Raw genomic sequence first — 57,671 nt, 5'->3', positions numbered from 1 at the left:
GCGATGCCAATGTGGGAAGTTTCCATGCTGCTCCATCACCGGCACCAGCACCAGTATCTGACGCGGGTGACGGCTTCATGAATATTCCAGATGGAATTGATGAAGAATTACCGTTCAACTAAGATTCAGGAGGTAAAGCAAGATGGCTTACGATAAAGGAAATCGTCCAGAAGGCGGCTTCAAGAGAAGAGGCGGCGGACGCAGAAGAAAAAAAGTATGCGTATTCTGTGGAAAAGAGAATAACGAAATCGATTACAAGGATGTAGCAAAATTAAGAAAATACATCTCTGAAAGAGGAAAAATTCTTCCAAGAAGAATTACAGGAAACTGTGCAAAGCATCAGAGAGCATTGACAGTAGCAATTAAGAGAGCTCGTCACATTGCATTAATGCCATACGTACAGGACTAATATTGATACGAATGTGGATGTAAAACCGCCATTACTTATGTGATGGCGGTTTTTCCGAATTAGGAAAACGGATAAAACGGTTTTAAGATAAAAGGAGGCGGAGAAAGATGAAGTTGACAATACTGGGAACGGGAAATGCAACGGTATCAGAATGTTATAATACTTGTTTTGCGTTGACGGATGAGGAGAAGAGATGTTTCCTGGTGGACGCAGGAGGCGGAAACCGGATTCTGAAAGTTTTGAAGGATACTGGAATTGAACTGGGAGAGATTCACGATCTTTTTGTGACCCACGAACACATTGATCATGTGTTGGGAGTGATCTGGCTGATTCGTATGATTGGACAGCGGATGAACCAGGGGAAATATGACGGGGATTTACGAATTTATTGTCATAAAGAATTGGCTGAGAAGATTCAGACAATTGCGAACCTGACCATTCAGCAAAAGGTCTGTAAACACATGGGGGAAAGAATTCAGTTTGATGTAGTGGAAAATGGGGATAAACGCGAAATCCTTGGAAAAACCGTGACATTTTTTGATATCATGTCCACAAAAGCAAAGCAGTTTGGCTTTACTATGACGGTGGAAAATGGGGATAAGTTTACCTGTGTGGGAGATGAACCATACAATGAAGCGAATTATGAATACGTGAAAGGAAGCACCTGGCTTCTCCATGAAGCATTCTGCCTGTTTGATGAGGCAGATAAATTTAAGCCTTACGAAAAGCATCATAGTACGGTAAAAGAAGCCTGCCAATTGGCAGAAGAACTGGGCGTTCCGAATCTTTTGCTATATCATACGGAAGAGACACATCTGAGCGAGAGAAAGAAATTGTATACAGAAGAGGGCGGAAGATACTACCATGGTAATCTATATGTGCCGGATGATCTGGAAGTGTTTGAATTGTAGGAAAAATGTCAACGGGGACGGAGTTTTTTGAAAAAAACTCCGTCCCCGTTGACGTATTACCGCCACAAAATTTCGCAAGGTTCCAGCGTAATGCTTTCGCAATTTCCGTCGCCATCGTAGAAGTTTGTGGTCTGTGTTTCATTTGAGTTATTTAAGATTGCATATTTTCCACTCTCTGGATATGCATTTACTTCGCAATTTAAGTTATCGGCATACCAGATGTGGTACTGGTCTTCTTTTCCTGCTGCGTAGAACATTGCACGCATCAGGAGGCGAGTGTTCTCGTAACTGTAAGGAAGACCGGAGATGTAAACGCCGCGTCCTTTGCCATAGCGGTTGGATGCCATATGTACTTCGTTGTTAGAGTATTCGATAATTTCTGTATTAGCGCTCAGAGCATAAATGTCGTGCTTGCTTTCGCCAAAATCAAAGTCGGAGATCCGATCTTCGGTAATAAAATGAGCGTCTAAAGCTGTCTTAAAGTATTTGTCGGTAGACAATGTGAAGCCAAGTTCCTTGTCCACACCCATAATATCAGCAAGCTGGAAGAAACGGCCGCCGTGGTGAACTGCGGTTGGATCGCCAACGCCCAGGAAACCGCCGCCGTTATATACCCATTCACGAATTGTGGTGGTGAGTTTTTCGTCCAGCCACTCTTCGCCGCCGGAGAATGCGGTTCCGGCGTCACCGGCATTGATGATGACATCGATGTCGGCAGGAACTCCATTTTCCCGGATATCATCAAAGCTTAAGAACTGTACGTCAACAGCCGCACCGCTTAGAGATTCCAGAATACCAAAGTAGGAGTAAGTCTGTTTGTACCACAGCGCGTGAGCAACCATGTACGGTTGCCAGGAGCGGATCTTGCCCCAGGAGTTTAAGATGCCAACTTTCAGTCCGCAGTAAGGTTTCTTTCCCTTTACATTATCGTAAATCAGGCGGAATTCATCGGTAACCTTTTCGATATAATCCACGAATTTCGGGAATTTATAAGCGAGGCTTAAGTATCCGCCGTAACCGATCCGGTCTACCGGATTTCTCATCAGTGCACGTCTTGCGCTGAGCCAGTTATCCACGGCTTCGATGCAAGGATCGTTTCCTTCATAGAAAGTATCCGGGAAGAAGTATGGAAGGAAGCGTCCTTCGGTATATTTTACGCCAGGAATGTCGGAGATGAGACGTAAGGTCGCGCCGCCACCCACGCTTCCAACGACAGCGTCCAAACCAATGCTTTCAAAATATGGCCCATATGGTTCGGTTCCGATCCAGTTGTCACCTAAGAACATCATCGCTTCTCTTCCGGCCTCGTGGGTCAAGTCTACCAGCTCTTTTGCTTTTTTGGCAACGAATCTTTGGATGAAATCCATATAGTCGCGATATGCTTTGGTCGGTACGCGGAAGGTGGAGTTGTAATAGCCGTTGTCCACAATGTCCTCCGGTCTTAATGCATAACCGTATTCTTCTTCAAATTCTTCCAGTGCTCTAATGGAAACCGTTGCGCCGTATCCGAACCAGTCTACAAATTTTTCTTTGGCATCTGCGTTGAATACCAAAGTAAAATGATAGAAAAATGTAGTGAAACGAACCACGTCGGTAGATGGGTTATCGATCAGCCACTGTTTCAGGTAGTCCTTTGCGAAGGCACCGGAATTAGGCTGGCGCACATCAAAAGGAATTTCATGCGGCTTATCGCCCCAGTCATTGGTGATGTGGTTATACATCTGTGTTGGATCCCAGATCGCATACACGAAGAAGGATACTGTATATTCGTGGAATGGTTTTGCGTTCTTAATGGTAACCAGATCATTTTCCTGATCTACTTCCCAGTCGGAAGCAGGTACGACACCTCCTGTGGTGCGGTCGATGATTTCCCACCATTTTTTTGGATCGTGAACGTAGTCGGCAACAACCTGCTCGCGGTAATATCCATCCAGAAAGTCGATGGAGAGCGTGTCGCCGGTGGCCAGATTGTGCTTGGACATTAAAAGCATTTGCTGGCATTCGTCCATGTGCTGCTTAGCAAATTCGTTGTGTCCCCTTGCAACGAAATAAGTCGTATATATTTTGGCGTCTAAAGACTTGATGTCGTCGTCCAGTTTGGTTCCGTCACTGTCACGCAGAGCATCGGCGCCCCAACGGTCAAGCATCTCCTTTGTTTCTTCTAAAAAGTTAGATTCACTTGGTAATGTAACCCGTCCTTTTGTCTTTGACATAATTTTCCTCCTTGTCTTCTGACAGCCGTCTGTGGGCTGCGGTAATATGACTAACAAAAGTATAGGGGATAATGAATAGGATTTCAATAGCACAATTGTCGACTTTTTTTGTACATTGTAAAATACATTTGATTTTCGTAAATAATTTTGGACAACCTTGTTTTTGGTTGGGGGATTTGGTAGTATTATAATTAGGAAAGGTTGCAGTGTCATGGAGTCAAAAGAGAAAGGGAGATTATGATGGCAGCGTCTATAAAAGTAGAAACAATCAGGAGTCGGGAGGAATTAGAAGAGGTGACCCCGTTTCAGGTGGATAACTTGCTTTGGGGAACAAAGAAGATTCCGAAGACTTATGGATATCTTGGGTTCGTGCCGAATGATGGCTTTTATTTGAAAATGATCTGTGAAGAGGCGGATCCTCTTCGTACGTATACGAAAGACCAGGATCCGGTTTATCAGGATAGCGCGATGGAAGCGTTTTTCTTGTTTGAATCGGGCAAAGAACGGCTGCCGAAGCCTACCTATCTTAATTTTGAGGCAAATGCCAATGGTGCGCTGATTGCGGAGTACGGAACAGAGCGGACTTACCGAACTCGCTTTGGGAAGGAAACGAGGAGAGCGTTTGAATGTACGGCTTTGATGGAGGAAGGGAAGTGGAGTGTTTCACTTCGGGTGCCGATTACGGCGCTGGAAGAAGTCTATGGCTCGCTTTCCCTGGGAGTTGGCAGCACATTTTCCTGCAACTTTTATAAATTGTCCGAGACGGCAGCTGTGGAACATTATGCAGCGTATGCGCTGATTCCGACGAAGATTCCAAGTTTTCATATGCCGGAATATTTTGCGGAAGCAGAGATTGTGGAAGGACGAAAGTAAGGCGGAGACGCCATGAGGAGGAATGGATCAATGAAGATTGTGAAGACAAGAGATTACAATGATATGAGCAGAAAGGCAGCAAACATTATTTCTGCACAGATTATAACCAAACCAGACTGTGTGCTTGGCTTAGCAACCGGCTCGACACCGATCGGCGCATACAAGCAGCTGGTGGAATGGTATGAGAAGGGAGATCTTGATTTCTCAGAGGTGAAGACCGTGAACTTAGACGAGTACAAGGGACTTCCAAGAACGAATGATCAGAGCTACTACTACTTTATGCATGAAAATTTATTCGATAAAGTAAACATTAACCCGGAGAATACCCATCTTCCAGATGGAACCAAAGAGGATGCGAAGGCAGAGTGTGAAGCTTATGAGGCGCTTGTAGAGTCCCTTGGCGGAACAGACCTGCAGCTTCTGGGCCTGGGACACAATGGTCACATCGGATTCAATGAGCCGGCAGCAGAGTTCCCGAAGACAACACATTGTGTGGATCTTCAGGAGAGCACCATTGAAGCAAATAAGAGATTTTTTGCATCTGCAGATGAAGTGCCAAGACAGGCGTATACGATGGGAATCGGTACGATTATGCAGGCGAAACAGATCCTGGTGGTAGTAAGCGGAGAAGACAAAGCGGAGATTGTGGCAAAGGCGTTCTTCGGTCCGGTGACACCAGAGGTTCCGGCGTCCATTCTGCAGCTGCACAGAAATGTGACAATTGTGGCAGACGAGGCAGCGCTTTCTAAAGTTCCGAAGAAAATCTAGAAGAAAAAAAGCAATGGCTGGTGGAAGCTTAAAAGCTCCCATCAGCCATTGCTTTTATAGACGAAGCATACTCGGAAGGAGTCATGCCTGTGACTTTTTTGAACTGGCGGGAAAAATAATGAATGGAAGTATAACCCAGATGTTCCGAAATTTGAGTAAAGTTCATCTGATTGGTTCTCATCAATTCTTTTGCAGCATTGATTTTCATTAAGGAAAAATACTCGATAATTCCCATGTTGCACTGTTCTTTGAAAATTTTTTGAAGTTGAGATCGGCCGATTAGATTGTCGTGGCAGATCTGTTCAATGGTAACGCGGGTATTGAGCTTCTCTTCTAAGTAACCTACGATGCGGTTGAATACATCTGTGTCGCTTCTGCTTTTGGTTGCCTTAATGGATTCGAGCCGGGGAAGGCGATTGTGAAGCATAAGCGGTGTAGAGTATCTTCGGATCAAGTGAATGATGAACTGCGTCAGAAGCAGATGAATCATCTGCTCTGCGCCAAAGAGATCTGGCTCTTTCATCGGCATATTTTGGAGATATGGATCATCCAGGCGGCAGTCGAAGCACCGTCTTGCTTCTATTATAATGTCAGCCAGAAGATTGCGCTCTGCTTCATCAATTTGTAAGATCTTTTTTTTGAAAAAACGCATGGCATCATCGGCACACTGGAATGAAATGACAACCAAATTAGGGGCGATGCCGCTTACTGCCTGCACATTATGAAATTCGTTGGGCTGATGAAAAGCAATGTCCCACCTTTTTAAAATGGTGAAAGAATTGCCTGCGGTTACGCCCACCTCTCCTTTATCTACGCAGATGAATTCCCAGAAATTGTGGGATTCGCCTTCAAAAGAAAAGTCGTTCATATATTCAAAATAGTGAATACTGTAAATTTTGCCAATATTTATTGAATTATGGAGTATAATTCCGTCATATCCCATAGTGAAATCTCCTCTGCTGGATTATATGTAGAAAAAAATGCCTTCTTTTTGGTTAATATTACAAGGCTCTATCATGTATTATAGCCTGTTTTTGAGCAAAAATCAAAGGATAAATGCGAATTGTGCAAATTATGAAGAAGATAAGATAAAGATTTTTGATGGAGATTATACTACAATAGGGGTATCAACCAAATAAACTTTATTAGGAGGTAAAGTGTTATGAAAAAGAAAATCGTAAGTGTTCTTCTTTGTGCAGCTATGGTAGCTGGTCTTGCAGTGGGCTGCGGCGGTAAAGGAGAAGGCGGCGACAAAGGCGGAGACAAACTTGTATATTGGTCTATGTGGTCAGAGGAAGAACCACAGGCTAAGGTAATCAAGGAAGCCATTGAGAAGTATACAAAAGATACAGGCGTGGAAGTTGACGTTCAGTTCAAGGGACGTAACGGACAGCGTGAAGGTCTGGAGCCAGCACTTCAGGCAAAACAGAACATCGACTTATTTGATGAAGATGTAAACCGTGTAAACGGATCTTGGGGAAAATACTTAATGGATCTGGAGGATGTGGCTGCAGATTATGAGAAAGAGCATGGAAACGAGACTTTGTTCAAGATTGCTCGTACAGCAGGCGGCGGAACACTGAAATCCATTCCTTATCAGCCATCTATCTTTGGATTCTTCTACAATAAGACATTATTCAAAGAAGCTGGTATTGAAGCAGTTCCAACAACATGGGCAGAGCTTGATGCAGCATGCCAGAAGTTAGTTGACGCTGGTATTACACCAATCACTGGAGATACTACATATCAGACATCTACACTTGGATATCACTTAGGACGTTACCTTGGACAGGATGGAGTGAAAGCTCTGGTTAACGATCAGGCAATTATGGAAAAGGTAGAAGCTGGTGATGTAGAAGATGTAAACTGGGATGATGAGAGAGTTCTGAAAGCATTAAAAGACTATGAAGACTTCGCATCTAAGGGATATTTCTCTGACAAGATGGCTTCTAATGTATATCCAGACGGACAGAACAAAGAGTTCGCACCTGGAGAGGCAGCAATCATCATCTGTGGTTCTTGGCTGCCAAACGAGATCAAAGGCATGGTAGCAGATGATCTTGAGTGGGGATATTTCAACTACCCAGCAGTAGAAGGCGGAGTAGATGGAGCTGAAGCTAACAACATTGCAAATCAGGTATTCGCAATCAATAAAGATTCTAAGAAATCTAAAGAAGCTATGGAACTGATTACCTACATTACAACAGGTGAGTTCGACAAGAAGATGACAGAGGAAGCTCTGTGTATCCCAACTGACAAAGCGAATGCAGATGCATGGCCGACAGAACTTACAGAAGTAAAACCAGGATTTGATTCTACAACTACTTATTATGACTGGGCAGTAGGTGCTGAGAACAATGCTGACTTAACATCTGCTATGCAGGAAGGATTTGTTAAGTTAATGGTTGGCGATATGACAGCAGAAGAGCTTGTAAAAGATTGTGCAGGCATCTGCGGTGAATAATCTGGAAAAATTACACTTGAATTAAGTGAAGAGTGAAATTTAAAAATATGGTGGCATAAGCGTAAAGCGCTGCCACCATATTTTTTAAGTAACAAAGTTTATCAAAGGGGGAAAACCGATGAAGAAAAACAAAGGAATGATAGTTGGGTTCCTGGCGCCGGCAGTGATCATCTTCCTGATCGTGTTTTTGTATCCGATTGTCAGAACGGTGATCATGAGCTTTTTTAATATCGAAAGTGTTACGGATGCTTTTGAATACTGGGAATTTGTGGGAATTGATAACTATACGAAATTGTTCAAAACACAAATTTTTGTATTGGCGATGAAAAATATTCTGAAGATCTGGCTGATTGGCGGCATCATTGTTATGGCGTTATCTCTGCTGTTTGGAGTGATCTTAACAAGCGGAATCCGCGGAAAGAAATTCTTCCGTGCAGTGATTTATCTTCCGAACATTGTCAGTGCGGTAGCGCTTGCAACCATGTGGAGACAGTATGTATTCGCGCCGGATTATGGACTTTTTGCAAAGTTCTTCCAGCTGATCGGAGCAGATAAGCTGGCCGAGATGCAGTGGCTTGCGCCGGAGAACTCATTTAAAGCGCTCTTAATTGCGTACTGCTTTGGTATGGTAGGTTATCACATGCTGATCTGGATGAGCGGAATTGAGAGAATCAGCCCGGACTTCTATGAGGCGGCTACCATTGACGGAGCAAACAAACTTCAGCAGTTCCGTTATATGACGCTTCCTCTTCTGAAGGGAGTATTTAAGACGAATATTACGATGTGGACGGTAACCACGTCTGCATTCTTCGTATGGTCACAGCTGTTCTCATCCGTAACGGCAAATAAGGCAACGATCGTACCGGTACAGTACATGTATCTGCAGATTTTCGGAGCTGGTAATGCGGTGACGGATCGTAATGCGGGATACGCAGCTGCAATCGGTATTATTCTGTGTCTGTGTGTTGTACTTGTATTTACGATTTGTAACGCATTCATCAAAGATGATGATTTGGAATTCTAGGAAGGAGGAGTAAAGATGGCTAAAGAAAAAGAGAAAAAAGTAAAAGATAAAATCAACTGGAAAAAAGAAGCGCGCCTTGCTCCTGGATATATTATCATCATTGCATGGGTAATATTTACACTCGTGCTACTTGGATGGATTGTGGCAGCCAGCTTGTCTACAACGAAGGAGATTTTTGCCGGCGAAGTGTTAAAATTCGCTTCCGGTATTCATTTTGATAACTATATCGCAGCCTGGGGATCCGGAGGTGTTGCTACCTTCTTTATGAATTCTCTGTTGTATTCTGTGATTTCCTGTGTGGCATTGATTTTGATCTGTGCACCGGCAGCTTACGTGCTGGCAAGATATACATTCCTTGGAAATAAACTGATTCAGACCAGCTTTGTATCTGCCATGGGTGTGCCGATTACCATGATTGTGCTTCCGCTGTTCTGTCTGGTTGCCAATATGGGAATCTTAAATGACTTATTTGCAAGTAAGGTGACATTAATCTTCTTGTATATTGGTATCAATATTCCGTATACGACGATCTTCCTTTTAACCTTCTTCGCGAATTTGTCGAGAACATATGAAGAGGCAGCGGCGATTGACGGATGTCCTCCGACGAAGACCTTCTGGAAGATTATGTTCCCGATGGCGCAGTCCGGAATTGTAACAGTAACCATCTTCAACTTTATTAATATCTGGAATGAATATTTCTTGTCCCTGATCTTTGCAAACAGCGATCAGCTTCGCCCGGTTGCGGTAGGCCTTTATGGAATGATTCAGTCCATGCAATACACAGGAAACTGGTCCGGTCTGTTCGCGGCGGTAGTCATTGTATTCCTGCCGACATTTATCCTGTACCTCTTCCTGTCAGAGAAGATTATCGGTGGTGTAACAGGCGGTATCAAGGGATAACAGCGCTTATAAAATAGTATCAGAGAAGCAGAACTTGGAGGTAGAGCGATGAATAAACCAGTATTAGTGATTATGGCTGCAGGAATGGGAAGCCGTTATGGAGGATTAAAGCAGATTGATCCGGTTGATGAGGAAGGGCATATTATTATGGACTTCTCCATGTACGATGCAAGAAGAGCAGGATTTGAAAAAGTTATCTTTATTATTAAGAAAGAAAATGAAGAGAACTTTAAAGAGGCAGTGGGCGACCGTATGGCAAAATATATGGATGTATCTTATGCATTCCAGGAGCTTGCAAATATTCCGGAAGGATATGAAGTACCGGAAGGACGTGTGAAGCCGTGGGGGACGGCGCATGCGGTATTAAGCTGTATTGATCAGATTGACGGTCCGTTTGCGGTGATCAATGCTGATGACTATTATGGTCAGGAGGCATTTAAACTGATCTATGATTATCTGGCATCTCACGAGGATGACGAGAAATATCGTTATACCATGGTGGGATATCATCTTGGAAATACGGTGACAGATAATGGACATGTAGCACGTGGTATCTGTGATATGAATGAGAACGGAGAGCTGGTGGCAATCCATGAAAGAACCAGAATCGAGAAACGTGATGGAGGAATCGCGTTTACAGAAGATGATGGAGAGACATGGACGTCTGTACCGGCAGATGCGACGGTGTCTATGAATATGTGGGGATTTACAAAGAGTATTTTGACGGAAATCAAAGAAGGCTTCCCGGCATTCCTTGAGGAAGGATTTCAGAGCAATCCGATGAAATGTGAATATTTTCTGCCGACAGTTGTCAGCGATCTTCTGGGGGAAGACCGTGCAACCGTTGCAGTGCTGAAATCAGCAGATAAGTGGTATGGTGTGACGTATAAAGAGGACAAACCGGTAGTCGTAGCTGCGATTAAGCGGATGAAAGAGGAAGGACTGTATCCGGTACATCTTTGGGAGGAAAAATAGATGATTCAGGTAACACAGAAGCAGAAAGAAGAGGCAATTGCACATTTTCAGTATGAAGGAGTTCTGACATCAGAGGGGCCTTATGGAAGCGGTCATATTAACGACACCTTTCTTCTGACGTTTGATGTGGAAGGCAAAGGAAAACGTAATGTAATCCTGCAGAGAATGAACAATGAAGTGTTCTCGGATCCGGTGGGGTTGATGGAAAATATCGTCGGAGTCACCTCCTACCTTCGTAAGAAGATTATTGACGACGGCGGAGATCCGGATCGGGAGACACTTAATGTGATTCCAACTGTGGACGGAAAAGATTATTATGTGGATGAAGCCGGGGATTACTGGCGCTCTTACAAATTTATTACAGATGCAACCAGCTATGACAAGGTTGAAAAGCCGGAGCATTTTTATCAGAGTGCAGTGGCATTTGGACATTTTCAGTGTATGCTGGCAGATTATCCGGCAGAGACCCTTCACGAGACCATTGCAGGATTTCACGATACGAAAGCAAGATTTGCCACATTTAAGAAAGTGGTAGAGGAAGATGTGATGGGACGGGCTGCGTCTGTAGAGAAGGAGATTCAGTTTGTGCTGGAGCATGAAGACGTGGCAAATTATTTCGGCGATCTTCTGGAAAAGGGAGAGATTCCGCTGCGTGTTACCCATAATGATACGAAGCTTAATAATATTATGATTGATAATGAGACCGGCAAAGGGATCTGTGTCATTGACCTTGATACGGTGATGCCGGGACTTGCAATGAACGATTTCGGGGATTCTATCCGCTTCGGTGCAAGCACCGCGGCGGAAGATGAGATGGATCTTAGTAAGGTTTCCTGTAGTATGGAACTGTTTGATCTATATGCAAAGGGATTTATTGAAGGCTGCGATGGAAAACTGACGAAGAGAGAGATTGAGTTGATGCCGATGGGAGCAAAGACGATGACCTTTGAATGTGGAATGCGTTTCCTGACCGATTATCTTCAGGGAGATACGTATTTTAAGGTTCACAGAGAAGGACATAATCTGGACAGATGTCGGACACAGTTTAAACTGGTTGAAGATATGGAGAAGAAATGGTATACTATGCAGGAAATAGTGAACAAGTATAGTAACAATGAAGTGTAACAAAACAGGAGGCAAAAGTCATGGCGAAGGTATTGATCACTGGAGGAGCAGGCTACATTGGAAGCCACACGGCGTTGGAGCTGTTAAATGAAGGATACGAGGTTGTTGTATACGATAACCTGTATAATTCATCTGAAGAATCCATTAAAAGAGTAGAGGAACTGACGGGGAAACAGGTAACCTTCTACGAGGGAGATGTATTGGATGAGAAAGCATTAGAGGCCATGTTTGAGGCGGAGAAGATTGATGCAGTCATTCATTGTGCAGCTTTAAAGGCTGTTGGGGAGTCTGTACAGAAACCGCTGGAATACTATCACAATAATATTACAGGAACATTGACATTAATGGGCGTGATGGACAGAATGGGAGTGAAGAATATTGTATTTAGTTCTTCCGCAACTGTTTATGGAAGTCCGGAGATTATTCCGATTACAGAGGAATGCCCGAAGGGCGAGTGTACCAATCCATATGGATGGACCAAATCTATGATGGAGCAGATTATGTCTGACGTTCAGAAAGCAAAATCAGACTGGAACGTTGTACTGCTTCGTTACTTCAATCCGGTTGGAGCTCACGAGAGCGGACGGATCGGAGAGGATCCAAAGGGAATTCCGAACAACCTGATGCCATATATCTCTCAGGTGGCAGTTGGTAAGCTTGAGAAGCTTGGCGTATTCGGAGATGATTACGATACACCGGATGGAACCGGAGTTCGTGATTATATTCACGTTGTAGACCTGGCAATCGGACATGTAAAGGCAATCGATTACATTTTGACCAATCCGGGACTGGATGTAATCAACCTTGGAACGGGTGTAGGTTACTCTGTACTCGATATGGTGAAAGCATTCTCCAAAGCATGCGGAAAAGAGATTCCATATGAGATTAAACCTCGCCGCGCAGGAGATATCGCAATGTGTTATGCAGATCCAAAGAAAGCCAAAGAGGTTCTTGGCTGGGAAGCAAAGAGAGGTCTGGACGAGATGTGTTCGGACACGTGGAGATGGCAGTCTCAGAATCCAAACGGCTATGCGAAGTAGAAGTATACTCGGCGTGTGAGATCTGAAATGTTGAATAGAAAGGCCACTGCGTTTTGTGCAGTGGTCTTTTTGTGCAAAATGGAAGGTGCGAGAATACATACGGAACCGTTCTTTTTACTCGCATTTTCAACTAAATGGTGTTATACTATATAGAATATGATAACTATTAGATATGCAATGCACGGCAGTCAGCTGCCAGTGTAATATGGATGGTTGAGGAAAAAGCAATGAGAGAGAAAGAAAAGGTGCATTTGACCGGACAGCTGAAATTGTACATGCAGTTTCCGGCTGTGATGGCAATCCTGTTGATTGGAATTAATCTTGGAATTTATCGAATGAACCAAAAAGCCGGAACGATTCTGTTTGTTTTTGTGCTGATCTATGTCGTGATGGTGGGGATGATGTATTTCTATACCAAGTCTATTGTAATGAAGGATTTGGTGGAATTTGCAGCTCAGTATGGGGTTGTCCAGAACGTGCTTTTAAAAGAGCTATCGATTCCATATGCGATTCTTTTAGATGATGGAAAAGCTGTCTGGATGAATAAAGAATTTGAACAAATTCTGCACACAAAGGCAAAGGGAGATCCCTACATCAGTAAATATATGCCGGAACTGAATCGCAGCATTTTCCCGAAAGAGATGGACGATGTTGTTCACATGGACGTCTATTATGGGGAGCGAGAGTACCGTGCAACCCTTCGTAGAGTATCCGTAGAAGGCTTCAGTAAGACGGAGCATCTTTTGCAGATCCCGGAGGAGAAAGAATTCTTCGTTGCAGTTTATCTGGAAGATGTGACAGAGCTGAACCAGTATATTAAGGCGACGGAAGAGCAGCGCCTCGTAGCAGGGCTTATCTATATTGACAATTACGATGAAGTGATTGACAGTGTGGAAGAGGTACGCCAGTCTTTGTTGATTGCATTGGTAGACCGTAAAATCAATAAATATATTGCCAAGGTGGATGGAATTGTCAAGAAGATGGAGAACGACAAGTATTTCGTTGTGTTTAAGAAGAAATACTTCAAGCAGCTGGAGGAGGATAAGTTTTCTCTGCTGGACGATGTAAAGGGCGTTAATATCGGAAATGGAATTCCGGCGACCTTAAGTATCGGGCTTGGACTTGGAAACGACGCCTATGCCCAAAGCTACAATTACGCTCGTGTGGCCATTGACCAGGCGCTGGCCAGAGGCGGTGACCAGGCGGTAATCAAAGATGCGCACGGAATTACTTATTACGGAGGAAAGCGGGAACAGACATCTAAGAATACCCGTGTAAAGGCGCGCGTAAAGGCGGAGGCTTTGCGAGAATTCATCACGCTGAAAGATAAGATCTTTGTGATGGGACATAAGCTGACAGATGTGGATGCATTTGGTGCAGCCATTGGAATCTGCCGGGCGGCACAAGCCATGGAGAAGAGGGCTTATATTGTAATCAATGAAGTGTCTGCATCGCTGCGGCCGTTGTATGAGTGCTACGAAAAGGATGATAGCTATCCGAAAGATATGTTCCTTCGTTCGTCTCAGGCATTGGATATGGCAGATACGAACTCTATGGTAGTGGTCGTAGATACCAACCGCCCACAGATGACGGAATGTGAGGAACTGTTGGCGAAGACGGATACGGTGGTGGTTCTGGATCACCACAGACAGAGCAACGATAAGATTGAGAGCGCATTGTTGTCTTATGTGGAACCATATGCTTCATCCACCTGTGAGATGGTGTCAGAGATTCTGCAGTATATCGTAGACGATATTAAGATTCCGAAGCTGGAAGCCAGCAGTATGTACGCAGGTATTATGATCGATACGAATAACTTTGTAAATCGTACCGGTGTACGAACCTTTGAAGCGGCGGCGTTCCTTAGAAGAGCAGGCGCAGATATTACGCTGGTGCGCAAGATGTTCCGGGATGATATGGAGTCCTACCAGGCCAAGGCGGAGATTATCAGCAGTGCAGAAGTATACCATGAGATTTTTGCCATTGCAAAAGGCGTGGATCTGCATATTGAAAGTCCGACCATTATCGGGGCGCAGGCGGCCAATGAACTTTTGGATATCAGCCAGATTAAGGCATCTTTTGTATTGACAGAATATAATGGAAGAATCTATGTCAGCGCCCGTTCCATTGATGAAGTCAATGTACAGGTAATGATGGAGAAACTGGGCGGCGGCGGACATATGAATGCTTCAGGAGCGCAGTTTGAACATACTAACATGAATGAGGCCGTTGCCGCATTGAAAAAAGTAATTGATGATATGATAGAAGGAGGAGACATCTAGATGAAGGTAATATTGACAGAGGACGTAAAGTCTCTTGGAAAAAAGGGAGAAATTGTAGACGTAAGTGACGGATATGCAAGAAATTTTATTTTAAAGAAGAAAAAGGGCATAGAAGCAAACAGTAAGAACTTAAATGATTTAAAGCTTCAGAAGGCGAACGATGATAAGATTGCGCAGGAGCAGTATGAGGCGGCGCAGGAATTGGGGCGTAAGTTGGAAGCAGGAAAGATCGAAGTATCCATTAAGACCGGCGAAGGCGGAAAGGCATTTGGCTCCGTTTCTTCCAAAGAAATTGCAGCAGAGGTAAAGGCGCAGTTGGGTCTGGAGATTGATAAGAAGAAGGTGCAGTTAAAAGACGCCATCAAAACGCTTGGAACGCACACCGTTCCGGTAAAATTACATCCAAAGGTAACTGCTGATCTGAAGGTGGTTGTATCCGAGGAAGCTTAGGAGGAGAGCGAATGGAAGGACAGAGCATGGAAGAGTCTCTGATTAAGAGAGTAATGCCCCACAGCGTAGAGGCCGAGCAGTCGGTTGTCGGCGCGATGCTGATGGATAAGGATGCGATTACGACGGCGTCAGAGATTGTCAGTGGCCAGGACTTCTACCAAAGCGCATATGGGGTAATCTTTGATTCCATGGTGGAGCTGTTCAATGAAGGAAAGCCGGTGGATCTGATTACGCTTCAGGAGCGTCTGAAAGAGAAGGATGTTCCGGCGGAGATTGCAAGCCTTGAATTTGTCAGAGATTTGGTGACGGCAGTGCCAACATCTGCCAATGTGAAATATTATGCGGAGATTGTCGCCGATAAAGCGATGATGCGCCGTTTGATTAAGTTAAATGAGGAAATTGCCAATACCTGCTATGCGGGGAAGGAATCACTGGAAGCAGTGCTTGAAAAGACAGAAAAATCCGTATTTGATTTGCTCCAGCGGCGAAATACGGGAGAATACGTACCCATTAAGCAGGTGGTATTAAATGCGCTTGAGAAGATTGAAAAGGCATCTAAGAGCAAGGGAACGGTAACGGGAATTCCGACGGGCTTTATCGATCTGGACTATAAATTATCCGGTCTGCAGCCTTCGGATCTGGTTCTGGTTGCAGCTCGTCCGTCTATGGGAAAGACTGCCTTTGTCTTAAATATTGCACAGTATATGGCATTTAAGAAAGATAAATGCGTTGCGATTTTCAGTTTGGAGATGTCAAAGGAACAGTTGGTGAACCGACTGTTCTCCCTGGAATCCCAGGTGGATGCGCAGGCGCTTCGTACCGGTAACATGAAGGATTCCGACTGGGAAAAGTTGATTGAAGGAGCTGGCATTATCGGCAAATCGAAGATGATTATCGATGATACTCCGGGTATCTCGGTATCAGAACTTCGTTCTAAGTGCAGAAAGTACAAGCTGGAACACGGGCTTGATATTATTATTATCGACTACTTGCAGTTGATGACGGGAAGTGTAGGAAAGAGTTCCGAGTCAAGACAGCAGGAGATTTCAGAAATTTCCCGTTCTTTAAAAGGACTGGCCAGAGAGCTGAATGTGCCTGTGGTTGCACTGTCCCAGCTAAGCCGTGCGGTGGAATCAAGACCGGATAAGCGGCCGATGCTCTCAGACCTTCGAGAGTCCGGAGCCATCGAGCAGGACGCCGACGTGGTAATGTTCATTTACCGAGATGAGTATTATAATAAAGATTCAGAGTATAAAAAGCAGGCTGAAATTATTATTGCAAAACAAAGAAACGGTCCTGTAGGGACCGTTCATCTGGCTTGGCTTGGCGAGTATACAAAGTTCGCCAACCTAAGCAGGCAGGAATAAATGTTTTAATTTCTGAACTGGACCGGTTTCCGAAGCGGCTTTCCGATAGGATTGCTGCTGACGGATCAGCTGGTCCAGTTTTTTGAATTCCTCTTCTTCCTGGCGTTCTTTTGCGTCCAGCAGGAAAGACATTTCCTTGCTGATCATAGAGAGCAGAACTTCGTTGTTATTCTCCAGCATTCGCTTTATGTAAAGCTGCTCTCTGGTTCGTCTGATGTCGGGAATCAATGCCTTTAACTCGGCAAATGGTACTCCCTGTTCGTACAGTTCCCGGATACATCCGAAAAGTCTGGCATCATCTTTTGTCTCACGTCTTAATTGTTCCAACGCGTGATTACCCATGTCGATACCCCCTTATCTATACTTGTCCCGTTGGGTAAGGATATCATAACATAGACGGAGTGTAAGAATCCGTCAGAACCCGTCGAGGATACAGAAAATTAAAAAAGAAAAAGACACTGCATATCACTTGGTGATATACAATGTCTTTTGTTACTTGGATTATTCTCGATATGTATTAGCCCTGAGAGATTGCTCCTGTTGGACACTGAGCAGCACATGCTCCACAATCTACACAAGCGTCAGCATCGATCTCATAATGATCTGCTCCCTGAGAAATAGCTCCAACTGGGCATTCAGCTTCGCAAGATCCGCAGCTTACACATTCATCACTAATTACGTGTGCCATAGTAGGTACCCTCCTTTTTGTTTAATCTACCCATATCATAATACAAAAGGGGCAATTATACAAGAGAAAGAGGATAAATTTCCGGGAGGTATGCAGTAAAATACAATTTTCCTAAAAATTAAGAAAAAAATCAACAATTTTTCACTGTTTTGGTGTATAGTGGTTGATGATGTAGAAAAGGCTTGAAAATGATGTATGAAGGATAGATAAGAGGAGTGTAGGATAGGATGAAAAGAAGGAAAAGTATCATAGTGGCTATGTTATGCGTGTCATTGCTGTCCACGGCCTGTGCAGCTTCTGATTCGGACGAAGGAACTGCCGGAAAAGATGCCGGAGCACAGCAGACGTCAGAAGCAGAGAAGGAACAGCCGAAAGAAAAAGAATATCAGGGTAAGCTGAATCTGATTCAGCCATCTGCCTATAATAATGTCGATGATTTGAACCTGGAGCCGGGATCGTATCTATCTATTATCGGGAAGGGCGACGGTGGTGCGTACTGGGAAGAAGTAAAAAAAGGTGCGGAGCAGGCAGTGGCTGATCTGAATCAGCTTCTGGGATATGAAGGAAAGAAGAAAATTAAGATCACTTATAGCGGACCGTCAGAGACGGATGATATTGATGATCAGGTCAATATTTTAGATGAGGAACTGGCGCGCTATCCGGTGGCGCTTGCGATTTCCGTTTCCGATGCATCTGCCTGTGAGGTGCAGTTTGATCTGGCGGCAGAAAGTGGAATTCCGGTGGTGGCATATGATTCGGGAAGTGATTATCAGGGACTGATGGCGACGGTTTCTACGGATAACGATGCATCTGCCAGGGAAGCGGCAGCACGTCTTGCGGAGGAAATGAAGGAAGAAGGAGAAGTTGTAATCTTTGCACAGGATACGAAGTCGAAGGCAGCGCAGATCCGTGAAGCGGCATTTAAAGAGGAGATCGCGGCGAATCACCCAGGCATTACGATTGTGGATGCCTATCATATGGATGATTTAAGCAGCTGGCAGGATGTAGTGGCAGCAGAGATGAATGCAGGAACTTATCAGCCTGAGGATGCGGCTTTGGCTGGGAAAGAAACGGTTTTGCCGGAAGAGCTGACAGAGGAACAGGTGGTAGACTATATTTTTGTAAAGCATCCGAATTTGAAGGGCATATTTGGAACCAATATCGATGCGCTGAAATTGGGACTTGCCGGAGTGGAACGGGCAGAAGGAGATGAGATTTCTGTAGTCGGATATGACATCGATACCGAGATGAAGAAAGCCCTGAAAGAAGGACAGGTAGATGGCCTGATTGTTCAGAATCCATTTGGTATGGGATATGCTTCTGTGGTGGCTTCTGCGAGAGCGGCATTAAATCTTGGAAATGAAGCAGTAGTGGATACGGGATATACCTGGGTAACCAAGAAGAATATGAAGGATGAAGCGGTTAAGAAAGTCTTGTATTAGGACAGGTTTGAATTGTTAAGTGATATATAAAAATAGTGGGTGGGTTAAATACCATCCACTATTTTTATATAGACTGCTTTTTTGAGCGATTATGTTAATTTGAATTTGTCCCTTTGGGAAGGGAGAAGATAAATTCGGTTCCTACGCCCTCTGTGCTGACTACATTGATATTTTCACCGTGCGCCTGGATAATCTCTTTTACAATGGCAAGGCCAAGTCCGGTTCCTTTCTTGTCCTTTCCGCGGGACAGATCCGTCTTATAGAAGCGTTCCCAGATCTTGGTCAGTGCGCTTCGAGGAATTCCAATTCCGTAGTCTTTAACGGAGGTGTAAATCTTATCACCCCGATCCGTGGTCTCGATGGTGATGTTCGAACCCGCATCGCTGAATTTCACCGCGTTGTCCAGAAGGTTGTGTAGCACTTGCTGGATTTTGTGCTTGTCAGCGGTTACATAGAGGTATTTGGATGCAAATAGCAGTTCAATTGTGATTTTTTTCTGTGTACACCGGCCTTCAAAAGCGGCGGCGGTACGTTTGATTACTTCGTGAATGTCGAAGATTTCTTTGTTCAGAAGCAGTGTCTTGGTATCAAATTCATTTAAGGACAATAGATCCTGCGTCAGATCAGTCAGGCGCTCTGTCTCAAATAAAATGATTTTTAAGTATTTTTCGTGTAGCTCCGGTGGAATGGTTCCGTCTGTCATAGCTTCTACGTAGCCCTTAATGGATGTAAGGGGAGAGCGGAAATCATGGGAGACATTTGCCACGAATTTTTTCTGATAATCCTTCATATCCCTCAGCTGTGAAGACATGTAATTGAGAGAGGCGGAAAGATAGCCAATCTCATCTTCGGAATTTACCGGGATCTCATACGCCAGGTTGCCGGAAGCGTATTGGGTTGCAGCTTCGGTAATCCTTGACAGCGGCTGATATACGAAAAAGTGAAAGCCCAGCAGGATTAAGAAAGACAGAATATAGATGACGAGCAGAGAAACATAAGCTGCGCGCATCATAATATCCTGAATATGGCCGATATCGGAGACGTACTTGTGAATCATCAGGTAGCCGTCTGGGGAATAGCCGCAGACGACGGGAGCGATGACGGTGATAACATCTTTGGAAAAACTGCCGTGATAATCGCTGATCTGGTATTGCTTTCCTCCGCTTTCAGCCGGATTGAAATCAGAAATTTCGTTTGGGGCTAAGGGGTAACCATCCGCCTGTGGGGAAAACAGCATTTGCCCGTCTTTATCTACAAACCAGACGGCGGCATCAAGCTGTCTTTCGATTCCGGAAAGCTGCATATGGACGTCGCCTGCGGAAATCTTTTTGGAAAAATATCCCGGCAGATAGTCATTTGCAACACGGGTGGTCTCCTTATAAATACTGGAGGCAACAGAATCAATCAGCGGTCCTTCCGTCAGACCGCTGCCCAATGTGGCGACTGTGAAAATCCCCAGAAAGCCGAAGATAATATACATAATAATAAACTTGAGATAAAGTGTACTTCTCATGGGAACTCCTTTTATTTGACCTCAAATTTGTAACCGATTCCCCAGACGGTACTAAGGCTCCAGGAAGGGTGATCCTTGATTTTCTCACGCAGACGTTTGATGTGAACATCTACTGTCCGGGTGTCCCCGATGTATTCGTATCCCCAGATTTGATCAAGAAGCTGCTCTCTGGTAAAGACCTGATTGGGAGAAGAAGCTAAGAAGTATAAAAGCTCCAGTTCCTTTGGCGGCATATCTACGGTGTGACCGTCAACAAGGACGGAATAATTGGTCAGATTGATTACGATGCCTGGGTATTCCACGCATTTGCCCCTGTCAGCGGAAAGCTCTTCTGGCTTTGGAGCTGCCTGGTAACGACGAAGGACGGCCTTGACTCTGGCAACAAGTTCCTTGGAATCAAAGGGTTTCATCATATAGTCGTCGGCGCCGAGTTCCAGTCCCAGTACCTTATCAAAGACTTCGCCCTTGGCGGACAGCATGATAATCGGCACGTTGGACCGGGAACGAAGTTCGCGGCAGACCTGGTAGCCGTCGATTCCGGGAAGCATCAGGTCCAAAAGAATCAGATTCGGATGATAGGTATCGTAGGCGATCAATGCTTTCTCGCCGTCGTGAACCATCATGGTATCGAAACATTCTTTCGCCAGATAGAGAGAGATAAGTTCTGCGATGTTTTCATCATCGTCTACGATTAATATTTTCTGTTTATTTACCATGGTTGAGTCTCCTTTTCATGTCAGCATCCTTATTTGAATTCTACGATGGTTACACCGGCATCGCCTTCTCCAAATGCGCCAAGCCGGAAAGATTTCACATGCTTTTGGCGGCGTAGGTAGGTGTGGATTCCTGAGCGCAGAGCGCCGGTGCCTTTTCCGTGAACGACGCGGACACTGCTTAAATGTGCCAGGTAAGCGTCATCCAGATATTTGTCAAGCTCTGCAATGGCTTCGTCCACTGTTTTGCCAAGCAGGTTGATCTCCGGGCTTACGGAGAAAGATTTGCCCATGCGCATTTTGCCTTTGCTGGTGCGTTTCATCTGTTTGGCGCTGTAAGACGGCGCTTCTTCGATGATCTCCAGGTCGGAAATATGAACCTGAGAACGTAAGATTCCCATTTGTACGGTAACATTTCCGCGGGAGTCGGGAAGGGAAGTGACCGTTCCCGTCAAATTCATGCTGAGAACTTTTACAGATTCTCCCAATTTGAAATCACCGGGCTTATGCTGGCGGTGTGGTTTGGTATTGCCAAGTTGGCTTTTGGAGGCTGTGGCTGCCATTTTCTGGCGCAGTTTCTCTCGTTCCTTTTCCATTTCGGCTGCGGAAATATTAGCCTTTCCGAACTTGTGGAAATTGCGCATGGTTTCGTCGGCTGTTTCTTTTGCATCGGCTAAAATGGCATGTGCTTTTTCATTTGCCTCTTTTAGAATCCGTTCTTTCTGAGCTTCTAGTTTTTCTTGTTTCTGGCGGGCTTCTGCTTTCAGCCGCTCTAGTTCCCGCTTATAAGAAGCGATTTCTTCCTGTTCCTTCTGGATGGTTCGCTTGCTGGTTTCCAGATCTGTCAAGAGATCTTCAAAGGATTCATCCTGCTCGGTCAGGTGTGTTTTGGCGTCTTCAATAATATAATCTGGAAGTCCTAATTTACCTGCAATTGCAAATGCATTACTCTTTCCAGGGATTCCGATCAACAGATGGTAGGTTGGAGCCAGTGTTTCCAAATCGAACTCGCAGCAGGCATTTTCTACACCCGGTGTAGACAGTGCGTAAACTTTTAATTCACTGTAGTGGGTGGTTGCCATCGTTCGGATGCCCTTTTGATGAAGGTGGCTTAAGATAGCGATGGCAAGAGCTGCGCCTTCGGTTGGATCGGTTCCGGCGCCCAGTTCGTCAAAGAGAACCAAAGAGCGCTCATCTACGTGCTTTAAGAAAGAAACGATATTCGTCATATGCGAAGAAAAGGTACTAAGACTTTGCTCAATACTTTGTTCGTCTCCGATATCGGCATATACATTTTCAAATACGGCAAGTTCAGAGCGATCCAATGCCGGAATGTGAAGCCCGACCTGTCCCATCAGTGTAAAGAGTCCCACTGTTTTCAGGGAGACCGTCTTTCCGCCTGTGTTCGGTCCGGTTACGATGAGAAGGTCAAACGTGTCGCCCAGTGTCAGTGTAATCGGTACGACCTTACGCTTATCAAGAAGCGGATGGCGCCCTTCTCGTATATGGATTCGTCCCTCTGTATTAAGGATCGGTTTGGATGCATTCATGTTAAGAGCCAGAGAGCCCCGGGCAAAAATGAAGTCCAGATCGGTCATAATCTGGTAGTCGGTGCGAATGGCATCAACGTAATCCGCAGTGTCGGCGCTTAATCTGGCAAGGATGATTTGAATTTCTTCCTGTTCTTTTGCATAAAGTTCTTTTAAATCGTTATTTAGTTTTACGACAGCCATTGGTTCAATAAATAAAGTAGAACCAGTGGCGGACTGGTCGTGAATCAGTCCGGACACCTGGCTTCTGTATTCCGCTTTGACAGGAATGCAGTACCGATCGCCGCGCATGGTGATAATCGGATCCTGCAGATAGGTACGTAAAGCTCCATTCACCAGGGAGGATAAGGTACTGTGAACCTTGTCGTTAATCTGATTCATAGAACGTCGGATCTGTTTTAGGGTGCTGCTGGCATCGTCGCTGATCTCATCTTCTTCCAGGATGCATCGGCGGATTTCTGTGGTTAGCAAGGTCAGAGGTTCCAACTGATCAAATAATGGATCCAGACAATCCGAAGAATCATCATTATTCTCATGGCGTCCATAAGCTTTGGCACGCCCTGCGGTCTCTAAGAGTTTGCAGATGCGAAGAAGTTCGCCGCTTCCAAGAGCGGCGCCGATCTCCAGTCGTTTTAAGGATTCACCTACCGGATTCGATCCGCCGAAAGAAGGGCGTCCCTTTTTGACGATTCTGGTAAATGCAGCTGCTGTTTCCTCCTGCATGAGCGTGATCTCTGCAAGGTTGGTCTTGGGTTTTAATCTTCGACAGCGTTCTTTTCCGCTGAAGGAAGACGCCTGTTCTGTCAGTAAATCAATGATTTTGTTATATTCTAATTTCAGTAATGTTTTCTTATTCATATGTATCCCCTTTTCATCTAAGACTTATTCTACCCTATTTGGGGGATAAAGAAAAGGATAAATATTGAACATTTGGTCGCCATACGCTATACTATAAAAAGGACTGAAAAGGAGAAGGATGCATCGATGGAAGCGCATAAAGATCCAGAAGAGGAGTATTCATTTTTAAAAGAAACGATTAAAGATGAAGCCTTAAAGACAAAGCTTAAAAGAGACGTTTTGCGTATGTCCTGGTTGGGATTGATATTTGGTGTCATTGCCAGCTTTAGTTTTAGTGCGTTTCATCCCCTGATGGACAAGCTGTTTAAAAGCGATCCACAGGAGGTTACCATCCCCGAAGAGAAGGAAGAAGCGGATGGGAAAGAAGAGGAGAAGCCAGAAGAGACAGAGCAGCAGATTTTAGATGCGCAGAGTTATCGGCAGATGCAGAAATCACTGACGGAGATTGCCGTGCAGGCCAAAAAGTCGGTGGTGGAGATTACCGGAGCCAAAAGTACAGAGGACTGGACGGCTGCGGCAGAGGAAGCAGAACATAGTGCGGCTGGTCTGATTATTGCAGATAACGGGCAGCAATTGTTGATTTTGGGAGAGAAACTCTCAGCAGAAGAAGCAGGAGAAGTTCAGGTGATATTCGGCGACGGTCAGGCATATCCGGCCAGACTGAAAAAGCAGGACGGAAATCTGGGATTGGGAATTTACGCAGTTGAGCGTTCGGCTATTGCAGATGCAACCTGGGCGCAGATAGAGACGGCAAAGCTTGGAAGTTCAAAATCTGTGACAGAGGGGGATCCGGTGATTGTCCTTGGAAATCCGTTTGGATCCGGTACCGCAATGGGATTTGGAACTATAGCTTCGATGCAGAAGTATCAGCGAATGGCAGATGGAAATTATCAGTTCCTGTGCACAGACATTGCAGCGGCAGAAAATGGAAGCGGCGTGCTGGTGAATCTGGCGGGTGAGGTCGTTGGAATTGTGGCGAAGAGCACGCAGGCAGAGGAAGAACCGGCTCTGGTGACCGGATACGGAATTACCGAGTTAAAGAAGATTATTGAGCTTTTGTCCAACGGGCAAAGTGTTCCATATCTTGGCATTTCCGGTGTGGATGTGACGGCGCAGGTAGTAGAACAGGGAATTCCTGAAGGGGTCTATGTCAAAGAAGTGGCAGCAGATTCCCCGGCTATGGGAGTGGGAGTTCAGACCGGTGATGTGATTACCAGCATTGGCGGTAAGAAGGTGATAACGCTTGCGGCATACCACCAGGAGTTATTCGAGAAAAGAAGCGGAGAAAAGATTAAGCTGAAGGTCAAACGGCAGGGATCGGGCGGCTATGTAGATGTAGAATTTGACGTGACAGTCGGAAGTAAAGAATAAAAGAAATGCAAAAAAAGATTTAAAAATAGAACAGATAGAAAGAGGAAGACAGATGAGATATATCAATACGCTCCATGAAGGGGAAACCATCAGGAATGTATACCTGTGTAAGGGGAAACGTTCCGCAGAGACTAGAAATGGAAAACCATACGATAATCTGATCCTGCAGGATAAGACGGGAACATTGGACGGTAAGGTTTGGGATCCGAACTCCAGTGGAATTGCAGATTATGATGAGATGGATTTTATCGAAGTATATGGAGAAGTTACCAGTTACAACAATAATCTTCAGCTGAATATTCGTCAGATTCGTGTTGCGCAGGAAGGAGAATATGTGGCTGCGGACTATATGCCGACGACGGAGAAGAGTCCGGATGGAATGTATCAGGAACTGCTAGGCTATATTCGTCAGATTAAAAATGAGTACCTGCGGAAAGCGGTAGAGTATTATTTTGTAGAAGACGAGGCGTTTGTAAAAAGATTTAAAGCACATTCTGCAGCAAAGACAGTGCATCACGGTTTTGCAGGCGGGCTTTTGGAGCATACATTAAGCGTGGTTCGCTTCTGTGAATATATGGCAGGGGCATATCCGATTCTGAATCGTGATCTTCTCTATGCGGCAGCGATTTGCCACGACATTGGGAAGACGAAGGAGCTTTCTTCTTTCCCGGAGAATGATTATACAGATGATGGACAGCTTCTGGGGCACATTGTAATCGGTGTGGAGATGATTGGCGATGCGGTTCGGGCGATTCCGGGATTCCCAGAGACATTGGCAAGCGAATTGAAGCACTGTATCATCGCACATCACGGGGAATTAGAATATGGATCTCCGAAGAAGCCGGCATTGGCAGAGGCACTGGCTCTTAATTTCGCGGATGCGGCAGATGCAAAAATGCAGACATTGACAGAAATTTTCAAAGATAAGAATACAACGGAGTGGCTGGGATATAACCGGTTGTTTGAATCCAACTTACGGAAAACTAAATTGTAAATTTGGGACGGAGTTTTTTGAAAAAAACTCCGTCCCAAATTGCAATTTACCCTGTCCCAAATCGAGAAAGGTAGTATAGATATGCAGAAGAATGATATTGTGAAGGTAGTAATAGAGGATGTCGGCGTTGGCGGTGAGGGCATCGGAAAGGTTAACGGATATACGCTTTTTATCAAGGATGCAATCATCGGTGACGTAGTGGAAGCGAAGGTTATGAAGGCGAAAAAGAATTATGGATATGCAAGGCTTATGAATATTCTTACGCCGTCAGAATACCGCGTAGAAAAACCGGTGTGCCAAGTGGTAAGAAAGTGCGGCGGCTGTCAGATTCAAGAGATGAAGTATGATCGTCAGCTGGAATTTAAGAATCAAAAGGTAAGAGGAAATCTTATGCGGATTGGGGAGGTTCCAGAGCAGCTTCTTGATCGGATCATGGAGCCGATCGTCGGAATGGATGAGACGGAAGGTCTTGGAGGTCCTTATCATTATCGAAATAAAGCTCAGTTTCCAATTGGGATAGATAAGGATGGCAATATTGTAACTGGCTTTTATGCGGGCAGAACGCATTCCATTATTTCTAATACAAACTGTGCGCTTGGTGTGGAGATTAATGAGCAGATTTTGAAGTTGATTCTAGATTTTATGAAGGAATATCATATCAGCGCATATGACGAAGGGAAGCATCAAGGACTTGTGCGTCATGTGCTGATCCGGTATGGATTTACAACAAAAGAAATCATGGTCTGCCTTGTGATAAATGGGGGAGGTCTGCCGCATGGTGAAGTGTTGGCAAAGCGTTTGGCCAAGATCGAAGGAATGACCAGTGTTACGTTAAGTATCAATAAAGAAAAAACAAATGTGATTATGGGAAATGTGATCAAACCGCTATGGGGGCAGATGTACATTACAGACTATATTGGAAATGTAAAATATCAGATTTCTCCGTTGTCGTTCTTCCAGGTAAATCCGGTACAGACAGAAAAATTATATAAACTGGCTTTAGAGTATTCGGGATTAAATGACGTTTCCTGTGGTAATCCAAGTGATAAGGTAGTGTGGGATCTATATTGTGGAATTGGAACGATTTCTCTTTTCCTTGCGCAGAAAGCGGGAAAAGTATATGGTGTGGAAATTGTGCCGCAGGCGATTGATGATGCCAGAAACAATGCGAAGATAAATGAAATTGAAAATGCAGAGTTTTTCGTTGGGAAGGCAGAAGAGGTGCTGCCTCAGTATTACGAAGATTATGCGAAAGAGCATGGCGGCGAGACGGCGCATGCAGATGTGATTGTGGTGGATCCGCCGAGAAAAGGCTGTGAAGAGACACTTCTTCAGACGATGGTGGATATGCAGCCGGAGCGGATTGTGTATGTAAGCTGTGACTCCGCGACGCTGGCTAGGGATGTGAAGTTCTTGCGAGGGAATGGGTATGAGCTTGAGAGAGTCAGGGCGGTAGATCAGTTCCCGCATACGGTGCATGTGGAGACGGTTGTAATGCTTTCCCACAAAAAACCTGACAGTGTAATCAATGTAAAAGTCGAGTTTGGCGAGGGTGAGGGCAAAGTACCGCTTGATAATATTGCTAAAAGAGCAGAAGCGTATAAGCCAAAAGAGAAAGTTACCTACAAAATGATAAAGGAGTACATAGAAGCGAAATATGGCTTCAAGGTACATACCGCATATATTGCGGAGGTAAAAAGGGATTTAGGTTTACCGATGTATGATGCTCCTAATGCGGTAGAAGAACTGAAACAGCCGAGGAAACATCCGACGGAAGAGAAAGTGGAAGCGATAAAGGACGCTTTGAAGCATTTTGAGGTGATTTAATAGTCATAAGCGTATCATTAGAAATAGTGGTACGCTTATTTTTTTACCCCTATTACACATTTGAGTACCCTGACCGTTCTTCTATATAATGAAATCAAGAACGGAGGTGCTGACAATGAGAGAAACAAAATACCACGCATATCTGGATAGTGAGGAAAGAACAATCCTTTTACATAGCCTTGTGGAATTGAAAAATCAACTCATTCAGCAGGGCAGATATACAGACTGTGTTGACGAGCTGATTGTCAAAGTCATAAACGCCCCTGTGAAGAAACTAAAAGTATTAGTGTAGGAGGTTGTGATGTATGACAAAGATTTTGCCTAGCTTGTGAAAATTGCAGTGGAGAAATTAAAAGAAGATACTGTTTATAAAATGCTCATACACAGCGAGGATTATCAAAAAGAAAGCGACGTAAGGGATAAGGCGGAACGAAACTATGAACAACTTGATTTGACAATAGAACAGAGAAAGGTCTGTAATGTTTTTTTAGATTACAGAGATAGGTAGAGCTTGGAATACTCTGATTATTCCTATTTGGCAGGCTTATATGATGCGTTCCGTATCATGGCGGTCATTTTCCCCGACAGGTGGGATATGGAGCAGATACAGAAAGTCTTATCCATAATTAAAAATTGAATATAGAAATGGATACATAGCCGATTGGTGTAACAGCCAGTCGGCTTTCTTGCGTTCAGAGCGAAGTACATAGCCGCCTTTGACAAAGCGGCTAAATAAAAGCGAAAGGAGGACGCTATATGTCAAATTGCAAAGTGATCGCTCTGACCAATCAGAAAGGCGGTGTGGGTAAGACCACCACAGCCGTCAATCTGGGCGTGTGTCTATCAAAGCAGGGAAAGAAAGTCCTGCTTGTGGATGCAGACGCACAGGCAAATCTTACAATGTCGCTTGGCTATCCACGACCAGATGATTTGCCCATATCCCTTGCGACGATTATGCAGGACATCATCGACGATAAACCTTTTGATGTTCAGAAAGGTATCCTGCATCACAGCGAGGGTGTTGATCTGTTACCCTCAAATATTGAGTTATCAGGTCTGGAAGTAAGGCTTATCAATGCAATCAGCCGTGAGCGTGTTCTGACGACCTGTATTAACGAGGTCAAAAAGAATTACGACTATGTGCTTATTGATTGTATGCCGAGCTTGGGTATGCTGACAATCAACGCATTGGCGGCGGCTGACAGCGTGGTTATTCCGACACAGCCGCATTATCTTTCTGCAAAAGGTCTGGAGTTATTGCTTCGCTCTGTGTCAAAAGTCAGGCGGCAGATCAATCCCCATCTTCGGATTGACGGTATCTTAATGACGATGGTAATGCCACGCACGAACATTTCTAAGGAAGTGACCGCATTGGTAAGGAGTGCATACGGTCAGAATATCAAAGTTTTTGATGCCCAGATACCACATTCTATCCGTGCAGTAGAAGCTACCGCAGAGGGAAAGAGCATTTTCGCCTATGACAAAGGCGGTAAGGTTGCCGTAGCTTATGAGCAGTTTGGAAAGGAGGTGGCAGATATTGGCGAGAAGCAGAAAAAGCAGCATCGAGCTGACCGCATACGATGACCTTTTTCAGACAGATGAAAGCCGTGCAGAAGCGGCACTAAGTAAGATAAGGGATATTCCCATTTCTGAAATTGATGAGTTTCCAGACCATCCCTTTAAGGTTTTAATGGATGAAGATATGGAACAGCTTGTTGACAGCATAAAAAGAAATGGTGTAATGACCCCTGCGACTGTCCGTTTGAAGGAGGACGGCAGATATGAGCTGATTAGCGGTCACAGGAGAAAAAAGGCTTGTGAGCTTGCGGGACTTGATACGCTGAAATGTGAGGTCAAGGAGTTTTCCCGTGATGAAGCCATTATTGTAATGGTGGAGAGCAACCTGCAAAGAACGACCATTTTACCGAGTGAAAAGGCGTTTGCCTATAAGATGCGGTTAGAAGCAATGAAGCGACAAGCAGGCAGACCCCCGAAAGAAAATGTGTCGCCAATGGCGACGAATTTATCAAAAGGGCGTTCAGATGTGGAATTAGGAGAGCTTGTAGGAGAAAGTAAAGACCAGATACGCCGCTATATCCGCTTAACTGAGCTTGTACCTGAAATTTTGCAAATGGTGGATGAGCGTCAGATTGCGTTTCGTCCTGCGGTGGAAATCTCTTATCTTTCCGAGGAACAGCAGTACACTCTGCTTGAAGCGATGGAATATAATGACGCCACGCCCTCACTTGCACAGGCTATCAAAATGAAAAAGTATATGCAGGAGGGAAAGCTGACAGATGGGGTGATCAGTTCCATTATGGAAGAAGAAAAACCGAACCAGAGAGAAAAGCCTGCTTTCCGTGATGAAAGGATAACCAAGCTCATTCCCAAATCTGTACCCAAAGGGAAAGAATCCGATTTTGTGGTCAAGGCGTTGGAGTTTTATAACCGCCATCTGCAAAGAAGCAAGGCACAGGAACGATAGCTACACATCAAGGGACAGGTCTGTCTGCTTGGGTGGATAGCCTTTTTTTTCGCTTTCCCCCTCTCCACACCTCTCCCCCTTAATACTGCCAGTTACTATCCGAGAAAAGAAAAATGATAAGCTGCCAGAGGGCGGCTTTTTTCGGTTAGCAGGCAACATCTATTTTCAATATCAACAGGAGGTAAATGATGAAATTCAAAAAAATATTCCAAAAGGCTGCGGCTGTTGTGATGGCTGCGGTTACGGTATTCTCCGTACTGCCTGCCACCACAGCCTTTGCAGCCGTAGGAGATGTTGGTACGATTTCTTTTTCACACACTTATGATGGGAACGGAAATGCAATGAGGTACAATTCAAGTGCCAACATCAACGGTTATATCGCAGGCGGTACGGGTAACTATAAATACCGTATGTTTGTGGATGGCGACACAGCATTTTGTTTACAGCCAGGTGTACCGCTAAAAACGGGAAACACCTTGAAAGAAGCATCTTCCGAAGCATGGAACGCTCTTTCGGGAAGCCAGAAAAAAGCAGTTGGGCTTGCCCTGCTCTATGGGTATCAGGGAAACCGAGGAAATCTGTCTGGATCAGACGATGAGAAATGGCTTGCGACCCAGACTCTTGTATGGGAGTTTGTTACGGGATGCCGTGAAGCCACAGGCTCATACCGCCAGACAAGCAGCACCGTGTACAGCCTGCACTTTGGTTCTCATTATCCAAACAGCGGAGCAAAGAAAGTTTATGACCAGATTGTTTCGCTGATGAGTAAGCACAATACCATTCCGAGCTTTATGTCAGGCGGGAAAGACGATATTACAAAGGAGCTTGTCTATAAAGACGGGAAATACAGTCTAACGCTGACAGATAAAAACGGTGTGCTGTCTGAGTATTCCTTTGCAAGTTCCAGCGATGCAGTCAGTGTAGCAAAATCTGGAAATAAGCTCACGCTCACATCAAAGAAAGCCTTTCATGGTTCTGTAAGGATTACAGCTACCCGAAGCGGAGTGCCTGTGGTCAGTCAGAGTGCAAAACTGATTGCTTATGGTGATCCGAACTTGCAGGATGTTATTACAGGCGTAGAAAACGCTTCTCCTGTATCTGCCTATCTCAATGTGGAAACACCGACAGGTACGATTGCCCTGAAAAAGACTTCTGAGGACGGCGTTGTAGCAGGTATTCAGTTTACCATCAAGGGCGAGGGCGTCAATAAGACGGTAACGACCGATGAAAACGGAAATATTACAGTAGAAGGTCTGTTCCCTGCCACTTATACCATCACAGAGCAGATCATTGACCGTTATGAACCACAGCAGACCCAGACGGTAACACTCATCGGCGGCAAGACAACCACAGTCAACTTCAACAACACCTTAAAGCGTGGCAGCCTTGAAGTAGTCAAGACTTCCGAGGACAATCTGGTGGAGGGCGTGAAATTCCATTTGTACGGCACATCCCTTAGCGGACTTGCAGTCGATGAGTATGCTGTCACCGATGGAAATGGTGTAGCCAAGTTTGAGGATGTCCTGATCAGCGGCGATACCCCGTATGTGCTTGAGGAAGTGGATACAGCAATTCGCTATGTCGTTCCTGCATCCCAGACCGCACCGATTGAATGGAATAAGGTTACAAACCGCAGTTTCCAGAATATTCTCAAGAAATTCAATGTGACGGTAACTAAGACCGATGCAGAAACAGGAACACCACAGGGGGACGCTTCTTTAGCGGGTGCGATTTATGGTATTTACAAGGGCGAAGAACTGATTGACACCTACACCACCGACGAAAACGGTCAGTTTACGACCAAGTATTATGTGTGCGGCGATGACTGGACAATCCGAGAAATCAGTCCGTCCGAGGGGTATCTTCTTGACCCGACTATTCATAAAGTCGGTGCAGAGCCAGAACTTTATGAGGTGGAATATAATTCTGCCGAAAATGATGTGAATGAGCAGGTTATCAAGGGAAATATCGCTATTATCAAGCATACCGATGACGGCGAAACAGGCATCGAAACGCCAGAAGAAGGTGCTGTCTTTGAGGTATTCCTTAAATCGGCAGGTAGCTTTGAGCAGGCAAAAGAAAGCGAGCGTGACAAGCTTGTCTGTGATGAGAACGGTTTTGCCCAGACAAAAGATATGCCTTATGGCATTTATACGGTAAAACAGACTTCTGGATGGGAAGGGCGTGAGCTGATGAAGCCGTTTGATGTGTTTATCAGTTCCGACGGTCAGACCTACCGCTATCTTATCAACAATGCCAACTTTGAAAGCTATATCAAGGTTGTGAAGAAAGATGCGGAAACAGGGAAAACCATCCCGTATGCAGGGGCAGGCTTCCAGATTTACGACCCGAACGGCAACCTTGTGACAATGACTTTCACTTATCCAGAAGTGACAACCATTGATACTTTCTATACTACCGCAGATGGCGAGTTGATTACCCCGCAGGCTTTGGAATACGGAAAAGGCTATTCCCTTGTGGAAGTACAAGCCCCATACGGCTATGTGCTTGACTCCGAACCTGTGTATTTTGATGTAGTGCAGGAAAATTCGGAGGAAGAAAGCGGAATTACCGTGATTGAGGTAGTACGATCCAATCTGGCACAAAAAGGTACGATTATCGTAGAAAAGTCTGGAGAGATTTTCTCAAGCGTATCGGAAAACAACGGAATGTATCAGCCCAACTTTGCCGTAGGAAATCTGGAGGGTGCGGTTTATGAGATTACCGCAGCCGAGGATATTGTAACCTTAGAGGGAACAGTCAGAGCAAAAAAAGGTGAGGTGGTAGATACACTGACCACAGGTGCAGACGGTACGGCAAAATCAAAGGAATTATATCTTGGAAAATATGAAGTGAAGGAAGTGACAGCACCGAATGGTATGGTGCTGAATGATGAAATTCACTCCGTCGAGCTTGTCTATGCAGGACAGGAAATTTCAGTAACAGAAACCGAAACGAGTTTCTACAACGAGCGTCAGCGTGTGGAAATCGACCTTGTAAAGAGCCTTGAAACCGACGAGAATTTTGGTGTGGGCAATAACGGGGAGATCTTTGATGTTGCCTTTGGGCTGTATGCAGAAAAAGAGCTGACTGCCGCAGATGGTACGGTCATTCCTGCTGACGGACTGATTGAGATTATTACTCTTGACGAGAACGGAAACGGCAAGGTTAAGACCGACCTTCCGATGGGCAATTACTATGTGAAAGAGATTGCAGCAAACGAAGCGTATCTTACAAGTGATACGAAATACCCTGTAAACTTTGAATATGCAGGACAGGATACCGCCATCGTCCACCTTGCAGTCAATGACGGCGAACCCATTGAAAACAAGCTGATTTATGGTTCTGTAAGTGGAAAGAAAACCGATGAGGACGGCAAGGGATTAGGTGGTGCTGTCATTGGCATCTTTAAGACCGGCACAGAAGAATTTACAAAAGAACATGCGATTTTAACTACCACATCAAAGGATGACGGTAGTTTTTCTTTTGCCAAAGTGCCGTATGGTTCTTGGATTATCCGAGAGGTAGAAAGTCCGAAAGGCTTTGTACTGTCCGAGGAAGAAATTCCTGTTACGATCGGCAAGGTGGATGAAGTTGTGGAAATCGAGCTTGTGAATGAATTTATCACAGGCAATATTGAGTTTATCAAAGTTGATAAGGATTATCCTGACAATAAGCTGACAGGTGCAGTTTTTGAAGTCTTTGCCGATACAAACAAAAACGGCGAGTACGACAAGGAAGATGAGCTGCTTGGCGAAATGTCTGAGCTTGGCGGCGGCATCTACCAGATGAGCGAGCTTCGATACGGAAAATATTTTGTCCGTGAAAAGACAGCACCAGAGGGCTTTGTTCTTGATGAAAATGTCTATACCGTGTCCATTGAGGAAAATGGCAAGACCTATGTGGTGGAAAATGAAGCAGGCAAAGGCTTTGTCAATGCCCCACAGTCAGGCAGTCTTAAAATTGTCAAAACATCTTCCGATGGCAAGGTGGAAGGCTTCTCTTTCCGAGTGACAGGTGCAAATGGATATGACCAGACTTTTAAGACCGACAAAAACGGAGAAATCGTGATTGAAAACCTGCGTATCGGAGAATACACCATTTCCGAGGTCAGCGATAAGGCATCGGCAAACTATATCCTGCCTGCCGAAAAACAGATTACGGTCAAAGTGGGATCAACTACGGTTGTCCAGATGCACAATGAACTGCGTGACACCCCAAAAACAGGGGATGACTTCAATCCGTTCCTCTGGGGAGGACTGGCGGCAGCTTCCCTCATTGGTGCAGGGACGCTCTTGATCGCAGGGCTGAAAAAGAAGAAGAAGGAGGACTAAGGAATGGAAGCAAAGACGGTAATCGCCATTGTGCTTGTGATGTTCATTGTGGACGGAGCAATCTGGCTGAACATCCGTAACCGAAAGAAGAAGTAAAGTGTCTGGGGGCAGCCTTTTTGGGCTGTCCCCTTTCCATATACGGAGGTATGTATGCAAAAATTGAGAACCATTGAGGATAAGGTGCGAGCCATTTTGAAAAAGGACGAGGAAGCCAGAAATGACGATATGGTGCTGTATCTGAAAGTATGTAACAGCTATTTTAAGGACGCAGGGGCGATGCCCTTTGCGGAAGTGATGTCGCAGTACCGTTATCTGGGACTGCCGAGCTTTGAGAGCGTGGGCAGGACACGCCGAAAGTTGCAGGCAGAACATCCAGAGCTTTTAGGCAGTGTCCGTATCCAGAAACTCCGTGCCAAGCAGGAACAGAATTACAGGCGTTACGCCAAAGAATGAGAGGTGGCTTATGAACGAAGAAAAACGAATGAACGGCGGCTATGAAATTATTGAGAGCTGTCAAATCGGGCGTACAGAGCTTGTCATCGGGCATAACTCCAAAGCCCCGAACCCTTATGTGTGTTGGTACTGTAAGGATGGATCAGATTATTTCTGGGGGTATTATTGCAATCAGCTTTCCGAAGCAAGGGATAAGCTGAATGAACGCTATCAGAACGAGTGCAGGATGCCCTATAACCAACCAGAAAAGAAACAGAGGAATCACAATGACCGAGAACGCTAAGAAAAAATATGATTGTGCGACCTGCCCTTATCCCCGCTATAAGGAAGGGACGGTTATTTTCTGCGATGTATGTATGCAGAAGATTTTAGACAGGAAGAAAGAAAAACAGCGACAGGAGGAACGCTGATATGGAGATACGACCATTAACCCCGACAGAACAGAAATACACTTATGCCCAAAGTATGCAGATTGAGGGGCAGACAGGTACAATCGGACATCTGCGTGGCGATTTTGCAACAACAGGCTATGGCTTTTATACCACTTGGTTTGATACCAGACCCCATAGGAAATCGGACGAATTTAAGGCAGACCTTGATACCGTCATCAATGCCTTGCGTGAGGATAAAGGACTTTTGCACAACCGTTATGATATGGGTGCTTTTGCAAGAAAATATCCTGAAAGTGCGATGAAAGGGAATTATTGTACGGAATATGGTTTTCGTGTGGACACAGGAAAGCACGCTTTTCTATTTCGGTGCAATCCCACCAAAGGCGATTATAACTTTTACTGTTATTGCTATGTGAAGGAATGGCTGAATCAGCACATGGAAAAGGCTGAGCAGGGCATCCGTTTTATAGATACGCAGTATAAAGAACTGTTCCGTATCCCAGACGGTGGGAAGATTATGGTAACGACCGCTTGGGGCGAAAAACGGGAATACACCTGCCGCTTTATTGACGAATACCATACGGAGGTCGGTAACAACCTGTATCACATCGGTGAGTTTGCCGAGTTTCTGCACAAAAACGGTGCAGCCTGTGAGCCGATCAGTAAAGAGCCGCAGGCAACAAAAGCATCGAAACACAAAGACTATGAACGATAGGAGGGATGGGACAATGGCAGTCAATCAGAAAGCGGTAAAGGTTTTGAATAAAGTCTTTGAAGCAGGCTTTGCAGATGAAAAGGCAATCGCTTCTATGACAATGGACGATATTCTTTCCGTGCAGGGCATTATGCGGACTATCTGGAACAGGTATCTGCACCGCAGTATGAAATCGACACCCAGAGAAAACTTGCAAGACAACGGTTTATCCAGTCTAAGCAGGCACTTTCCCCTGCTGACAAACGGGACAGCCTTGCCCTGCGTCTGTCTGATTTTATCCGTGATTTGGACGGTTATGAAAAAGAGCTTTTGTCGCAGGTAAATCGTACCGATCTTGCCACTATAAATGACAGGCAGATGGAGGAACAGCTTTCTGATCCTGCAACGGTGCAACAGCTTCTTGATTTTCTGGCTCTGGTACAAGGTAAAACGAGCGACACTTACAGCCGCAGTAATGCGTGGTATTTTTCCAAAGAACTGACGGAGTTGCATCCCATGCACTACCTCTGTCACGAGGGCGATGTGGTGTATCTGGGGGCAGACAAATATGAAGTGCAGTCAGTGACTGAGGATAGGGTGACTTTGCAGAATGTGCAGTTCCCGATTTTGATGCAGGCGTACAATCATACGAAGCTAAGCGAACTTCTGAACAAAAACCCTGCGAATGACCATCTCAAAGTCGTAGTAACCGACAGGCAGAAATCAGAAACACTCACCGAGAAAAAGCCTGACAGCTTAGAATTTTCTATCGGCTTTTCCGAGCATCCCTGCTTTTATGACAAGAAGCTGAATGAACGATTTACCAATCTTAGCTTTGCTCTTGGAAACAGGTTACTTGGTATTTTAGATGAAAAGCAGCACCGAGAACGGGAGGACGAGAGCAAAGCGGTCGGTTGGTATCACAAGACTGATTTTGATATTTCCGCAGTCATTGATGGCGAGGATATGCACTATGACGGGCGTTTTGACATTGGAGATGGCGAGGGCGATTTGATTGCCCATATCAAAAATCATTATGATTATTGCCTGTCACCAAATTGTCCGTTTATCCCAGAGTGGAAAAAGCAGGGCGAGGATGCGTATCGGGAAAAGATGGAAAGTCTGCGGTGGGGGCGTGAGGTGTTCATTCCCTATTTGGAACAGCACGCAGAACTCACCCCAGAGGACGAACAGCTCCTTTCCGAAATCCTGTCTTTTGAGAATGAATGGTTTGTATCCTCCGAGCAGGCATTATTGGAACAGGCAAAGGAAGCGATTGACGCATTCTGCCGCAGAGAATATGAGCAGGAGGAGGGTGCGGATTATACCGATCTGTCCTCTGTTAAAATCGCATTTACGACCACCGAGGATGAAATGCACGAGATACAGGCAGTCGTCAACCTTACCGAGTACCGTATGGAAACCTATATAGATGATGTGCTTGTGGATTGTGTATCGTATGGCAGTCTGGCGTCTTTGGTGCAGGACGGACTTGGGTATCTTGATTTTGACAGCCTTGTATCGGTTACGGAGGAACAGCTTGAGCCTTTTTACAAAGAGGAAGCACCAACTCCCGTAGAAACACAAGACAACCAAGAGCTGATAGGAAAAGAAGTGGTGATGGATAACCGCCGCTATGTGATCGAGCGTATCAGCGAAATCAGCGGTGATGTGTCAATGCGGGATGTGACTTTCCAAAATCAAGCAGGTATCCCGATAAACCGTGTGGAGAAAATCGGTTATGTCCGCAGCCTTTTGGAACAGGAAGTATTACCACCCGAAAAAGAAAATGTAGATGTTCCCGTTCCGTCTGATGACCGTCGAAACTTCTGCATTACGGATGATGCTTTAGGCGTGGGCGGTGCAAAGGAGAAATTCAGAAACAACATCGCAGCGATCCAGATACTTCACGAGCTTGAGATTGAAAACCGCCTTGCAACGCCAGAGGAACAGGAAATTCTCTCAAGGTATGTCGGCTGGGGCGGTTTGTCACAGGCATTTGATGAAAATAATGCGGCGTGGGCAGATGAGTTTGTGGAACTTTATGAGAACCTCTCCCCAGAGGAATATCGTGCGGCAAAGGAATCGACACTTACTGCCTTTTATACTCCGCCCGTGGTAATCAAGGCGATGTATGAGGTGCTTGACCGTCTGGGCTATGAGAAAGGAAATATGTTAGAACCGTCCTGTGGCACAGGAAACTTCTTTGGTCTGCTCCCCGAAAAGATGGCAGGCTCAAAGCTCTATGGCGTGGAGCTTGATGATCTGACTGGCAGGATTGCAAAGCAGCTTTACCAGAAAGCCACCATCGCCGTACAGGGCTTTGAAGATACCAAACTGTCAGACGACCATTTTGATGTGGTGCTTGGCAATGTACCCTTTGGAGATTTTCGGGTCAACGACAGCCGCTATGCACAGCAGAAATTCCTTATCCACGACTATTTCTTTGCAAAAGCCCTTGATAAAGTCAAAGCAGGCGGCGTTGTAATGTTCCTTACCTCAAAAGGCACAATGGATAAGGCAAGTCCCGAAGTACGAAAATATATCGCCCAGAGAGCCGAGCTTTTAGGGGCGATACGGCTTCCAGACAACACCTTCAAAGCCAATGCGGGAACAGAAGTTACAAGTGACATTCTGATCTTAAAAAAGCGTGACCGAGTTATGGAGATAGAGCCAGAGTGGGTACACCTTGACACGGACGAGAATGGTATCACAATGAACCGCTATTTTGTCGAGTATCCAGAGATGGTGCTTGGAACAATGCAGATGGAAAGCACCCGTTTCGGGATGGATACCGTCTGCAAGGCGGATAAGGAACGCCCTCTTGCCGAGCTGTTATCCGAAGCAGTGCAGCGTATTGACGGGGAAATCACAGCACAGGAAAATCAGATTGATGAAATCTCCGATGAACAGGCAGAGAGCATTCCTGCCGACCCTTTGGTACGGAACTTTTCTTATACTTTGGTGGATGGCAAGGTTTACTTCCGAGAAAATGATGTGATGACCCCTGCCAAAGTATCTATGACTGCCGAAAATCGTATCAAGGGATTGGTGGAGATCAGGGACTCTGTCCGCAGGCTCATTGACTACCAGACCAACGATTACCCTGATGAAGTGATACGCAGGGAACAGGAACAGCTTAACCGCTTGGTACGACTTGGATACCGCAGGAGGATATTCAGCAATTTGTGATGGAACTTTTAACCCCGTCACAACACGCAAGAAACAGGATCAAAGTCCGTTATACACCATATAATGGCGATTGGTTTATCGAAAATAAAACTTCCGATTACGGGAATGTCAAGGCGGACAGCACTTACGGTACGAAAAGAGCTTCCGCCTATCGTATTATCGAGGACACGCTGAATCTGAAAGATACCCGTATTTTTGATTATGTGTATGATGAACACGGAAATAAAAAAGCGGTGTTCAATCATAAGGAAACCACAGCGGCACAGGCAAAGCAGGAAGTGATTAAACAGGCGTTTCAGGATTGGATATGGAAAGACCCTGAGCGAAGAAACCGCCTTGTCCGTTACTATAACGACACTTTCAACAGTATCCGCACCCGTGAGTATGATGGAAGTCATATCACTTTTGGCGGGATCAGTCCAGAAATTCAGTTAAGACCGCATCAAGTGAATGCGATTGCCCATATCCTTTATGGAGGGAATACACTGCTTGCCCATAAGGTAGGTGCAGGCAAGACCTTTGAAATGGTCGCTGCCGCACAGGAGAGCAAGCGTCTGGGGCTGTGCAATAAGTCTATGTTTGTTGTGCCAAATCACTTAGTCGGACAATGGGCGTCGGAGTATTTAAGGCTGTATCCCTCTGCCAATATCCTTGTGACGACCAAGCAGGACTTTGAAACAGCGAACCGAAAAAAGTTCTGTTCCCGTATTGCCACAGGCGACTATGATGCAGTCATCATCGGGCATTCGCAGTTTGAAAAAATCCAGATGAGCGTGGAACGACAAAGGGAGCAGCTTCAGAAGCAGCTTAACGATATTGAGCGTGGGATTGAAGATGTGCACAAATCCAATGGCGAACAGTTCACAGTCAAACAGCTCATGAAAACAAGGAAAGCCATTGAAGCAAAGTTAAAAAAACTCAACGATACCAAACGAAAGGATAATGTGATTGATTTTGAGCAGTTAGGCGTTGACAGGCTTTTTATTGACGAGAGCCATTTTTACAAAAACCTCTACCTCTATACCAAGATGCGAAATGTGGGCGGTATCGCCCAGACCGAAGCCCAGAAGTCAAGCGACCTCTTTATGAAATGCCGCTATCTGGACGAGATCACAGGTAACCGTGGCACGATTTTTGCTACGGGAACGCCGATCAGTAACTCAATGGTGGAGATGTACTCCGTGCAGAGATACTTGCAGTATGATACACTTGTAAGGAACGGTTTGCAGCATTTTGACAGTTGGGCGTCCACTTTTGGTGAAACCATCACAGCATTAGAGCTTGCTCCTGAGGGTACGAACTACCGAGCAAAGACAAGGTTTGCGAAATTCTATAACCTGCCAGAGCTGATGCTGATGTTTCGGGAAGTAGCTGATATTCAGACTGCCGATATGTTAAAACTCCCTGTGCCAAAGGTCAATTATCACAATATCAAGACCAAGCCAAGTGAGATACAGACAGAAATGGTAGCTTCTCTTGCTAAACGGGCAGAAAAGATACGGGCAAGGCTTGTTGAGCCTAACATCGACAATATGTTGAAAGTGACCAATGACGGACGAAAACTTGCCCTTGACCAGAGGATGATTGACCCGATGTTGCCCGATGACCCAGAAAGCAAGGTCAACACCTGTATCGACAATGTGCATCGCATTTGGGAGGAACACGCTGACACAAAGGCAGCACAGCTTATATTCTGTGACCTTTCCACGCCGAAGAACGATGGCTCATTTAATGTTTATGATGATATACGGGAGAAGCTGATCCGCCGTGGTGTTCCTGCCGAGCAGATACGCTTTATCCATGAAGCGACTACTGATGTGCAGAAAAAGGAGTTATTTGCGAAAGTCAGAAGCGGCGAGGTGCGTATTTTGTTAGGCTCTACCCAGAAGATGGGGGCAGGTACGAATGTGCAGGACAGGCTTGTGGCACTCCATAATTTAGATTGCCCTTGGCGACCAAGCGATGTAGGACGGATTTTGCGGACATTCAAAATAAAAAAGAATGTGGAGGTAACAGACAATGGCAAAATCATTATTTGAGGAACTGGGCGGCAAATACGAAAGGCAAGGGGATTATTTGATACCGTGCTTAACTGTACCCGCCGAAGAAGAACAGGCAATAGGCATCTGGGGGCAACGGCATTTAGATTATCTAAAACAGTACCGTAAAGTTACATACACCAATCTTCTTACAAGCGGCAGGCTAAACGCCTACCTTGCCGACATCAACAGACAGGCACAGGAACGCTTTGAAAGGCTCATAGAGGGTATGAAACAGGCACAGGGCATAACGGAACAGCTAAAGGCAGAAAACGCCTTAGAATGGACAGGATGCCTCAATAACATAAGGGCTTGTGCGAGGGAGATTGTGGAAAAGGAAATTATTTTTGCATAAACAGATGATTAGTGGCAGGGGGAAATCCTGCCGCTTTTTCTGCTTTAGTTTGTCAGCTTGACAAATAAAGGGTTAAGGAATATAATTAGATTCAGTATTATACAAGGAGTTAATAAATATGCGGCAAGGTATTCTTAAATAAACTGTCAATTTGATAGTGGGAACAAAAAGTAGCAGTCTCGTTTCACTTTTAATATGGGGCTTAGTTTTTTGTACCCAGTTTAAGAATACTTTTATCATGTAATTTTATATGCCCGAAAACATATAAGTGTTTTGGGGCTATTGGAGTTATTTACCCAGTGATAGGAGTATTTATCACTGGGTATTTTTATGCCCTTTTTTGGGTGTTGATAGGAGGAAAATCACATGAAAATAATTAACTTAGGCATTCTGGCTCACGTTGACGCAGGAAAGACAACATTAACGGAAAGTTTATTGTATACCAGTGGTGCAATTGCAGAACTAGGGAGCGTAGATGAAGGCACAACAAGGACAGATACAATGAATTTGGAGCGTCAAAGGGGAATCACTATCCAGACAGCAGTGACATCTTTTCAGTGGGAGGATGTAAAAGTCAACATTATAGATACGCCAGGCCATATGGATTTTTTGGCGGAAGTATACCGTTCTTTATCCGTATTAGACGGAGCAGTATTATTAGTTTCTGCAAAGGATGGCATACAGGCACAGACCCGTATACTGTTTCATGCACTACAGACAATGAAGATTCCGACAATTTTTTTCATCAATAAAATTGACCAAGAGGGGATTGATTTGCCAATGGTATATCGAGAAATGAAAGCAAAGCTTTCTTCGGAAATTATAGTGAAGCAAAAGGTTGGGCAGCATCCCCATATAAATGTAACGGACAATGACGATATGGAACAGTGGGATGCGGTAATTATGGGAAACGATGAACTATTAGAGAAATATATGTCAGGGAAACCGTTTAAAATGTCAGAACTGGAACAGGAAGAAAACAGGAGATTCCAAAACGGAACGTTATTTCCCGTTTATCACGGAAGCGCTAAAAACAATCTGGGGATTCGGCAGCTTATAGAAGTGATTGCCAGTAAATTTTATTCATCAACGCCTGAAGGTCAATCTGAACTATGCGGGCAGGTTTTTAAGATTGAATATTCAGAGAAAAGGCGGCGTTTTGTTTATGTGCGTATATATAGCGGAACATTGCATTTGAGGGATGTTATTAGAATATCTGAAAAAGAGAAAATAAAAATCACAGAGATGTGTGTTCCGACAAACGGTGAATTATATTCATCCGATACAGCCTGCTCTGGTGATATTGTAATTTTACCAAATGATGTTTTGCAGCTAAACAGTATTTTGGGGAACGGAATACTGTTGCCGCAGAGAAAATTTATTGAAAATCCTCTCCCTATGCTCCAAACAACGATTGCAGTAAAGAAATCTGAACAGCGGGAAATATTGCTTGGGGCACTTACAGAAATTTCAGATGGCGACCCTCTTTTAAAATATTATGTGGATACTACAACGCATGAGATTATACTTTCTTTTTTGGGGAAAGTGCAGATGGAAGTCATTTGTGCCATCCTTGAGGAAAAATATCATGTGGAGGCAGAAATAAAAGAGCCTACTGTTATATATATGGAAAGACCGCTTAGAAAAGCAGAATATACCATCCACATAGAAGTCCCGCCAAATCCTTTCTGGGCTTCTGTCGGGTTGTCCATAGAGCCGCTCCCTATTGGAAGCGGAGTGCAGTATGAAAGCAGAGTTTCACTTGGATATTTAAATCAATCGTTCCAAAATGCGGTTATGGAGGGGGTTCTTTATGGCTGCGAGCAGGGGCTGTATGGATGGAAAGTGACAGACTGTAAAATCTGTTTTGAATATGGATTGTATTATAGTCCTGTAAGTACCCCCGCAGACTTTCGGCTGCTTTCCCCTATCGTATTGGAGCAGGCTTTAAAAAAAGCAGGGACAGAACTATTAGAGCCATATCTCCACTTTGAAATTTATGCACCGCAGGAATATCTCTCACGGGCGTATCATGATGCTCCAAGGTATTGTGCAGATATTGTAAGTACTCAGATAAAGAATGACGAGGTCATTCTGAAAGGAGAAATCCCTGCTAGATGTATTCAAGAATACAGGAACGATTTAACTTATTTCACAAATGGGCAGGGAGTCTGCTTGACAGAGTTAAAAGGATACCAGCCAGCTATTGGTAAATTTATTTGCCAACCCCGCCGCCCGAATAGCCGTATAGATAAGGTTCGGCATATGTTCCACAAGTTAGCTTAACAGCTTGCAAAAGTCATATAAAATGAGATTTGAAAGGATTAGAGACTAATTATGATGAAATGCGAATGGATATTGTGTCCTGTTTGTGGGAACAAAACCCGTAATAAAATTAGGAAGGACACTGTTTTGGAGAATTATCCCCTTTATTGTCCAAAATGCAGACAAGAAAGATTGATTAAAGTTGACAACTTGAAGATAACTGTCATCAAAGAGCCAGACGCTTAAGACGCAGAGCCGATGAAATTGTGGAACAATTCACGAATCATCGGCTCTTTTTGTTTCGTATTTGAAAGAACAAACTCACCAAATAAAAAAAACGATATTCGGGTGGGTTATTTTGTTATACCCTAAATTACCCTCTGAATTTGTTTTTAAATTTGGAGGGATTTTTTTATGTCCTTTTTTCGGGCAGTTATCTATCTGCTCATACGAAGCAAAATTTATCAATACATAGCATATCAGAGAACGGCAGGAAACCAGTTAAAAAAATTTCTGCCTATGCAACGGCACTTCCTGCCTTGAATGTAGAAGTACAATCTCCATACAACAGAATTAATATTTCCCATAACCGTAAAGGTCATAGAGCCTTTGCGGTTTTTCTTTTGTCGATTTTTGTTGGAAAGTGCCATAGGGCTATTAGTGGTGTTAGGTGTCGTTCGCCACCTCTCCATCTGGATTTTGAACATTTCAAAAATTCAGATGGGAGGTACTTACAGTGAAATACGCACCGAGAAAGGTATATATCAAGGAAAGCGGCAGATATGTGGAACTGTCCTATACGGATTTCTGCCGCCGCAGGGAATCCGACCAGACCTATATGGACAAGCTGTTTATCCCCATTCAAGGCTGTCTGCTTGAAGTCGTGAGGGAGCAATACACGGACTTCTACCGAGATAAGGAACGGTGGCGTTATCTGAAAAAATTAGATACGAAGAACAGCCTGCTTTCTCTGGATGGATTTACGGACAGCGAGGGGAAGCCTTTAGACTTTATCGCTGATGAAGCGGCAGACATTGCGGAAACCGTTGTCAATGCGGTTATGGTGGACAGGCTGAAAGCCGCCCTGCCTTTGCTGTCGGATAGTGAACAGGAATTGATACAGGCAATCTTTTTTGACGGACTTTCTGAGCGTGAAGTCGGGGCGAGGTTCGGCATAACCCAGAGCGTTGTGAACAAACGCAAAGCCAGAATCCTAAGAAAACTAAGAAAGATAATAGAAAATTAAAATTTAAGGCGTTCAGCCCCCTTGTTTTTTCCTTTGGGAAAATGAGGGGGTTTTTCTCTGCCCTCTCAATCAATTCTGATTGGAGGAAAAGAAGCATGGCATATAACCACGGACGGGAGGACAGGAAATGGCGTATCTGGAAAGAAGCGGAGGAAAAGCTGCTGCGTGAGTGCGGCGTTGATGAAGCGACCATTGAGCAGATACGCATTGCGGACAGGGCAGACTTCAATTCCAACAGGCGGTTTTACCGATGGACGAATGACATTGCGGAATACCTTGAGGACATGGCAGACAGGGAGCGGCAGACGGAAGTGGGTACGGTTGCGGAGTTACTGGACGAGATTGAGAGCGAAAATCTCTATCAAGTATTAGTCGCGGTGGACGGGCGTACCTTGAAAATCGTCCTGCTGAAAATGCAGGGGTATTCCACAAAGGAGATTGCCCCGCTCGTGCATTTGACGACTGGTGCCATCTATGCGAGGTTAGACCATCTGCGGAAGAAGCTACGAAAATTTTATAGCGTCTAAAACAGCCTGCCGTCCTGCGGGCTACTGGGTGAGGGATGGAAATCCCCTCACTTATTTTTTGCAGGAGGCAAGCGGGATGGCATACAGAGTTAAGGCGTACACGCTTCGGGAGGAATCCACGGAAAGCGGCACAAGGTATTTTATCAGCTTTAAGGACGGGCAGGGCAAATCCCACGAGTTGGAAGTGTCGGAACAGTTCTTTATGGAGTTTCGGCAGATGGAACGCAGGAACAGGAATCTCCTCCAATGGGACGAGCGGCACAGGGAGTTTTCGGAAGTATGGGACGAAACGCTGAACAGGCGGGCGTTGAAGCTGCCTAAGAGCATAGAGGAACAAATGATTGAGGCAGAACGGGCAGAACTGCTCTGTAAGGCGGTTGACGGACTGCCAGAGATACAAAGGCGGCGTTTCCTGCTCTACTACGAGTATGAGTTCAATTTTTACCAAATCGCCGCTATGGAGCATTGCACCGCTTCGGCAATACAGAAATCTGTTGCGATTGCAAAGGAGAAAGTAAAGGCGGAAATGAGGAAGTATCTCCAACCGTGACCGACACCGCCCGAAAAAGAAATCTGTTTTTTATTTGTGTGGGATTGGCGGCATTACATACTCTCACTTTTTCTTCGTGGGAGTAAATCTATTTTTAAGGAGGTCAACGCCTATGTGCAACGAAAACAAAAACACCGCCCGAAAGGAGGAAAGCCATGCAGAAGTTACAGACAGTCAACGCCGAAACGCTCCTTTATGAACCGCTTGAGAAGCCGTCCTTTGTGGTGGACAGCCTTATCCCCACAGGCTTGTCGCTGTTCTGCGGCTCACAGAAGATAGGAAAGAGCTGGCTCATGCTGAAGCTATGTTTATGCGTGTCGCAGGGACTTCCCTTGTGGGATATGTGGTAAACAGTTTATTTAAAAAATGTGATTACAAATCCCAATATAAAAATCGGGGATTACACGATGTACAATGACTTTGTTAATGATCCAAAGGGGTTTGAACAGAATAATGTATTGTATCATTATCCAATAAATCACGATAAGTTGATTATCGGAAAATTTTGTTCTATTGCTTGTGGTGCAAAGTTTTTATTTAATAGTGCAAATCATTCCATGTCATCTATAATTTAAGACATACAGCCGCTTTATTTTGCGGAGGTAGCGAGATGGAAAATGTTAAAGAGTCCACAAATGTAAAGCAACAGCACGAAAGTAATGTTAATGAGGCAGAAAACTTCGATACTTTTATGAAAGCTATGGTGCAGGTTGTCGAGAAGTATGGAAGGTTTGTTTTGCAGGAACTGGATTGTGTTGCGTAAGTTTACGCAACCTTACATATCACATTTTCCAAAATATCGGAGGTGGTAAAATGAACAGAGAAGGGAAAAAATGTGTTCTGTATCCGAGAGTAAGTACCGAGATGCAGGTTGATGGATATAGTTTGGAAGGACAGAAAAACAGTTTAAAACGGTTTGCAGACCGTGAAGAAATGGAGATTGTCGGCATTTATGAGGATGCAGGAAAGTCTGGAAAGTCAATCGAGGGGCGACCTGCATTTAAGAAAATGCTTGCCGATATAAAAAACGGATTGGAGATAGAGTATATTCTGGTTTATAAACTTTCTCGTTTTGGAAGAAATGCTGCTGACATCTTAAATTCATTAGAATTTGTGCAGTCTTATGGCATCAATCTTATTTGTATAGAGGAAGGGATTGACTCATCCCAGACAAGTGGAAAGCTTTTAATCTCTGTTCTGTCAGCGGTTGCGGAGATTGAGAGAGAAAATATTATTGAGCAGACGATGAACGGACGCAGGGAAAAAGCAAGGCAGGGCGGTTGGAACGGCGGTTTTGCACCATATGGATATTACCTGAAAGATAATCAGCTTTTAATAGAGGAAACCGAAGCTGAAGCAATCAGAATTATTTTTGATAAGTTCGGAAATTCAGATATAGGACTTGGCGGAGTTGCTAAATATCTCAACCTGCAAGGTATAAAGAAAATTCCTCGCCAGAACGGAAAATTAGAAACATGGAGCAGCCATTTAATACGGCAGATATTAGACAACCCTGTTTACTGCGGAAAGATTGCTTATGGTAGAAGAACAAGGGAAAAGGTCAAGGGAACAAAAAACGAATATAAACAGGTTCATACTGACGATTATATTTTAGAGGACGGACAGCATGAGGGAATTGTCAGCGAGGAACTCTGGCAGAAAGTTCATGCAAAGCGGAAAGCAACAGGAATTAAGCAACCGTCAAAGGTTGGTAAAGATAGGGCACATCTTCTGACTGGTGTTTTGAAATGTCCCATTTGCGGCAGTTCAATGTACACGAATAAACACGCATGGACAAATAAGGATGGCACATATAAGGAAGTTTACTATTATATATGTGGGAGAAATAAGCAGGAGCGAGGTCATCATTGCGATTATAAGGCATCCCTGCGGAAAACCGATATTGAGCCACTTGTGGTCGAAGCCGTAAAAGAATTGGTCAGCGATGCTTATTTTGCCAAAGAGATTGAAAAGCGGATAGGCGTTCAGACAGACACCAGTACAGTGGACAAGGAACTTGCCAATTATGAAAATAAGCTGAAAGAAGTGGACTTGAACAAGGCTCGTCTGGAAAATGAGATTGACAATCTTCCTGCTGATGCCAGATACCGTGAAAGAAAGATCCATGATATGACATTAAGATTGGATGCTCTGTATGATACAATGGTGGAGTTAGAGGAACGCATTGAGGACGCAAAATTAAGAAAAAGTTCCATTGAGATGGAAGCAATCACTTTGGACAATGTTTACAAAATTATGCAGAATTTTGGAAAGCTCTATGCTATAATGAGTGACGAGGAAAAGAAAAGCCTCATCACATATCTCATTAAAGAAATTCAGATATACCCGAATGGGGAATCAGAAATGCCGTTAAAGTCGATAGAGTTTAACTTTCCGATTTATATTGATGGCAAGGAGGTAAGGCGAGTTTTGTGGGAATCTAGTAATACCGTTGAAACGGTTGTCTTGCTTTCCAAGGGTGAAGTCGACTCAAAAAAGATTCGGGTTGAGTTCTCTTTGGAAGATATGGATATGTCGGAGTTCCAAGATGGAGCTACCTATCCGCAGATCAAGGAGTATGTTTTGGAACATACCGGGTTAAAGGTGTCCAACCTCTATATCTCGCAGATTAAACGGAAATGCGGGATTGAGGTAGGCAAAAATTATAACCTGCCAAAATCCGAAGATTCCAGACAGCCCCAGTGTCCGCCGGAAAAAGAGAAAGCAATCCGGGAAGCATTCAAATATTATGGGATGATCTAAATATCCCACAAAATGGAGGTTTCTTATGGATAGATTGATTTCTTGTGAGTTTAATATGGATACCGCTTGTGTGGAATTGAAATTTTTTGATGGCAGCATGATTGCCATTGATACGATTGCGGTGGAGAACGAGGTTGCCGACAATATGTATCAGCGTTCGGAGTTGGACTGGCTGATCTACAATAAGCCGTTGGAATATGCACAGCTTGTACTTGGTGGTAATTTGGAACAGTATATACATGGAACGTCGGAACATCAATTGATTGATTAAACTATATAAACATAACACAGTCCACTGGTTCAGATGATCAGTGGACTGTGTTTCATTGTTGCTTAATGAGTCATTTCCATAAATTGCTGATAAGTAAGAATATTGTCTTCACCTACCAAGGTTTTCAAAAAAGCTTTGAATGCGGCATCCATTGGCACAGTAATAAAAAAGAACAGCCGCTTCTTGGGTCTTGAGCAACAAACATAGAAAAGATTCCGGTTTCGTTCATACGATGCTTCTTTGCCTTTAGGAATAGTAGCATGACCCGTTATCATGGGTGCATAGGTTTCAAATTGGTACTGATTCCATCCCTTGCTGATAACAAAAACAACATTGTCGTATTCTTCGCCTTTTACGCCATGTTCCGTTGAAAATTGTGCGTCTGGATATAGAAAATCCCTAACAGCAATAAATTGTGCATAATCCAGCTGTAAAAACTGTTGAATTGTAGCTTCTGATGCATACATTGTTTCTGGAGCATCCTTATAAAGTCGGTACCATCCATCCACTTTAGGCGGAATGGGTATCAGTTGACTATGAATGATTATCTCCAAAACATCTATAACTTTTTGGGTGCGAACTTCTGTTAGCTGGTTATACAGCGTTTTCCATTTGGTTTTTTCAGATTTCTTTGTAATTGGATATCGCTTGATTCCGAGCGTGTCAAAAAGCAACTGGGTGTTCGAAGTATCAAGCGCATGATATATCGGTTCTATCGTATCAGCAAAGAAAATAAGAAAAGGATCTTCCTTGTTGCGCAACCCATCATCCAGTATATCCAAAAGTTGCTCGTAACCTTGTTGGGAAGCAAGAACTTTGTGCGTAATCATCAGAACTTTAAGATTCTCGTCAGGGGGTGTATTCTGTTCAATTTTTGCTCTGATAGTATTCAGTCTTGTCCTCAACTCGGCCGCAGGCAATTCATTTTTGAAATTGCGTTCTGTGCGACGAATTCCTGAATAATCATCACATGTAATCACTAAAACTTCACCGTCAAATCCATCAATGGCTGATTTTTGCGGCAACTCAGGGCGGATATCATTTAAAAGCTGAACAATCCTTGGCGCAGATCGGAAATTCGATCCCTTCTTTATTACCTCGATTTTTTCGTGTTCAATTTCTCCACAGGCTTTGTTTGACTGATAGATGGTTTGCCAGGCATCGCCGAAAAAGCCGAACTGAGGTCCAACACCTTTTGCTATAAAAAACTCAATAAAGCGATCAATAATCGGTTTATAGGAGTCTTGGTATTCATCAATCAGAATCAAAGGGTATTTATCCGCAAATACCCGGCGAAATTTAGCGTTATCAAGAAGCAGGCAGAAGAGCTTTAGAACGTCGTCATGATAAAGGTACTGAATTCCATTTTCCTTGTAACGATGTCCCAAAGTATATGCAACTTCGGTGACTTGATTAAAATCACCTTCGTCTGGCAGATAATCAGGATTTGTTGTGACAGCATCAATCAAGACGCTTTGATATTGTTTGATGGCATTCCATGCAAAAGAGTGGATTGTGGAAGGAATAATAAACGAATCTTTTGCAAGCCGTTCTGCAATGACATCTACTGCTGCATTTGTATAGGTGATACAGACTACATTCTGTTTTTTTCGGCTGTAATCAGACCATTTATGTTCCTGTATCCACTCAATAGCTCGATTCAGAGAGTAAGTCTTGCCAGAACCCGCACCGGCTTCAACACGGAAACTGTGTCCAGACTTAAGTGTTTCGATAATCTGTGCATCAATCTTATCAGCTTCAGCTTTTGCAAGATCGTAATTTGCACCAATATACTTTCCACCCATGAACCGGCACCTCCTTACTCAAGAACTCTTTGGTTATTCAACCATTTTAAGCCGGACTTTATGTAGTCAGGAACACAATAATCGGAGCATTCGTAAATAAGATCGAGGGCGAAATCTGTTTTGCTTTTGCCCTTAAACTCGAGGTCTTCTTCACTTATGCTGTCACCTAAATCATAGTGCGTTCGGTTGACATTACGAATTGCTTCCTCTAACGAGTGCCCACACAATCCGCTTTCGGCTGTTTGAAATTCGATGTGACATTTACTTCTGGTCTTGTCATCCGTAGTCATCGATGTAATTTCTGTGAGGTCGATTTTTGATGTATCGCTCTCTGGAAGACCCTTATTCCTACGAACCCACCATTTTATTGTTTCGTTAGATGTAGTTTCCCCTTGGCTAACAACAACGGACTTTTTTACTACCTTCCCATTTTTGCCTACACGTTCTGCTACAGAATCCAAGTCGGTAAGGATCAGGCATGGAACTCCTAAAAATTCAATAAACGGAATGAATTTATGTGCATAGGCTCCACCAATCTCAATTAAGGCATAATACTGCGCAGATAAAGGATATTTACAGTGAGCAAACTCTCCAGACTTTTCGCATTTCTCAATCATGTCGGGCAATAGCAGCCGTTCGGAGGCTCCCTCAACAAAAATGGCTTTATCTGCAAAGAACAAATCACATTTAGTCAAAGTTAAATACTTCCGGATAAAATCTACATTATCGGGGTTGGCCTGAGCGAAGGTGTTCAAATTCTTGTAAATCACACCGGCGGTAGACTTTTGTGCATACCGAACTTTTGCAAACTCCATAGTATTAGCTATATGAGCGGAATGCGAGGTCAGAAAAGTTTGTATTTTGACAGTGGATAGATTGCTAAGAAACTTTTCCAAATATGCCGCAAAAGCGGTCTGCATTTGTGGATGCATATGTGATTCTGGCTCCTCAATAAAGAGCAACGGAACACACGCAACACCACGTTTCTTAATATCCTTGGCAAATGCAGCAAGAAGGAACTCCATTTTGATCAGATTTTTATAACCAAGGCCATTGTGGGAACTCGGCAAACTTTCGTTTGCTGTGCCGGATATATAAGATAGCTTGGTCTGATTCTTGATCTGATCGTCGATGCTGAGCTGCGTTGTAACCCCAAGCTTTAATTCCTCTATGTTGGGATAACCAAAGCCAATAGAATTGTTCACAACAGAACTTAGAATTTCATCACTCTGCTTTTGAACATCGTTATTGGCTTTTTCCACTATTGAGCGTAACCGTTTTATTTCTTCGGCAACATCTGGATCCAGTTCTGCTTCGCTCGTATCAAAGAATCCGGATATTAACGATCCAAGAGAACTTTTATGTGTGTCATCTTCACCAAGAACTCGTTCAGCAGGAATTGCATGGAATGGGAACAGATCATGTAATTCCTTGTGGCTTTTTACCTGTTTGTCGTCCGGGTTATTTGGGTTGATGGCATATACGGTTAGTCCAAACAATTTGCCGAAATTATCGGCAAGCACTTTATGAGCATCTTCGCTTGGTGAAAAGGCATCATCCTTATAATAACTGCTTTCCAAGAGTGTCCACAAGGTTTTCTCGTCGGTTTTTAGGCGATACTCCGCACGGATTAGAGCAGTTGTTGTGTCCACATCCACATCAATGATAAATGGCGACAAAGCACCTAAGTTATCATCCGGATCGTCCAAAGAATAATCCACTAAGAACTCTATGGAAATAATCTCGATCTGCTTACAAAGATCTTCATAAGAGAGCTTTTTCTCCATAAATAGAGCAATTTTAGTATAGAAATCTTCTCGCCTTAATAGTGGATAGTCATCGAAACATAAGACTTCTCCATCCAGGACATTTCTAATGCACGAAAAACAGGATGTTTTAGCGGTGTTGTTTCTGCCAACAATTAAGGTTGTCTTAGGATCGACTTCCAACTCGGCATTAATAAGCAATCTATAGTTTTTAACTGTAATTTTTGTTAATTGCATATATGCCTCCATTTTTTTCTGTAGTAATGCGGTTAATCGTTTGCAACTACAGGAGAAGTTTTTTCTTTTGAATCCAGATACGCCAAATACTGTTTATACTTCCTGAGCATTAGATTTTTGGTGTACTGCTCCATATATTTATAATCAGGAGTACCATCGTCTGTAACCGGAAGCATGATTCTGGTATTTGCCATGCGTTCTGCGTTGAATTTGTACAGATAGCCAAACTTGCTTTTCTGTTGTAGAATAGCTACTTTCATGAACAACAACACAAACTCATTATCTTCATGGTGCTTCAAGTGAAATCTTTTGACATCATCGGAGAAAATGCACTCATACGGGTGGTAAAAGCCGATAACCATACCGTTTCCGTTGTAATTTACGCCGAGCACATTCTTGTCCAAGGATATATTCGTATCATTTACAAAGCGTGCAACGCCGTTGCTATTATCCAATGCCCCAATGAAAGGCCGATTGCCGGGTGTTGAATTCGCTGCCACAAGTCTTTTGCCAGGGAAAATATCAAAAACATCAGAAATCAAGAAGGCGTCCCAATCCTTTTGGCATGGTTTAGGAATTTCATTGTGTTCACTTAATTCAATGACTCGTTTTCGTGCATATTTTTGATACTTTGTCAGCAATATCGCTCTTTTTTGCTGAGTATATTGTGACATATAGTCATAATCAGGTTTCCCGTCAGTATTTATAGGTAACATTGTCTGGGTACTTAGTAGTCGACGACCAGTCCAACTGTGTCCGTGCGAGAAAATCGCTTTGTTTGAACTGAGACACTTGGCAATAAAAACACCACTATTTTCTGAAAGTTCAGCGTTATAACCACTTGATGTTTTACCATTCATACCGATGAAATCCATAGGTATGTAATGTGCTAACCCAGCAGCACCATCGCCTAACTGAACAAAAACGATAGCATTTCCGTTGGAAATCCATTCGGGGTGCTCCTTTGCACTGCACATAGAAGCAAAACCATTATTTGTTTTTGCAGCTGCTATATATGGAACATCATCACCTTTGATAAGCTGTCCAGTTGTTTTCCCTTTGGTGGCTTTGATTTCATCAAAAAGACTTTCAACATTGAATGCGGCCCAATTTTTTTCGTCAATCTTTTTCATGGTTATCATTGCCTCCAAATAAATATTCTCTGTTTTGCATAACCATAGAAAATTCAAAAGTCAAATAATCTCCAATAGCCTTCTCAAAATCAGCATCCGTTGGTATTTCATCATTGAAATAGAAGAAGGAATGCAACCACTCATCCTCGGCTTTCACCATAGATTCTACACAGAATTTTGAAGGAGCTTCAACACGACCATTCCAAACATCAAGCAAATGTTGACGCTTATCCTTAGCCGAATCCCCTTCAACAAGTCCAACATGTGCATGTACTTCATATCCATCATCTCGAAAATCAATGAATTTGCAAAGTTTGCCACTAGGATGCGGCTCATGAGCTGTGAATACAGCAATAACAGGGTTGGTTCCAACCCCATAGAAAGTATCAGTATTGCAGGTGATGACGCCTTCCAGAGTATGGTGTTTCAAAATATTTTCCTTAAAAGCCTGTTCATCTTTGGTCTTGCCAGTCATAGATGACTGTGGAACAATTACCGCAGCCCTTGCACCTTCGGCCAAAGAATCGAGCAAGTGCTCAACAAAAGATAATTCATACTGCGAAGGATCAGCTTTGGTCCCCTGGGAATAGGGCGGATTCATCATACCAACTGTTGCGCCTTTGAGCTGTACCTGAGCAGGATTCTGTCGGAGAAAATCTTCACATTTGATGTTACTGTTACCATCTTCACGGAGAATCATATTGGTGGCAGCAATAGCAAACATATTGCTCTGAAGTTCAAAACCGTGCAGTTGCTTCTTCTTTATATTTTTCCGTTTGTTCTGGTCAGTACCTGCCTTTTCAAGCATATGGTGCATGGCTGCAACGAGGAAACCGGCGGTGCCGCAGCAGGGGTCAAGAACAATGTCTGTAGCCTGAATGTCCAGAAGGTCACAGAATAGATCACAGATATGGCGAGGCGTCAGGACGATACCGAGTGTCTGCCCATCACCGCCGGAATAACGCATAAATTCGCCATAGAATCTTCCAATGAAATCTTCACTGGAGCTGCGATACTTTATATTGTCAAAAACATTCTTCTTCAAGAATTCAGTGTAAAATTTCAGCGGAGTTTTGCCTAGTTTGGTATCAATTTCATTTAAGCGAGCACTTGTGCGGATGATAGAAAATTCGCTCATCAGCTTGTCACGCTTCGCATCAGGGCCGACATTAGATGCTTTCAGACGGCGCTTTATAGCATCGTAAATCAGCTGCCCATCCGTGGTTGTTTCATCGCCAAGCAAATCGTTGGGTTTGAAGAACTTATCGTCCAGTGCCAGAAGAATGCCAGAAACCACCAAAGGCTTGTCCTGATCCTTTAGAGAACCGTAGGTACGCAGATATTCGTGCAGTTCAGCTGCATCCTTCAGGATTTCCTCAGTAGTTTTTTCAACGTCAGTCTTTTCAGCCAAGACATAACGAGTGTAGTATTCCTCAATATTAGCAGCTGTGAAGGATGTAAAAGATTCAATATCAGGGAGTTGCTTATATCCTTCTCTGTCATCTACATACAGTGGAGTGATTTTATGGTGCTTTTCATCGCCGGAAACGCCGATTGCAAAAATTTTGTGGAAGCTGCTATTCTGAGCAATGTGTTTTGCATAGAAGTACGCTCCGTTTACAGCATAGTCAGCAATATCCTTCTGATCAGCAGATATAATTCCAGTATCGGTCAGCTTCTGGTGTTTAGCCAGATCGGCTTTATCTTCAATAACGATGACAAAATCTTTCACGACCGCAACATACTCAGGGTATCCGGCGTTACCGGTACCACGCTTCGATGCGCTCTGTAAAGCATCGTTGATTTCTTTAACATCGCTGCCTTGTGCATCATATTTAATTTTTGAGTCGTCGAGCTGACGAGCAACCCACAAATCAGTTTTTATTTCTTTTTTAGCCATGACCTATATTCCTTTCAAGCTATAATGTCTGTGTTTAATGGAACCACCACGGTAGTTCCAGCCACACATTATCCAAAGCCAGTGCTTCCGTAGATCTTGCACGACTTTCAGACAGGTGGAAATGCTTTGCTGTTTCCGTTAGCGGGTGTTCAATATCATCGTCAAAACCAAAGCGGTATCGCAGATAGTATTCCTCTCTGGGTTCGATCATCTCCAACGCGTGGTGCATATCATCGATCCGTTCCTGGGCCAGATATATCTGTTCCGGCGTTTGCTTTGTAGGATCAGCAATATATTCATGTTTTCCTCGGTTCTCATCTTTCACAACATCATCCAAACGGATGATGTTGCCCAAATTCTTTGCCTCAAAGGTAGGATTATAGCTGCGTATGTAATCTACCATAGCATTGCGGATCGCCGGAGCTGCATAGGTCAGAAATTTGTTGCCCGTATCTGGGCGATAACCAGAGATACCATCCAGCAGACCCAAAGCACCCTCTTGCACCAGATCGTTGATTTCGATGCCAAGAGAAGTGTTCAATTCCCGTTGTGCACTCCACATTTCATAAGCCGTTCTCTTTATAAAACGAAGGTTGTTCTCTACAAGAGCATTTCTTGCTTCCGTATCGCCAGCAAGGGCGGCGATACAGAGTTGCTCATTGGTCATTTGTTCCTTTTTCATGGCCTGTTACCGTGCCGGTCAATGCCAGAAACATATGCTTGACCGTTTCTTTATCAATACAGGGTAAATCAGAAACAGATCGTGCAACTGCTTCCGCAACCTGATCGACTGTAATTTTTCTGTTTAGCTTTTTCTGTCCCTTGGTCAATTCGGCATAAATCTTTTTCACTGCCTGAGAGGTCAGCTCTTTGCTTGCAGAAAGATCATTGCCAACTTCCTTCTTTACGGCTTGCACCGCACTCATAAACGATCGTTGAATCGCTGTCAAATCAAACTGATATACCGGAACCTGCAAGTTCTTGACTTCTTCAACCGCTCCCGGTGCGCTGCCAAGCATTCCGGCGACTGTTGCATAAAGCTGATTCTGTGTTGCAAATCCCTTGGCAAGTTCATCATCCAAATAGCGGGAGATCAGATTAGTGGTGTTTGCGAACTCTGGGTTTTCAAGCAGTGCATTGACTATCTGCGGATTTACCTTGTGGGTATACAAGTTTCTTGCTGCCTGTACCGACAGCCCAAGTTCGGAAATATCGTAATTTATGCGGTCTGGAACATCAACTTCGCCAAGTAGGAAATCCGTGGAGACATTGAACACACGGGCGATGCGGATAATATTTTCATTGCCGATTTTATCAGTGCTACCGCTGATGAAACGGCTCAGAGTGCTTTCTGCCATTCCGATACGGATAGCCAGTTCTGCTTGCGTCATTTTCTTGGATTTCATCAAATCCTTAATTCGATCACGGATTGTACCGGGTAAGAAAACCTGATCCATCACAGCGCCTCCGATCATTTCAGTTTGTATTTCTTATTTACACCTCTACC

At 44.2% G+C, this 57,671-nt stretch carries 48 protein-coding genes and 3 pseudogenes (2 of these 51 cut by a window edge); 37 read left to right on the top strand and 14 right to left on the bottom strand.

What is annotated here, in order from left to right:
* From WKT00_RS10980 to WKT00_RS10970, 3 genes are all read left to right on the top strand, one after another.
* On the top strand, nucleotides 1-122 hold the final stretch of the coding sequence (locus tag WKT00_RS10980) for a single-stranded DNA-binding protein (protein ID WP_101695878.1). The gene continues 325 nt to the left of window position 1, outside the view; the window shows 122 of its 447 coding nt (coding positions 326-447); its start codon lies beyond the left edge, outside the window; it ends in the stop codon at nucleotides 120-122.
* Nucleotides 123-142: 20 nt separating this feature from the next.
* Entirely contained in the window at nucleotides 143-409 is a 267-nt protein-coding gene (gene rpsR / locus WKT00_RS10975; RefSeq protein WP_101695879.1) for a 30S ribosomal protein S18, read from the top strand.
* 107 nt (nucleotides 410-516) lie between these two features.
* Nucleotides 517-1,320, top strand: coding sequence for an MBL fold metallo-hydrolase (locus WKT00_RS10970; RefSeq protein WP_340263658.1), 804 nt, complete (start codon nucleotides 517-519; stop codon nucleotides 1,318-1,320).
* Between the two features lie 56 nt (nucleotides 1,321-1,376).
* On the opposite strand, the gene gnpA is transcribed toward WKT00_RS10970, so the two are convergent.
* Nucleotides 1,377-3,533 carry a 1,3-beta-galactosyl-N-acetylhexosamine phosphorylase gene (gene gnpA / locus WKT00_RS10965; protein WP_340263656.1) on the bottom strand — a complete coding sequence of 719 codons (2,157 nt, stop codon included), beginning with the start codon at nucleotides 3,531-3,533 and terminating at the stop codon, nucleotides 1,377-1,379.
* Between the two features lie 237 nt (nucleotides 3,534-3,770).
* Between gnpA and WKT00_RS10960 the strand changes: the two genes are divergently transcribed.
* A complete protein-coding gene (locus tag WKT00_RS10960; RefSeq protein ID WP_244094152.1) occupies nucleotides 3,771-4,406 on the top strand; it encodes a carbohydrate-binding family 9-like protein in 636 nt (211 codons plus the stop codon).
* 30 nt (nucleotides 4,407-4,436) lie between these two features.
* A complete protein-coding gene (nagB, locus tag WKT00_RS10955) occupies nucleotides 4,437-5,174 on the top strand; it encodes a glucosamine-6-phosphate deaminase (RefSeq protein WP_340263655.1) in 738 nt (245 codons plus the stop codon).
* A gap of 28 nt (nucleotides 5,175-5,202) precedes the next feature.
* Here nagB and WKT00_RS10950 read toward each other — a convergent pair whose 3' ends face one another.
* Nucleotides 5,203-6,117, bottom strand: coding sequence for an AraC family transcriptional regulator (locus WKT00_RS10950; protein WP_340263654.1), 915 nt, complete (start codon nucleotides 6,115-6,117; stop codon nucleotides 5,203-5,205).
* Between the two features lie 219 nt (nucleotides 6,118-6,336).
* Between WKT00_RS10950 and WKT00_RS10945 the strand changes: the two genes are divergently transcribed.
* The 9 genes from WKT00_RS10945 to dnaB all read left to right on the top strand — a co-directional run bounded on the left by WKT00_RS10945 (nucleotide 6,337) and on the right by dnaB (nucleotide 16,801).
* Nucleotides 6,337-7,638, top strand: a complete 1,302-nt coding sequence (locus WKT00_RS10945) for an ABC transporter substrate-binding protein (RefSeq protein WP_340263653.1) — start codon at nucleotides 6,337-6,339, stop codon at nucleotides 7,636-7,638.
* A 118-nt stretch (nucleotides 7,639-7,756) separates the two neighbouring features.
* Nucleotides 7,757-8,662, top strand: a complete 906-nt coding sequence (locus tag WKT00_RS10940) for a carbohydrate ABC transporter permease (RefSeq protein WP_101695885.1) — start codon at nucleotides 7,757-7,759, stop codon at nucleotides 8,660-8,662.
* A gap of 15 nt (nucleotides 8,663-8,677) precedes the next feature.
* On the top strand, nucleotides 8,678-9,562 hold the full coding sequence (locus WKT00_RS10935) for a carbohydrate ABC transporter permease (RefSeq protein ID WP_101695886.1): 885 nt from the start codon (nucleotides 8,678-8,680) through the stop codon (nucleotides 9,560-9,562).
* Nucleotides 9,563-9,610: 48 nt separating this feature from the next.
* Nucleotides 9,611-10,537, top strand: a complete 927-nt coding sequence (locus WKT00_RS10930; RefSeq protein ID WP_340263650.1) for a nucleotidyltransferase family protein — start codon at nucleotides 9,611-9,613, stop codon at nucleotides 10,535-10,537.
* Nucleotides 10,538-11,662 carry a phosphotransferase enzyme family protein gene (locus WKT00_RS10925; RefSeq protein WP_101695888.1) on the top strand — a complete coding sequence of 375 codons (1,125 nt, stop codon included), beginning with the start codon at nucleotides 10,538-10,540 and terminating at the stop codon, nucleotides 11,660-11,662.
* A gap of 20 nt (nucleotides 11,663-11,682) precedes the next feature.
* Nucleotides 11,683-12,702, top strand: coding sequence for a UDP-glucose 4-epimerase GalE (gene galE, locus WKT00_RS10920; protein WP_340263648.1), 1,020 nt, complete (start codon nucleotides 11,683-11,685; stop codon nucleotides 12,700-12,702).
* Nucleotides 12,703-12,929: 227 nt separating this feature from the next.
* Nucleotides 12,930-14,984 carry a DHH family phosphoesterase gene (locus tag WKT00_RS10915; protein WP_340263646.1) on the top strand — a complete coding sequence of 685 codons (2,055 nt, stop codon included), beginning with the start codon at nucleotides 12,930-12,932 and terminating at the stop codon, nucleotides 14,982-14,984.
* Nucleotides 14,985-15,434 (top strand): 50S ribosomal protein L9, encoded by a 450-nt coding sequence (rplI, locus tag WKT00_RS10910; RefSeq protein ID WP_101695891.1) that lies wholly within the window; start codon nucleotides 14,985-14,987, stop codon nucleotides 15,432-15,434.
* Nucleotides 15,435-15,460: 26 nt separating this feature from the next.
* The gene (dnaB, locus tag WKT00_RS10905; RefSeq protein ID WP_101696014.1) at nucleotides 15,461-16,801 is read left to right on the top strand and encodes a replicative DNA helicase; all 1,341 of its coding nucleotides are present in this window, start codon (nucleotides 15,461-15,463) and stop codon (nucleotides 16,799-16,801) included.
* Here the strand turns inward: dnaB and WKT00_RS10900 are convergent.
* Entirely contained in the window at nucleotides 16,784-17,143 is a 360-nt protein-coding gene (locus WKT00_RS10900; protein WP_101695892.1) for a hypothetical protein, read from the bottom strand. The two genes, dnaB and WKT00_RS10900, sit on opposite strands and share 18 nt — an antisense overlap.
* Nucleotides 17,144-17,318: 175 nt before the next feature.
* Entirely contained in the window at nucleotides 17,319-17,489 is a 171-nt protein-coding gene (locus WKT00_RS10895; RefSeq protein WP_101695893.1) for a DUF362 domain-containing protein, read from the bottom strand.
* A 227-nt stretch (nucleotides 17,490-17,716) separates the two neighbouring features.
* Between WKT00_RS10895 and WKT00_RS10890 the strand changes: the two genes are divergently transcribed.
* Complete coding sequence (locus WKT00_RS10890; RefSeq protein ID WP_101695894.1) at nucleotides 17,717-18,931, top strand: substrate-binding domain-containing protein; 1,215 nt, start codon at nucleotides 17,717-17,719, stop codon at nucleotides 18,929-18,931.
* Nucleotides 18,932-19,025: 94 nt separating this feature from the next.
* Here WKT00_RS10890 and WKT00_RS10885 read toward each other — a convergent pair whose 3' ends face one another.
* The 3 genes from WKT00_RS10885 to WKT00_RS10875 are packed head-to-tail and all read right to left on the bottom strand — an operon-like array spanning nucleotide 19,026 to nucleotide 23,565.
* Complete coding sequence (locus tag WKT00_RS10885; RefSeq protein WP_101695895.1) at nucleotides 19,026-20,444, bottom strand: sensor histidine kinase; 1,419 nt, start codon at nucleotides 20,442-20,444, stop codon at nucleotides 19,026-19,028.
* 11 nt (nucleotides 20,445-20,455) lie between these two features.
* Complete coding sequence (locus WKT00_RS10880; protein ID WP_173814938.1) at nucleotides 20,456-21,160, bottom strand: response regulator transcription factor; 705 nt, start codon at nucleotides 21,158-21,160, stop codon at nucleotides 20,456-20,458.
* A gap of 29 nt (nucleotides 21,161-21,189) precedes the next feature.
* Nucleotides 21,190-23,565: an endonuclease MutS2 gene (locus WKT00_RS10875; RefSeq protein WP_340263641.1), complete on the bottom strand. Its 2,376-nt coding sequence runs from the start codon at nucleotides 23,563-23,565 to the stop codon at nucleotides 21,190-21,192.
* Between the two features lie 126 nt (nucleotides 23,566-23,691).
* Between WKT00_RS10875 and WKT00_RS10870 the strand changes: the two genes are divergently transcribed.
* The 22 genes and pseudogenes from WKT00_RS10870 to WKT00_RS10765 all read left to right on the top strand — a co-directional run bounded on the left by WKT00_RS10870 (nucleotide 23,692) and on the right by WKT00_RS10765 (nucleotide 49,323).
* On the top strand, nucleotides 23,692-24,936 hold the full coding sequence (locus WKT00_RS10870; protein WP_340263639.1) for a S1C family serine protease: 1,245 nt from the start codon (nucleotides 23,692-23,694) through the stop codon (nucleotides 24,934-24,936).
* Nucleotides 24,937-24,988: 52 nt separating this feature from the next.
* Nucleotides 24,989-25,930: a 3'-5' exoribonuclease YhaM family protein gene (locus WKT00_RS10865; protein ID WP_173814935.1), complete on the top strand. Its 942-nt coding sequence runs from the start codon at nucleotides 24,989-24,991 to the stop codon at nucleotides 25,928-25,930.
* Between the two features lie 81 nt (nucleotides 25,931-26,011).
* Nucleotides 26,012-27,757 carry a 23S rRNA (uracil(1939)-C(5))-methyltransferase RlmD gene (rlmD, locus tag WKT00_RS10860; RefSeq protein WP_340263635.1) on the top strand — a complete coding sequence of 582 codons (1,746 nt, stop codon included), beginning with the start codon at nucleotides 26,012-26,014 and terminating at the stop codon, nucleotides 27,755-27,757.
* A 115-nt stretch (nucleotides 27,758-27,872) separates the two neighbouring features.
* On the top strand, nucleotides 27,873-28,049 hold the full coding sequence (locus WKT00_RS10855) for a hypothetical protein (RefSeq protein WP_009320322.1): 177 nt from the start codon (nucleotides 27,873-27,875) through the stop codon (nucleotides 28,047-28,049).
* A 464-nt stretch (nucleotides 28,050-28,513) separates the two neighbouring features.
* Nucleotides 28,514-29,341 (top strand): ParA family protein, encoded by an 828-nt coding sequence (locus tag WKT00_RS10850; protein WP_340263631.1) that lies wholly within the window; start codon nucleotides 28,514-28,516, stop codon nucleotides 29,339-29,341.
* Nucleotides 29,295-30,242: a ParB/RepB/Spo0J family partition protein gene (locus WKT00_RS10845; RefSeq protein ID WP_340263629.1), complete on the top strand. Its 948-nt coding sequence runs from the start codon at nucleotides 29,295-29,297 to the stop codon at nucleotides 30,240-30,242. The genes WKT00_RS10850 and WKT00_RS10845 overlap by 47 nt, the downstream gene beginning before the upstream one ends.
* 188 nt (nucleotides 30,243-30,430) lie before the next feature.
* The gene (locus WKT00_RS10840) at nucleotides 30,431-34,576 is read left to right on the top strand and encodes a SpaA isopeptide-forming pilin-related protein (RefSeq protein WP_340263628.1); all 4,146 of its coding nucleotides are present in this window, start codon (nucleotides 30,431-30,433) and stop codon (nucleotides 34,574-34,576) included.
* Nucleotides 34,577-34,726: 150 nt separating this feature from the next.
* Complete coding sequence (locus tag WKT00_RS10835) at nucleotides 34,727-35,029, top strand: hypothetical protein (RefSeq protein WP_022008452.1); 303 nt, start codon at nucleotides 34,727-34,729, stop codon at nucleotides 35,027-35,029.
* Between the two features lie 10 nt (nucleotides 35,030-35,039).
* Nucleotides 35,040-35,312 (top strand): hypothetical protein, encoded by a 273-nt coding sequence (locus tag WKT00_RS10830; protein ID WP_004848348.1) that lies wholly within the window; start codon nucleotides 35,040-35,042, stop codon nucleotides 35,310-35,312.
* A 128-nt stretch (nucleotides 35,313-35,440) separates the two neighbouring features.
* Complete coding sequence (locus WKT00_RS10825) at nucleotides 35,441-36,136, top strand: hypothetical protein (protein WP_340263625.1); 696 nt, start codon at nucleotides 35,441-35,443, stop codon at nucleotides 36,134-36,136.
* 126 nt (nucleotides 36,137-36,262) lie between these two features.
* Nucleotides 36,263-41,346: pseudogene (locus tag WKT00_RS10820) on the top strand (LPD25 domain-containing protein); the annotation flags it as partial.
* Nucleotides 41,327-41,701, top strand: coding sequence for a TnpV protein (locus WKT00_RS10815; protein WP_001129922.1), 375 nt, complete (start codon nucleotides 41,327-41,329; stop codon nucleotides 41,699-41,701). The pseudogene WKT00_RS10820 and the gene WKT00_RS10815, both read left to right, overlap by 20 nt.
* 366 nt (nucleotides 41,702-42,067) lie before the next feature.
* Nucleotides 42,068-43,987 carry a tetracycline resistance ribosomal protection protein Tet(O) gene (gene tet(O), locus WKT00_RS10810; RefSeq protein ID WP_002596250.1) on the top strand — a complete coding sequence of 640 codons (1,920 nt, stop codon included), beginning with the start codon at nucleotides 42,068-42,070 and terminating at the stop codon, nucleotides 43,985-43,987.
* A gap of 51 nt (nucleotides 43,988-44,038) precedes the next feature.
* Nucleotides 44,039-44,212 carry a cysteine-rich KTR domain-containing protein gene (locus tag WKT00_RS10805; protein WP_008724758.1) on the top strand — a complete coding sequence of 58 codons (174 nt, stop codon included), beginning with the start codon at nucleotides 44,039-44,041 and terminating at the stop codon, nucleotides 44,210-44,212.
* A 490-nt stretch (nucleotides 44,213-44,702) separates the two neighbouring features.
* On the top strand, nucleotides 44,703-45,212 hold the full coding sequence (locus WKT00_RS10800) for a sigma-70 family RNA polymerase sigma factor (protein ID WP_002596252.1): 510 nt from the start codon (nucleotides 44,703-44,705) through the stop codon (nucleotides 45,210-45,212).
* Between the two features lie 95 nt (nucleotides 45,213-45,307).
* On the top strand, nucleotides 45,308-45,739 hold the full coding sequence (locus WKT00_RS10795) for a sigma-70 family RNA polymerase sigma factor (protein WP_002596253.1): 432 nt from the start codon (nucleotides 45,308-45,310) through the stop codon (nucleotides 45,737-45,739).
* A gap of 76 nt (nucleotides 45,740-45,815) precedes the next feature.
* Nucleotides 45,816-46,289 (top strand): RNA polymerase sigma factor, encoded by a 474-nt coding sequence (locus WKT00_RS10790; RefSeq protein WP_002596254.1) that lies wholly within the window; start codon nucleotides 45,816-45,818, stop codon nucleotides 46,287-46,289.
* Between the two features lie 155 nt (nucleotides 46,290-46,444).
* Nucleotides 46,445-46,633 (top strand): annotated as a pseudogene (locus tag WKT00_RS10785) (AAA family ATPase); the annotation flags it as partial.
* A gap of 24 nt (nucleotides 46,634-46,657) precedes the next feature.
* Nucleotides 46,658-46,858, top strand: a pseudogene (locus tag WKT00_RS10780) (acetyltransferase); the annotation flags it as partial.
* A 41-nt stretch (nucleotides 46,859-46,899) separates the two neighbouring features.
* Nucleotides 46,900-47,052, top strand: a complete 153-nt coding sequence (locus tag WKT00_RS10775) for a hypothetical protein (protein ID WP_173752652.1) — start codon at nucleotides 46,900-46,902, stop codon at nucleotides 47,050-47,052.
* A gap of 50 nt (nucleotides 47,053-47,102) precedes the next feature.
* The gene (locus WKT00_RS10770; protein ID WP_340263619.1) at nucleotides 47,103-49,052 is read left to right on the top strand and encodes a recombinase family protein; all 1,950 of its coding nucleotides are present in this window, start codon (nucleotides 47,103-47,105) and stop codon (nucleotides 49,050-49,052) included.
* 25 nt (nucleotides 49,053-49,077) lie between these two features.
* Nucleotides 49,078-49,323 (top strand): DUF6061 family protein, encoded by a 246-nt coding sequence (locus tag WKT00_RS10765; protein WP_340263617.1) that lies wholly within the window; start codon nucleotides 49,078-49,080, stop codon nucleotides 49,321-49,323.
* A gap of 62 nt (nucleotides 49,324-49,385) precedes the next feature.
* Here WKT00_RS10765 and WKT00_RS10760 read toward each other — a convergent pair whose 3' ends face one another.
* The 7 genes in view from WKT00_RS10760 to WKT00_RS10730 are tightly spaced (at most 34 nt apart) and all read right to left on the bottom strand, a layout consistent with a single transcriptional unit that may run on beyond the window.
* Nucleotides 49,386-51,128 carry a UvrD-helicase domain-containing protein gene (locus tag WKT00_RS10760; RefSeq protein WP_340263615.1) on the bottom strand — a complete coding sequence of 581 codons (1,743 nt, stop codon included), beginning with the start codon at nucleotides 51,126-51,128 and terminating at the stop codon, nucleotides 49,386-49,388.
* Nucleotides 51,129-51,142: 14 nt separating this feature from the next.
* A complete protein-coding gene (locus WKT00_RS10755) occupies nucleotides 51,143-53,131 on the bottom strand; it encodes an ATP-dependent nuclease (RefSeq protein ID WP_340263613.1) in 1,989 nt (662 codons plus the stop codon).
* A gap of 32 nt (nucleotides 53,132-53,163) precedes the next feature.
* A complete protein-coding gene (locus WKT00_RS10750) occupies nucleotides 53,164-54,264 on the bottom strand; it encodes a restriction endonuclease subunit S (protein ID WP_160265932.1) in 1,101 nt (366 codons plus the stop codon).
* A complete protein-coding gene (locus WKT00_RS10745) occupies nucleotides 54,251-56,164 on the bottom strand; it encodes an HsdM family class I SAM-dependent methyltransferase (protein ID WP_340263610.1) in 1,914 nt (637 codons plus the stop codon). The genes WKT00_RS10750 and WKT00_RS10745 overlap by 14 nt, the downstream gene beginning before the upstream one ends.
* 34 nt (nucleotides 56,165-56,198) lie before the next feature.
* Nucleotides 56,199-56,846: a sigma-70 family RNA polymerase sigma factor gene (locus WKT00_RS10740; protein WP_340263607.1), complete on the bottom strand. Its 648-nt coding sequence runs from the start codon at nucleotides 56,844-56,846 to the stop codon at nucleotides 56,199-56,201.
* Nucleotides 56,821-57,621, bottom strand: a complete 801-nt coding sequence (locus WKT00_RS10735; protein ID WP_340263605.1) for a helix-turn-helix domain-containing protein — start codon at nucleotides 57,619-57,621, stop codon at nucleotides 56,821-56,823. Before WKT00_RS10735 ends, WKT00_RS10740 begins: the two co-directional genes overlap by 26 nt.
* Nucleotides 57,622-57,635: 14 nt before the next feature.
* Nucleotides 57,636-57,671 carry the 3' end of an RNA-binding domain-containing protein gene (locus tag WKT00_RS10730; protein WP_340263603.1) on the bottom strand. The gene runs 1,275 nt beyond the window's last position, so 36 of the gene's 1,311 nt are visible here — the last part of the coding sequence; its start codon lies beyond the right edge, outside the window; the stop codon is at nucleotides 57,636-57,638.

It is taken from the genome of Dorea sp. ICN-14282 (assembly GCF_037890115.1).
Classification (GTDB): domain Bacteria; phylum Bacillota; class Clostridia; order Lachnospirales; family Lachnospiraceae; genus Dorea_B; species Dorea_B phocaeensis.
This window is presented reverse-complemented; position numbering and strand designations above follow the sequence as displayed.

What these genes read in the sequence shown, in the direction of transcription:
- dnaB (WP_101696014.1), top strand. Translation starts at nt 15,461, where the DNA reads ATGGAAGAGTCTCTGATTAAGAGAGTAATGCCCCACAGCGTAGAGGCC.
- rplI (WP_101695891.1), top strand. Translation starts at nt 14,985, where the DNA reads ATGAAGGTAATATTGACAGAGGACGTAAAGTCTCTTGGAAAAAAGGGA.
- WKT00_RS10765 (WP_340263617.1), top strand. Translation starts at nt 49,078, where the DNA reads ATGGATAGATTGATTTCTTGTGAGTTTAATATGGATACCGCTTGTGTG.
- WKT00_RS10885 (WP_101695895.1), bottom strand. Translation starts at nt 20,444, where the DNA reads ATGAGAAGTACACTTTATCTCAAGTTTATTATTATGTATATTATCTTC.
- WKT00_RS10960 (WP_244094152.1), top strand. Translation starts at nt 3,771, where the DNA reads ATGATGGCAGCGTCTATAAAAGTAGAAACAATCAGGAGTCGGGAGGAA.
- WKT00_RS10930 (WP_340263650.1), top strand. Translation starts at nt 9,611, where the DNA reads ATGAATAAACCAGTATTAGTGATTATGGCTGCAGGAATGGGAAGCCGT.
- WKT00_RS10745 (WP_340263610.1), bottom strand. Translation starts at nt 56,164, where the DNA reads ATGGCTAAAAAAGAAATAAAAACTGATTTGTGGGTTGCTCGTCAGCTC.
- WKT00_RS10830 (WP_004848348.1), top strand. Translation starts at nt 35,040, where the DNA reads ATGAACGAAGAAAAACGAATGAACGGCGGCTATGAAATTATTGAGAGC.
- WKT00_RS10775 (WP_173752652.1), top strand. Translation starts at nt 46,900, where the DNA reads ATGGAAAATGTTAAAGAGTCCACAAATGTAAAGCAACAGCACGAAAGT.
- WKT00_RS10945 (WP_340263653.1), top strand. Translation starts at nt 6,337, where the DNA reads ATGAAAAAGAAAATCGTAAGTGTTCTTCTTTGTGCAGCTATGGTAGCT.
- WKT00_RS10835 (WP_022008452.1), top strand. Translation starts at nt 34,727, where the DNA reads ATGCAAAAATTGAGAACCATTGAGGATAAGGTGCGAGCCATTTTGAAA.
- rpsR (WP_101695879.1), top strand. Translation starts at nt 143, where the DNA reads ATGGCTTACGATAAAGGAAATCGTCCAGAAGGCGGCTTCAAGAGAAGA.
- WKT00_RS10875 (WP_340263641.1), bottom strand. Translation starts at nt 23,565, where the DNA reads ATGAATAAGAAAACATTACTGAAATTAGAATATAACAAAATCATTGAT.
- WKT00_RS10815 (WP_001129922.1), top strand. Translation starts at nt 41,327, where the DNA reads ATGGCAAAATCATTATTTGAGGAACTGGGCGGCAAATACGAAAGGCAA.
- WKT00_RS10870 (WP_340263639.1), top strand. Translation starts at nt 23,692, where the DNA reads ATGGAAGCGCATAAAGATCCAGAAGAGGAGTATTCATTTTTAAAAGAA.
- WKT00_RS10880 (WP_173814938.1), bottom strand. Translation starts at nt 21,160, where the DNA reads ATGGTAAATAAACAGAAAATATTAATCGTAGACGATGATGAAAACATC.
- WKT00_RS10950 (WP_340263654.1), bottom strand. Translation starts at nt 6,117, where the DNA reads ATGGGATATGACGGAATTATACTCCATAATTCAATAAATATTGGCAAA.
- WKT00_RS10865 (WP_173814935.1), top strand. Translation starts at nt 24,989, where the DNA reads ATGAGATATATCAATACGCTCCATGAAGGGGAAACCATCAGGAATGTA.
- WKT00_RS10855 (WP_009320322.1), top strand. Translation starts at nt 27,873, where the DNA reads ATGAGAGAAACAAAATACCACGCATATCTGGATAGTGAGGAAAGAACA.
- WKT00_RS10940 (WP_101695885.1), top strand. Translation starts at nt 7,757, where the DNA reads ATGAAGAAAAACAAAGGAATGATAGTTGGGTTCCTGGCGCCGGCAGTG.
- WKT00_RS10840 (WP_340263628.1), top strand. Translation starts at nt 30,431, where the DNA reads ATGAAATTCAAAAAAATATTCCAAAAGGCTGCGGCTGTTGTGATGGCT.
- WKT00_RS10790 (WP_002596254.1), top strand. Translation starts at nt 45,816, where the DNA reads ATGGCATACAGAGTTAAGGCGTACACGCTTCGGGAGGAATCCACGGAA.
- gnpA (WP_340263656.1), bottom strand. Translation starts at nt 3,533, where the DNA reads ATGTCAAAGACAAAAGGACGGGTTACATTACCAAGTGAATCTAACTTT.
- nagB (WP_340263655.1), top strand. Translation starts at nt 4,437, where the DNA reads ATGAAGATTGTGAAGACAAGAGATTACAATGATATGAGCAGAAAGGCA.
- WKT00_RS10795 (WP_002596253.1), top strand. Translation starts at nt 45,308, where the DNA reads ATGGCATATAACCACGGACGGGAGGACAGGAAATGGCGTATCTGGAAA.
- WKT00_RS10740 (WP_340263607.1), bottom strand. Translation starts at nt 56,846, where the DNA reads ATGAAAAAGGAACAAATGACCAATGAGCAACTCTGTATCGCCGCCCTT.
- WKT00_RS10755 (WP_340263613.1), bottom strand. Translation starts at nt 53,131, where the DNA reads ATGCAATTAACAAAAATTACAGTTAAAAACTATAGATTGCTTATTAAT.
- WKT00_RS10915 (WP_340263646.1), top strand. Translation starts at nt 12,930, where the DNA reads ATGAGAGAGAAAGAAAAGGTGCATTTGACCGGACAGCTGAAATTGTAC.
- WKT00_RS10735 (WP_340263605.1), bottom strand. Translation starts at nt 57,621, where the DNA reads ATGGATCAGGTTTTCTTACCCGGTACAATCCGTGATCGAATTAAGGAT.
- WKT00_RS10825 (WP_340263625.1), top strand. Translation starts at nt 35,441, where the DNA reads ATGGAGATACGACCATTAACCCCGACAGAACAGAAATACACTTATGCC.
- WKT00_RS10805 (WP_008724758.1), top strand. Translation starts at nt 44,039, where the DNA reads ATGATGAAATGCGAATGGATATTGTGTCCTGTTTGTGGGAACAAAACC.
- WKT00_RS10770 (WP_340263619.1), top strand. Translation starts at nt 47,103, where the DNA reads ATGAACAGAGAAGGGAAAAAATGTGTTCTGTATCCGAGAGTAAGTACC.
- WKT00_RS10850 (WP_340263631.1), top strand. Translation starts at nt 28,514, where the DNA reads ATGTCAAATTGCAAAGTGATCGCTCTGACCAATCAGAAAGGCGGTGTG.
- WKT00_RS10760 (WP_340263615.1), bottom strand. Translation starts at nt 51,128, where the DNA reads ATGGGTGGAAAGTATATTGGTGCAAATTACGATCTTGCAAAAGCTGAA.
- WKT00_RS10970 (WP_340263658.1), top strand. Translation starts at nt 517, where the DNA reads ATGAAGTTGACAATACTGGGAACGGGAAATGCAACGGTATCAGAATGT.
- WKT00_RS10935 (WP_101695886.1), top strand. Translation starts at nt 8,678, where the DNA reads ATGGCTAAAGAAAAAGAGAAAAAAGTAAAAGATAAAATCAACTGGAAA.
- rlmD (WP_340263635.1), top strand. Translation starts at nt 26,012, where the DNA reads ATGCAGAAGAATGATATTGTGAAGGTAGTAATAGAGGATGTCGGCGTT.
- WKT00_RS10900 (WP_101695892.1), bottom strand. Translation starts at nt 17,143, where the DNA reads ATGGGTAATCACGCGTTGGAACAATTAAGACGTGAGACAAAAGATGAT.
- galE (WP_340263648.1), top strand. Translation starts at nt 11,683, where the DNA reads ATGGCGAAGGTATTGATCACTGGAGGAGCAGGCTACATTGGAAGCCAC.
- WKT00_RS10890 (WP_101695894.1), top strand. Translation starts at nt 17,717, where the DNA reads ATGAAAAGAAGGAAAAGTATCATAGTGGCTATGTTATGCGTGTCATTG.
- WKT00_RS10895 (WP_101695893.1), bottom strand. Translation starts at nt 17,489, where the DNA reads ATGGCACACGTAATTAGTGATGAATGTGTAAGCTGCGGATCTTGCGAA.
- WKT00_RS10750 (WP_160265932.1), bottom strand. Translation starts at nt 54,264, where the DNA reads ATGAAAAAGATTGACGAAAAAAATTGGGCCGCATTCAATGTTGAAAGT.
- WKT00_RS10925 (WP_101695888.1), top strand. Translation starts at nt 10,538, where the DNA reads ATGATTCAGGTAACACAGAAGCAGAAAGAAGAGGCAATTGCACATTTT.